At 35.9% G+C, this 45,533-nt stretch carries 44 protein-coding genes and 1 pseudogene (1 of these 45 only partly in view); 13 read left to right on the top strand and 32 right to left on the bottom strand.

Translation table 11 applies throughout. The annotated features are described in order from the left end of the window. From J2X31_RS10030 to J2X31_RS09980, 11 genes and pseudogenes are all read right to left on the bottom strand, one after another. Window positions 1-1,575, bottom strand: a pseudogene (locus J2X31_RS10030) (hypothetical protein); the annotation flags it as partial. 503 nt (window positions 1,576-2,078) lie between these two features. Beyond that, window positions 2,079-6,539: a GEVED domain-containing protein gene (locus J2X31_RS10025; protein WP_310026469.1), complete on the bottom strand. Its 4,461-nt coding sequence runs from the start codon at window positions 6,537-6,539 to the stop codon at window positions 2,079-2,081. 133 nt (window positions 6,540-6,672) lie between these two features. After that, a complete protein-coding gene (gene fabV / locus J2X31_RS10020) occupies window positions 6,673-7,863 on the bottom strand; it encodes an enoyl-ACP reductase FabV (protein WP_310026467.1) in 1,191 nt (396 codons plus the stop codon). A 73-nt stretch (window positions 7,864-7,936) separates the two neighbouring features. Then, the gene (gene recN / locus J2X31_RS10015; RefSeq protein ID WP_310026466.1) at window positions 7,937-9,589 is read right to left on the bottom strand and encodes a DNA repair protein RecN; all 1,653 of its coding nucleotides are present in this window, start codon (window positions 9,587-9,589) and stop codon (window positions 7,937-7,939) included. A 55-nt stretch (window positions 9,590-9,644) separates the two neighbouring features. Continuing rightward, a complete protein-coding gene (porD, locus tag J2X31_RS10010; RefSeq protein ID WP_310026465.1) occupies window positions 9,645-10,529 on the bottom strand; it encodes a type IX secretion system protein PorD in 885 nt (294 codons plus the stop codon). Then, on the bottom strand, window positions 10,522-11,733 hold the full coding sequence (coaBC, locus tag J2X31_RS10005; protein WP_310026463.1) for a bifunctional phosphopantothenoylcysteine decarboxylase/phosphopantothenate--cysteine ligase CoaBC: 1,212 nt from the start codon (window positions 11,731-11,733) through the stop codon (window positions 10,522-10,524). Before coaBC ends, porD begins: the two co-directional genes overlap by 8 nt. Before the next feature lie 7 nt (window positions 11,734-11,740). Further along, window positions 11,741-12,058 carry a DNA-directed RNA polymerase subunit omega gene (locus J2X31_RS10000; RefSeq protein WP_026706405.1) on the bottom strand — a complete coding sequence of 106 codons (318 nt, stop codon included), beginning with the start codon at window positions 12,056-12,058 and terminating at the stop codon, window positions 11,741-11,743. 7 nt (window positions 12,059-12,065) lie between these two features. Beyond that, on the bottom strand, window positions 12,066-12,860 hold the full coding sequence (locus J2X31_RS09995) for an outer membrane protein assembly factor BamD (RefSeq protein ID WP_310026458.1): 795 nt from the start codon (window positions 12,858-12,860) through the stop codon (window positions 12,066-12,068). Between the two features lie 161 nt (window positions 12,861-13,021). Next, window positions 13,022-13,531 (bottom strand): ferritin, encoded by a 510-nt coding sequence (locus J2X31_RS09990; RefSeq protein WP_310026456.1) that lies wholly within the window; start codon window positions 13,529-13,531, stop codon window positions 13,022-13,024. Window positions 13,532-13,545: 14 nt separating this feature from the next. Then, a complete protein-coding gene (gene dapA / locus J2X31_RS09985) occupies window positions 13,546-14,439 on the bottom strand; it encodes a 4-hydroxy-tetrahydrodipicolinate synthase (protein WP_310026453.1) in 894 nt (297 codons plus the stop codon). Between the two features lie 2 nt (window positions 14,440-14,441). Beyond that, window positions 14,442-14,960 carry a DUF6913 domain-containing protein gene (locus tag J2X31_RS09980; RefSeq protein WP_374725220.1) on the bottom strand — a complete coding sequence of 173 codons (519 nt, stop codon included), beginning with the start codon at window positions 14,958-14,960 and terminating at the stop codon, window positions 14,442-14,444. Window positions 14,961-15,009: 49 nt separating this feature from the next. Here J2X31_RS09980 and J2X31_RS09975 point away from each other — a divergent pair, with 49 nt between their 5' ends. Then, window positions 15,010-15,792 carry a 5'-nucleotidase C-terminal domain-containing protein gene (locus J2X31_RS09975; RefSeq protein ID WP_310026450.1) on the top strand — a complete coding sequence of 261 codons (783 nt, stop codon included), beginning with the start codon at window positions 15,010-15,012 and terminating at the stop codon, window positions 15,790-15,792. A 185-nt stretch (window positions 15,793-15,977) separates the two neighbouring features. After that, window positions 15,978-16,895 carry a bifunctional metallophosphatase/5'-nucleotidase gene (locus J2X31_RS09970; protein WP_310026448.1) on the top strand — a complete coding sequence of 306 codons (918 nt, stop codon included), beginning with the start codon at window positions 15,978-15,980 and terminating at the stop codon, window positions 16,893-16,895. Between the two features lie 77 nt (window positions 16,896-16,972). Here the strand turns inward: J2X31_RS09970 and ligA are convergent, their stop codons facing one another. From ligA to rpsF, 7 genes are all read right to left on the bottom strand, one after another. Continuing rightward, window positions 16,973-18,982 carry an NAD-dependent DNA ligase LigA gene (gene ligA, locus J2X31_RS09965; protein WP_310026446.1) on the bottom strand — a complete coding sequence of 670 codons (2,010 nt, stop codon included), beginning with the start codon at window positions 18,980-18,982 and terminating at the stop codon, window positions 16,973-16,975. Beyond that, the gene (locus J2X31_RS09960; protein ID WP_310026444.1) at window positions 18,979-19,365 is read right to left on the bottom strand and encodes a type II toxin-antitoxin system VapC family toxin; all 387 of its coding nucleotides are present in this window, start codon (window positions 19,363-19,365) and stop codon (window positions 18,979-18,981) included. The genes ligA and J2X31_RS09960 overlap by 4 nt, the downstream gene beginning before the upstream one ends. Continuing rightward, on the bottom strand, window positions 19,350-19,562 hold the full coding sequence (locus J2X31_RS09955; protein WP_310026442.1) for a hypothetical protein: 213 nt from the start codon (window positions 19,560-19,562) through the stop codon (window positions 19,350-19,352). The genes J2X31_RS09960 and J2X31_RS09955 overlap by 16 nt, the downstream gene beginning before the upstream one ends. Before the next feature lie 51 nt (window positions 19,563-19,613). After that, a complete protein-coding gene (locus J2X31_RS09950; RefSeq protein ID WP_310026441.1) occupies window positions 19,614-20,087 on the bottom strand; it encodes a DUF6495 family protein in 474 nt (157 codons plus the stop codon). A gap of 121 nt (window positions 20,088-20,208) precedes the next feature. Next, complete coding sequence (rplI, locus tag J2X31_RS09945) at window positions 20,209-20,649, bottom strand: 50S ribosomal protein L9 (protein WP_310026439.1); 441 nt, start codon at window positions 20,647-20,649, stop codon at window positions 20,209-20,211. A 67-nt stretch (window positions 20,650-20,716) separates the two neighbouring features. Continuing rightward, window positions 20,717-21,013, bottom strand: a complete 297-nt coding sequence (rpsR, locus tag J2X31_RS09940) for a 30S ribosomal protein S18 (protein WP_007138295.1) — start codon at window positions 21,011-21,013, stop codon at window positions 20,717-20,719. Window positions 21,014-21,018: 5 nt separating this feature from the next. Further along, window positions 21,019-21,360 (bottom strand): 30S ribosomal protein S6, encoded by a 342-nt coding sequence (gene rpsF / locus J2X31_RS09935; RefSeq protein WP_310026438.1) that lies wholly within the window; start codon window positions 21,358-21,360, stop codon window positions 21,019-21,021. Window positions 21,361-21,528: 168 nt separating this feature from the next. Between rpsF and J2X31_RS09930 the strand changes: the two genes are divergently transcribed. After that, the gene (locus J2X31_RS09930; protein WP_310026436.1) at window positions 21,529-22,227 is read left to right on the top strand and encodes a LytR/AlgR family response regulator transcription factor; all 699 of its coding nucleotides are present in this window, start codon (window positions 21,529-21,531) and stop codon (window positions 22,225-22,227) included. Here the strand turns inward: J2X31_RS09930 and priA are convergent. The 4 genes from priA to nadC form a co-directional block, all read right to left on the bottom strand. Then, entirely contained in the window at window positions 22,221-24,674 is a 2,454-nt protein-coding gene (gene priA, locus J2X31_RS09925) for a replication restart helicase PriA (protein WP_310026434.1), read from the bottom strand. The two genes, J2X31_RS09930 and priA, sit on opposite strands and share 7 nt — an antisense overlap. A gap of 91 nt (window positions 24,675-24,765) precedes the next feature. Further along, window positions 24,766-25,191, bottom strand: a complete 426-nt coding sequence (locus J2X31_RS09920; RefSeq protein ID WP_310026431.1) for a DUF2147 domain-containing protein — start codon at window positions 25,189-25,191, stop codon at window positions 24,766-24,768. Between the two features lie 103 nt (window positions 25,192-25,294). Then, complete coding sequence (locus tag J2X31_RS09915) at window positions 25,295-26,221, bottom strand: YihY/virulence factor BrkB family protein (protein WP_310026429.1); 927 nt, start codon at window positions 26,219-26,221, stop codon at window positions 25,295-25,297. A 10-nt stretch (window positions 26,222-26,231) separates the two neighbouring features. Beyond that, window positions 26,232-27,089 carry a carboxylating nicotinate-nucleotide diphosphorylase gene (nadC, locus tag J2X31_RS09910; RefSeq protein ID WP_310026426.1) on the bottom strand — a complete coding sequence of 286 codons (858 nt, stop codon included), beginning with the start codon at window positions 27,087-27,089 and terminating at the stop codon, window positions 26,232-26,234. A 151-nt stretch (window positions 27,090-27,240) separates the two neighbouring features. Here nadC and J2X31_RS09905 point away from each other — a divergent pair, with 151 nt between their 5' ends. From J2X31_RS09905 to bamJ, 5 genes are all read left to right on the top strand, one after another. Beyond that, window positions 27,241-28,497, top strand: coding sequence for a voltage-gated chloride channel family protein (locus J2X31_RS09905; RefSeq protein WP_310026422.1), 1,257 nt, complete (start codon window positions 27,241-27,243; stop codon window positions 28,495-28,497). A gap of 206 nt (window positions 28,498-28,703) precedes the next feature. Further along, entirely contained in the window at window positions 28,704-29,726 is a 1,023-nt protein-coding gene (locus tag J2X31_RS09900; RefSeq protein WP_310026421.1) for a DHH family phosphoesterase, read from the top strand. Beyond that, entirely contained in the window at window positions 29,707-30,327 is a 621-nt protein-coding gene (gene gldI / locus J2X31_RS09895; protein WP_310026420.1) for a gliding motility-associated peptidyl-prolyl isomerase GldI, read from the top strand. Before J2X31_RS09900 ends, gldI begins: the two co-directional genes overlap by 20 nt. Window positions 30,328-30,341: 14 nt before the next feature. Beyond that, entirely contained in the window at window positions 30,342-31,457 is a 1,116-nt protein-coding gene (locus J2X31_RS09890; RefSeq protein WP_310026419.1) for a peptidylprolyl isomerase, read from the top strand. Window positions 31,458-31,482: 25 nt separating this feature from the next. After that, on the top strand, window positions 31,483-32,586 hold the full coding sequence (bamJ, locus tag J2X31_RS09885) for a BamJ family beta-barrel-assembly machinery protein (RefSeq protein ID WP_310026416.1): 1,104 nt from the start codon (window positions 31,483-31,485) through the stop codon (window positions 32,584-32,586). A gap of 120 nt (window positions 32,587-32,706) precedes the next feature. Here the strand turns inward: bamJ and J2X31_RS09880 are convergent, their stop codons facing one another. The 8 genes from J2X31_RS09880 to J2X31_RS09845 all read right to left on the bottom strand — a co-directional run bounded on the left by J2X31_RS09880 (window position 32,707) and on the right by J2X31_RS09845 (window position 40,200). After that, window positions 32,707-32,925 (bottom strand): putative signal transducing protein, encoded by a 219-nt coding sequence (locus tag J2X31_RS09880; protein ID WP_310026414.1) that lies wholly within the window; start codon window positions 32,923-32,925, stop codon window positions 32,707-32,709. 97 nt (window positions 32,926-33,022) lie between these two features. Next, the gene (locus tag J2X31_RS09875; protein ID WP_310026412.1) at window positions 33,023-33,661 is read right to left on the bottom strand and encodes a DEAD/DEAH box helicase; all 639 of its coding nucleotides are present in this window, start codon (window positions 33,659-33,661) and stop codon (window positions 33,023-33,025) included. 87 nt (window positions 33,662-33,748) lie between these two features. Further along, the gene (locus J2X31_RS09870; RefSeq protein ID WP_310026410.1) at window positions 33,749-34,912 is read right to left on the bottom strand and encodes a sigma-54-dependent transcriptional regulator; all 1,164 of its coding nucleotides are present in this window, start codon (window positions 34,910-34,912) and stop codon (window positions 33,749-33,751) included. 192 nt (window positions 34,913-35,104) lie between these two features. Then, window positions 35,105-35,944 (bottom strand): mechanosensitive ion channel family protein, encoded by an 840-nt coding sequence (locus tag J2X31_RS09865; protein WP_310026409.1) that lies wholly within the window; start codon window positions 35,942-35,944, stop codon window positions 35,105-35,107. A 3-nt stretch (window positions 35,945-35,947) separates the two neighbouring features. Next, a complete protein-coding gene (locus J2X31_RS09860; protein ID WP_310026407.1) occupies window positions 35,948-37,240 on the bottom strand; it encodes an ABC transporter permease in 1,293 nt (430 codons plus the stop codon). A 73-nt stretch (window positions 37,241-37,313) separates the two neighbouring features. Then, on the bottom strand, window positions 37,314-38,234 hold the full coding sequence (locus tag J2X31_RS09855) for an ABC transporter ATP-binding protein (RefSeq protein WP_310026406.1): 921 nt from the start codon (window positions 38,232-38,234) through the stop codon (window positions 37,314-37,316). A gap of 188 nt (window positions 38,235-38,422) precedes the next feature. After that, a complete protein-coding gene (gene dnaJ / locus J2X31_RS09850; RefSeq protein WP_310026405.1) occupies window positions 38,423-39,553 on the bottom strand; it encodes a molecular chaperone DnaJ in 1,131 nt (376 codons plus the stop codon). Window positions 39,554-39,621: 68 nt separating this feature from the next. Then, a complete protein-coding gene (locus tag J2X31_RS09845) occupies window positions 39,622-40,200 on the bottom strand; it encodes a nucleotide exchange factor GrpE (RefSeq protein WP_310026404.1) in 579 nt (192 codons plus the stop codon). Between the two features lie 284 nt (window positions 40,201-40,484). Between J2X31_RS09845 and J2X31_RS09840 the strand changes: the two genes are divergently transcribed. Continuing rightward, window positions 40,485-41,144: a YceI family protein gene (locus J2X31_RS09840; RefSeq protein WP_310026403.1), complete on the top strand. Its 660-nt coding sequence runs from the start codon at window positions 40,485-40,487 to the stop codon at window positions 41,142-41,144. A gap of 51 nt (window positions 41,145-41,195) precedes the next feature. Here J2X31_RS09840 and J2X31_RS09835 read toward each other — a convergent pair whose 3' ends face one another. Both J2X31_RS09835 and J2X31_RS09830 read right to left on the bottom strand, forming a co-directional pair. Continuing rightward, window positions 41,196-42,107, bottom strand: a complete 912-nt coding sequence (locus J2X31_RS09835; RefSeq protein ID WP_310026401.1) for a TIGR01777 family oxidoreductase — start codon at window positions 42,105-42,107, stop codon at window positions 41,196-41,198. Window positions 42,108-42,272: 165 nt separating this feature from the next. Then, window positions 42,273-42,725, bottom strand: coding sequence for a DUF4442 domain-containing protein (locus J2X31_RS09830; protein WP_310026399.1), 453 nt, complete (start codon window positions 42,723-42,725; stop codon window positions 42,273-42,275). Window positions 42,726-42,867: 142 nt separating this feature from the next. On the opposite strand from J2X31_RS09830, the gene J2X31_RS09825 reads away from it, so the two are divergent. From J2X31_RS09825 to J2X31_RS09810, 4 genes are all read left to right on the top strand, one after another. Further along, window positions 42,868-43,320, top strand: a complete 453-nt coding sequence (locus J2X31_RS09825) for a DUF4870 domain-containing protein (RefSeq protein ID WP_310026398.1) — start codon at window positions 42,868-42,870, stop codon at window positions 43,318-43,320. Between the two features lie 111 nt (window positions 43,321-43,431). Further along, window positions 43,432-44,184 carry a GIN domain-containing protein gene (locus J2X31_RS09820; RefSeq protein ID WP_310026395.1) on the top strand — a complete coding sequence of 251 codons (753 nt, stop codon included), beginning with the start codon at window positions 43,432-43,434 and terminating at the stop codon, window positions 44,182-44,184. A gap of 50 nt (window positions 44,185-44,234) precedes the next feature. Further along, entirely contained in the window at window positions 44,235-44,564 is a 330-nt protein-coding gene (locus tag J2X31_RS09815) for a PadR family transcriptional regulator (protein WP_026705846.1), read from the top strand. Between the two features lie 6 nt (window positions 44,565-44,570). Then, window positions 44,571-45,533: the 5' portion of a PspC domain-containing protein gene (locus J2X31_RS09810; RefSeq protein WP_310026392.1), read on the top strand. 780 nt of this gene lie beyond the right edge of the window; the window shows 963 of its 1,743 coding nt (coding positions 1-963); the start codon lies at window positions 44,571-44,573; its stop codon lies beyond the right edge, outside the window.

Genomic DNA, 45,533 nt, shown 5'->3' with positions numbered 1-45,533 from the left:
AACATTCCAAGATCCGTTTCCGGCAGCCAAGACTGCAGTATGCTCTTCGTCACAGGTAGAAATAACCTCTGCTTGACTACAATTTGGAGGACATATACTTTGTGTTCTTGCCGGGCTAGTTAATGTACAATTACTGTCCTGATCATTAACTACTGTAAAAATCACTGAAGTAGCATTTGGATAAGGCCCAAAAGTAGCGATTCCTGTTGCAGTAACGGTTTGAGGCATACTTCCTTGGTTATCTGAAACCGAAATTGAAGTTGCTGAACCCATATTAGTAACATCAACATCTACCATGAATTGTTCTCCATTTTCACAATCGGAAACAACTGTATAAGTTGCAACAGGTGGTGTACAAGCGATGACAGACCAAGCTAATGTAAAAGTTCCTGTAGCTGACCATCCGTCTTGAATCCAATAAACTGTTTGTTCGCTACCTGTTTGATTAGCCCACTGAATTTGAGTTAAGTTAGGATCATCAAAACAGGCAATACTAGTTCTGTTTTCGCAATCACCATAAAAAACAATATTTGCTGAATCATAACCTGTAGCTGTTGCTCCTATTGTTAATTGTGAACCTGCAGGAACAACGATCGAATAGAATTTATCTCCATAAGTATTTGCTACTTGTGCACCTGAATTGTTGCAAACAGTTGTATTTGTATTTGTTGCACCCGTTGTTGTAGATGACAATGGAGAAGTGAGGTTTGTTAAATCAATTGCATTAGAACAAAAATCCCCTGGCAAAGCAACACCGGTTGTAAAGCTATATTCAATACAGTCTGTTGCATTTCCATTAGCGTTAGTCGGAGTAATAGTTACATAATAAGTTGTTGATTCTGCTAGAATACCTGGAATATCATAGGTTGTAGCTAATCCTACATTTAAGGCAGCAACTACATCATTTCCTCCTGAAGAAGTACCCACAGAAAGAATATAACTTGATGGCAAACCGGTAGCAGCAGTCCAAGTTAAAACTCCCAAAAGATTTGCATCACTGCTTCCATTTGCAGGTGATGTCAAAGCGGCATCACAATTTGGAACCAATGCTGTCACCTGTGTAATACTGATGTTATCTATCCAAAAATAACAATCTCCAGAAGTCCAAGTATCTCTAACTCTAAATCTGAAGTCAGATCCTTCGGGTACGGAAGAGGCAGGAATGACTGCTGTAAATTCTTGACATCCAATAATAGATGTTGCTGTTATTTGATCTCCAATTGGCAACCATGTAGTTCCGTTATTAGTTGAATATTCTGCATTTGCAGTTAATCCAACTCCCGCCCCTGAACTCCATTCAGTTGCTTTCCATTGAAACATTACGGTTAGATCGGTACCATTTGAAAGCCCAACATAATTTGGAGAAGTGAAACTCCCTGTTGTAGAAGAACTATAGAGATTGTCTCTCCATGCATGACTACCCTCACACGGAGTAGTTATCGTGCTTACAAATCCACCTGCTTGTGTCCAGCCTGCAGGAAGAGTTGCCGAATTCAGTCCCTGAATAATACCTATTTGTGCTGAAGCACTAAGCATCATAAAGAAACTAAAAAAAATAAAAGTAATTTTTTTCATAATAAATAGTTTTTGTTAATCAAGTGCTAATATATGATTTTTTTAATACTAAAATTAATCTATATCTTAAAAAAAGAGAGAGACAGTAAATATCAGTAAAAATTATAACAACCTAGCCTTATTTAAAGGATTAGCTCGCAGAATGTGTTATGCCCATTCTCCTAAATATTCTCTGAATTTTAACGTAAATCTCATTTTTTGCTGTTTTATAACCAATGCTTATTCCTTCATTTGGTATCTTAATTACTAGAACAATCAGACTGCCCAAAATAATTATTTAAATTCAGCTTTTGTTCATTCTTGGAAAATCTGCTTAAATTGATCTATTTGTTTGAAAATCCAATAATGCTTTTTTCTTTTTTTGAAATTTATGAGCTACAGCAAGAAAAATTTTATAGAATATTGATTTATTGTGACCTATAAAACAAAAAAAGTCGGAAGAAAAAATCTTCCGACTTAACCACACCCTAAGGTGTTTTTAAATAATTATTGAAACTTAAAAATTATTGTTTGATAACTTTTATAGTTTTAACCTGATTCTCACTTGCAACTCTCACCAAATAAGTTCCTGTTGCTAAATGCGACATATCAATTTGACCTTGAGTAGCATTAATAGATTTAGCAATTACCTGTTGTCCTAACATATTGAATACTTCAACATTAGAAATGTTTTGCGTATTTGTTAAGTTCAATATGTCTTTAACAGGATTTGGATAAAGCTTAAAGTTAGCAGTCCCAAAATCTTTTACAGCTAAATCAGTACTAATACCGAAGTTATCAATAAAGAAGTCATAATCTTGAGTATCATTTACTGTCCCATCGGTTGCAAACAATGCAAATTTAACAGTAGCACTTGTTGAAGCAATTGGTTCTGTAAAGGTTTGCAGCGTATTTGAAACACCGCTGGCAGCATTAAATGTTGTAACTACTGTCCAAGTTTCTCCATTATCTTCTGACATAAATAATTCAACTCTATCATCAGATCCCATTGTAGAAGTTGTTGTTTCATTCCATGTAGTTACACCATAATCAAAACTAACTTGGTAGTTACCTGCTGATAAATCGAAAAGTGGAGAAATCATCCAACCAATTCTATTAAGATCATATAAATTCACTTTGATTGCTCCAGTACTTCCCACATTTAGGAAACCATCAGCAACCCAAATTCCTGCTCCAGCACCTTGTGGTGCAGTTGTTCCTGCTCCAGCTCTACTCCAACATTCAGGAACAAAAGTAGCAAAATCTTGATCATAATCCGGGATTTTAGGACTACAAGGTGTTGTAAAACTAAATGGACCTGACCAAAAACTAACTCCATCTGCATCACCACAATCTTGACGCACATAATATTGATATGTGGTAATTTCTGATAGACCTCCAAGAAGATACTGATTAGCCACTCCACTAACAAGAGTACCTTCTCCTGCAGCAAAAGGCGCTTCACCCCATTCAATATCAAATAAGGTACCGTCACTTTCCCACAAAAGCTCTGCAGATTCGAAAGTAACATTCTCTACCATTAAAGCAGTAGGTGGCAAACAACTTGGCGCTGGAAGAACGTGAAGCGTATAATCTATGGTCGTTCCATAATTTACTTCTCCACAAGGAGCTGGGTTTGCAGTATCACCCCATTGTGATCTAATTCTCATACGATAATCACCTAGAGGCATATCTGCTGGAATCATGATAGTTCCTGTTTGAGTTGCCCCAGTAACATATTGTGAATATATTTTTTCTGTACTTCCCGTTGTGTTGTCAAAAATCATATCCTGATCCCAATCCACCCATATATTCACTCTCTGACCTCCACCTACATAAGTAGTTGAGAAATTGAAAGATAGACCTTGTGCCTGCTCAATAATATTTGCAGTTTGATTTGTATATGATCCTGATGGATTGGCTGTAGCAGTATAGCTCACATTAGAAACAGCTCCACTTGTTGAAAATGAGCTAGTGTAATCTCCGGTATACAACACAGAAACGCCACAATATCCTGTAAAGAAAGAATAAGGTCCCGCCCACAAACTTTGACCACTCACTCCACAATCCTGACGAACATAGTATTGATAGTTGGTTTCAGCATTTAAACTTCCAAGTGTATATTGATTGGCTACTCCACTAACGAGAGTACCTTCTCCTGGTGCAAAAGGTGCTTCCCCCCATTCAATATCAAATAAGGTACCGTCACTTTCCCATGAAAGTTCTGCAGATTCAAAAGTAACGTTCTCTGCCATTAAAGCAGTAGGAGGCAAACAAGCCGGGGGCGCCATAATTGTCAATGTATAGTCTTCTGTTTCACCATAGGATGCAGCTCCACAAGCACTGGCTGCATTGGAGTAATATCTTGAACGTACTCTAACACGGTAATCTCCTAACTCAAGGTCAGCAGGTAGAATAACAGTTCCTGTGAAAGTTGTAGCTGAAGTTCCGTAAACATGATTTCCGATCAACTCATCAGCTCCAAAAAGCAAATCATTATTATAATCTGCCCAGATTTCTATATTAGTATAGCCCGGAACTGTTACGCTGTATGTAAATTCTCCTCCTGGTGATTGAGATACCGACAGAGCCGTAAAATCACCATAGCTGGCTGTTGATGCAGTACTACCTGTTGTATTTGATATGTTTGTATAACCTCCAGAAGTAGAAACACTATTGATTATATACCCTGAAAAAGATGAAGCAGGTGGTACACAATATCCTGTAAAGAAAGAATAAGGTCCTGCCCAAAAACTTTGATCATTAGCTCCACAATCCTGACGAACATAATACTGGTAGCTTGTATTTTCATTTAAACCCCCAAGAACATATTGATTAGTCACCCCACTTACAACAGTTCCTTCTCCTTCTGCCAAAGGAGCTTCACCCCATTCAATATCAAATAAGGTACCGTCACTTTCCCATGAAAGTTCTGCAGATTCATAAGTTAAATTCCCTGCAGTTAAAGCCGTTGGAGGAAAACAAGTTGGTGCTTCTAAAACGTGAAGTGTATAGTCTATGGTAGTTCCATAAGATACGTGTCCACAAGGAGCTGGGTTTGCAGCACTACCCCATTGAGATCTAATTCTCATGCGATAATCACCTACTGGCACATCTAATGGTATCATGATTGTTCCTGATTGAGTTGCACCAGTTACATATTGTGAATATACTTTTTCTGTACTTCCTGTTGTATTGTCAAAAGTCATATCCTGATCCCAATCCACCCATATATTCACTCTTTGACCTCCACCTACATAAGTAGTTGAGAAATTGAATGACAAACCTTGTGCCTGCTCAATAATATTTGCAGTTTGGTTTGTATATGATCCTGATGGATTAGATGTAGCCGTATAGCTTACATTTGAAACCGCACCATTTGTTGAAAATGAGCTTGTATAGTCTCCAGTAAATTCAGTAGAAACAGTACAATATCCTGTAAAGAAAGAATACGGTCCTGCCCATAAGCTTTCTCCGCTAACTCCACAATCCTGACGTACAAAATATTGATAATTGGTCTCTGCATTTAACCCTCCAAGTGCATATTGATTTGCCACTCCAGTTAAAAGAGTGCCTTCTCCTGCTGTTAAAGGCGCTTCCCCCCATTCTATATCAAACAATGTTCCTTCACTTTCCCATGAAAGCTCAGCAGATTCGAAAGTAACATTCTCTGCCATTAAAGCACTAGGCGGTAAACAAGCCGGTGGTGCTACAACTGATAATGTATAATCTTCTGTTTCACCATAGGATGCGGCTCCACATGAACTTGCTACTGTCTGAAAATAGTACCTTGAACGTACTCGAACTCGGTAATCTCCTAACTCTAGGTCGGCTGGCAAAACAATAGTCCCTGTGAAAGTTGTGGTTGAAGTTCCGTAAACATGAGCTCCAATCAACTCGTCTGCACCAAAAACTAAATCTTTATTCAAATCAGCCCAGATTTCAACGTTAGTATATCCTGGCACCGTTACGCCATAAGTAAATTCCCCTCCAGGTGATTGAGTTACAGCCAGATTAGTAAAATCACCATAACTGGCTGTTGAAGCCGTAGCACCGGTTGGATTTGTTATGTTGGTGTAACCTCCTAAAGTAGTAACTCCATTAATTATGTAACCTGTAAAGCTTGAAGCAGGTGGCACACAGTATCCTGTAAAGAAAGAATACGGACCAACCCAAGAACTTACTCCTCCAGCACCACAATTATTACGTACATAATATTGATAGCTAGTATTTTCATTTAATCCGCCAAGAAGATATTGATTGGCTACTCCGGTAAGTAAAGTACCCTCTCCGATTGTAAATCCTGATTCACCCCACTCTACATCGAATGAAGTTCCATCACTTTCCCAACCTAATGTAGTACTACTGTAAGTAGTTCCACTTACTGCTAAGCTAGTAGGTGCAACACAGGGATTTGCCTCTAAAATTGTAACCATATAATCATGAGCTTCCCCAAAACCTGCTACATTACAAGGAAGTGGCTGATTGTTGTATCTGTTTGCAATCCTTAAACGAAAAGTCCCAAGTGGAGCTGTCGAAGGAATTGAAACCTGAATAGTTGTTGTTGTACCACTACCTGTACCAGTACTAGCGGCTAACCCTACCAATTCTGTATCGGCAGTATTACCAAAAACATTATCCTCATCGAAATCAATCCAAACCCTTACAAATTGAGTTTGGTAGGCATGTGTAGTTACGAATGTATAGATTTCACCAGCCTGCAAATCAGGAAATGTTTCCGATTCAGTAAAATCACCATAAGCACCTGCAGAACATCCGGTATTCGAATGGCTATAACCTAAAGAAGCAATTGTTAGGCTATTTATTACATCTCCATCTGCACATCCATCAGGAAATGCTGGCACACATTGAGCCGTGACAGTGTGGCTGGATAAGTAGAATCCAAAAACGACTAATAGACTTAGCCATTTTTTAGTAAATTCCAATCCATAGCGATTGGAACAATAAAAAATAAAGTTCTTCATAATAAAAATAGTTAATGTTAATCAAATGCTAATATATGATTTTTATTCAAATAAAAACTTAAAAAATAAAAAAAGCCTCAGATTGAGGCTTTTTTTTAATCTTAATCAACATGTCTTTAATAGTTTCTTTGAGCTATTGCAAACTCTGGATTCCAATCATTTCATTAGCATCCTCATCATAGTTGACGCCCTTTACATCAAACCCAAATAAATTATAAAAATCTTTTCTATAACCTTGCAAATCTCCCAATTCTGAAAGATTTTCAGTCGTAGCTTGTTCCCATAAAGCGGCCACTTTTTCCTGAATATCATCACGCATTTCCCAATCGTCGATTCTTATTCTTCCTTTTTCATCTGTTGGAACTTCTTTTCCTGTATATAATCGGTCTTGATACAATCTTTGGATTTGCTCGATCGTTCCTTCATGAACTCCTTCTTCTTTCATTATCTTATATAATAAAGAAATATAAAGCGGAATTACTGGAATTGCAGAACTCGCTTGAGTAACCAATGCTTTATTGACCGAAACATAAGCTTTCCCATTGATATCTTTCAAACTATCTGTAATAGAAAAAGCAGTTGCCTCCAAATGATCTTTTGCCCTACCTATTGTACCTTTTCTGTAAACTGGCTCGGTTAAAGATGGTCCGATATAAGAATAAGCTACAGTTGTAGCTCCATCAGCTAAAAGATTCTCTGCCTTCAAAGCATCCATCCACATTTGCCAATCTTCGCCACCCATAACGGCTACTGTATTTTCAATATCATCTTCCTTACTTGGTTCGATTGAAATTTCAGAAACTTTTCCCGTATGGAAATCTACTGTTTTATTGGTATAAACATTTCCAATCGGTTTTAAAACCGAACGATGTGTAACACCTGTATTTGGATTGGTACGAACGGGGGAAGCCAAACTGTAAATCACCAAATCAACCTGACCGAAATCAACTTTGATCAAGTCCAAAGTTTCTCTTTTCACTTCATTAGAAAATGCATCACCATTTATGCTTTTTGCATATAATCCAGCTTTATGAGCTTCTGTTTCAAATGCAGCAGAATTGTACCAACCTGGAGAAGCCGTTTTCCCTTCACTTGGTGGCTTTTCAAAAAACACACCTATTGTTCCGGCATCAGAACCAAAAGCACTCGTAATTCTTGAAGCCAAACCAAATCCGGTTGAAGCTCCAATTACCAAAACCTTTTTGGCACCTTCTATTTTGCCTTTGGACTTTACGTATTCAATTTGATTTTTAACATTTTGCTCAGCACCTTTTGGATGTGCAGTCAAGCAAATAAATCCTCTCATTCTTGGTTCTATAATCATAAGATATGTATTCTGTTTATATTCAGTTTTGCTTATTTTGTTGTAGTTCAATCAACAAATATAATTCAAAAAATTAGTTCAGCAAGGCTTTGGCGTGATTTATGGCCGAGTCGGAAATATCCTTTCCCGAAAGCATTTCGGCAATCTCAACCACTCTTTCCTCGTTTGTAAGTAGTTTTAATTCCGATTGGGTTTGGTTTCCAATTGTGGTTTTAAATACCTTGAAGTGTTCATTTCCTTTTGCGGCAATTTGTGGCAGATGGGTAATGGCAAAAACCTGCATGTCATTGCTCATTTGTTTCATGATCTCTGACATCTTGTTGGCAATTTCACCAGAAACACCTGTATCAATTTCATCAAAAATTATAGTGGGAAGTTTTGAATATTGTGCCAAGATAGCTTTTACAGCCAACATAATTCTAGACATTTCACCTCCAGAAGCTACTTTTTTAAGCAATCCGAAATCGGAACCTTTATTAGCCGAAAACAAAAACTGGACTTCATCTTTTCCGTTGGATGAAAAATTTTGAGTTTCTTTCAACTCTATTTTGAAACGAGCATTCGGCATTCCAAGCTGTTCCAAGAAATAAATCAATTTTTCTGACAGAACAGGAATTGCTTTCAGTCGATTTTCTCTTATTACTATTGCTTTCGAATTCAATTCAGTTTCCTTGATTTCGATGGCATCTTCAAGATTTTTGATATCACTTTCCAAATTATCAACCGAAACTACTTTGCTTTCTAATTCGTTCTGGATTTCAAGCAACTCATCAATCGTTGAGACCTGATGTTTTTTTTGAAGACTGTATAAAGTTTGCAGTTTCTGATTAATCAAGTCTAGCTTTTCAGGATCGTTAATCAATTTTTCTGATAACGAATTGATTTCCGAAACAATATCATCCAACTCAATCACCACACTGTTTGTTCTTTCGAACAAAGTATTGTAATCTTCAGAAATAGAAGCTATTTTCTGCAACGAAGCTTTGATTTCTTTTAAATTTTGTAAAACGCCAAACTGTTCTTCATTGGCTACAGCCAAAGATTTATCCAGATTTTCCTTGATGAATTCAACATTGTTTAATTGTTCAAATGCAGCTTCAAGTTCTTCTTGTTGTCCCGAAATTAGTTTTGCAGAAAACAATTCTTCTAGCAGGAAAGCATTATAATCTTGCTCTTTTTTTGCTTCTTTCAATTCAGAGAACAGAACCGAAAGTTTATTTTTATCTTGTTTGTAAGCTTTTAAAAGCGATGCAAATTCAACAACAGAATCAAGATTTCCAGCAATAGCATCAATGATTTGAAACTGTATATTTTCGTCTGATAATTCTTGGGTTTGATGTTGGGAATGGATGTCGATTAAAAAAACTCCAAGTTCCTGCAACTCATTTAAATTGACTGGACTGTCGTTTATAAACGCCCGCGATTTACCTGAAGGCAAAATTTCCCTACGAATTATAGTCTGGTCTTCATAATCCAAATCATTGCTTTCAAAAAAAGGTTTTAGATTGTATTTTGAAATATCAAATTGGGCTTCGATGACACATTTTTCTTCTTTGTCTTTCAAGGAAGTTAAATCGGCTCTTTTGCCCAAAACCAAACCCAATGCACCAAGAAGAATCGATTTCCCAGCACCAGTTTCACCTGTAATAATAGAAAATCCTTTAGAAAAATCGATGGACAATTTTTCTATCAGGGCAAAATTTTTAATAGATAGCGAGGCTAGCATTTGAGGAAATTAAATATTTAAATTGAGCTTTTTTATTGATATCAAAAATAGCTTTTTAAAATTTAATAGTCGACCATTTAGAGGAATTGATTGGTGAGAATTTATTTAAACTATCAACAAGATCTGCAATGGCAATTTGTGGACCACCCGAAAAAACGGATTGTATTTCATCTGATTTTGCATCAAAAAACACCCTTGTTAGAAAAGCATTTGGTCGAGAGGAATAAACTTTATTCAACGAAATGATGGCTTCTTTTACTTTTTCTTTTCCGCCTTTCAAGTCCTCACTCATTTTATCCAATCCTTTAGAATGATAGTTATACATTGCCAGTCGTATGGCTTCAAAAGTTCCCGACATCAATTCATTGGTCAACATAAAACGGGTTTGGTTTCCATCTGCCTGGCTCCATCCTTTATAGTTTCCTGATTGTGCCAAACTCCCGATTTCTTGTGCAGTCCTAAAATAATCCGAACCTCCAAGAGGCGAAAAAGTATCGGCATCAATCCCAATAATCACATTACAATAAAAGGCAAGAACCGAAACCAGATTGGAATCAAAACTATTTGGATTGAAAATCAAATTCTCATATTCAATGTATCTAAAACTGAAATCTTTGTCATTGAAATTAAAAACCGGAGAAGAATAGGTCGAATTATAAATAGGTCGAGAAGAACTCACTTGGATTGTTGCCACAAACTGATCGGAACCATAGGTTGTAACATTAATAACCATAGCACAATCAATTTTTTCATTTTGCTTGTACGGCTTGTTCGTCCACTTTGTATTGTTCACAAACTCGTTCAACGATCTTTCTAGTGTTTTAAAAATTGGCTGATTGGAATTCGTTAATGTTTGTGTATTGATTTGAACAGTACAATTGAGCTCTTGAGCTTGGACAAATCCAGAGATTAGTAGAAAAAAATAAATTACTTTACGCATGATAATGTGCTATTACTTTATTTAAAATGTCATCTGCAACCGCTTCTTTCGATTTCAACTCCATTGGTTCAATATTAAAATCCTTATCGATGAAAGTTACTTTGTTGGTTGGCCTGCCGAAACCGGCACCATCATCTTGAAGCGAATTCAGAACTATCAAATCTAGGTTTTTTTTCTGAATTTTAAGCTTTGCATTTTCAATTTCATTTTCAGTTTCTAATGCAAAACCTATCAAAAACTGATTTTTCTTGACTTCTCCCAACGATGCCAATATGTCCTTAGTTTTTTCCAGTTCTATATTAAAACTATGTTCTGTCTTTTTTATTTTCTGAACGGCAACATTTTTTGGTCTATAATCTGCAACTGCCGCTGCTGAAATAGCAACATCAACATCATTATAATAAGAATGACAAGCATCATGCATTTCTTGAGCGGAAACAACTCTGACAATTTTAATTAAATTATCATTAATATTGAGATGTGTTGGACCAGCAATCAGAATAACATTGGCACCAAGATTCGCTGCCGATTTTGCAATATCAAATCCCATTTTACCAGAAGAATGATTTCCTATAAAACGAACAGGATCAATCGCTTCATAAGTTGGACCTGCAGTGATCAATATTGTTTTTCCTTTTAGAGGCAATTTTGAGTTTAAATCATTTTCAAGAAAAGCAACAATATTTTCAGGCTCTGCCATTCTGCCTTCGCCAGATAGTCCGCTTGCCAATTCTCCTGTTTCAGCTGGAATCATAATATTTCCAAACTGTTTCAACGAATTAAAACTTGCTATTGTTGATGGGTGTTTATACATATCCAAATCCATTGCAGGTGCAAAGTAAACAGGACATTTCGCAGATAAATAAGTTGCAATAAGAAGATTATCACAATTTCCTGTAGCCATTTTAGACAAGGTGTTGGCTGTTGCTGGAGCAATGACAATAAAATCGGCCCAAAGACCTAATTCGACGTGATTGTTCCAAACTGCATTCGTATCGTCTTCATTATAAAATGTAGAATGTACAGGGTTTTTGGAGAGTGTAGAAAGCGTGAGTGGTGTTACAAAATCCTTAGAAGCAGGAGTCATTATCACTTGGACATGTGCTCCTGCTTTTATGAATAGTCTAACTAAAGTTGCAGTTTTATAAGCGGCAATTCCACCAGAAACTCCCAGTACTATTTTTTTTCCGCTTAAAACCGACATACTTTTTTTATTTTGTAGAATCTCTGTGGTAGATCTTATTGTCTAACCATTCCTGAACCGCTAAAGCGTGTGGTTTTGGCAATTTTTCGTAGAATTTAGAAACTTCGATTTGTTCTTTATTTTCGAAAATTTCTTCCAAACTATCATTATAGGTTGCAAACTCTTCCAATTTCTCTGTCAATTCTTTTTTGATTTCAGAGTTGATTTGGTTTGCTCTTTTAGCCATAATTGTGATTGCTTCATACACATTACCGGTTGGCTCTTCAATTACAGTTTTGTTGTAAGTGATTGTGTTAACCGGAGCATTCGTCTTTTTTAAATCCATGACTTTTTTATTTTGAAAATTGTTTTAAATCTGTTTCTATTTTTGCCAACATATCATCGGCTTTTGATTTGAATTCAGTATTGGCATTGAATTTCATCAAGTTTAAGTAAGCTGTTTTTGCAACGTTCAAACGCTCTACTTTTTTACTTTCGATACTGTTTATTGCCAATTTATAAGCTGAATCAAATTTATAATACAAAGCTTTCTCTTTGTATTGAGTTCCAGGAAAATCTATGATGAAATTATCCAAAACTACAAGAGCTGCTTTATGATCTGAAATGGTATTGTACTGTTTTGCAATCTCGAAAGATTTTTTTTCTAGTTTCTCTCTCAAATCCTTAACAATAACATTGGCTTCCGCCAAATATTGAGAATCTGGGTATTCATTAATGAAGGCTTGTAGTTTATCAATAGCTTTATAAGTATCAATTTGATCTAAACTATAACGAGGTGACAATTTTGAAAAACTATGTGCCGCTAAATAAGCCGCTTCTTCCTTCTTTTCACTTTTTGGATAACTGGAAACAAAGCTTTCAAACTGATAACCCGCAGAATAATATTGTTTGGTTTTATAGAATGATTGAGCATACATATAAAACATTTTCTCTGCTTGAGGCTTACCTCTATATGAAGGGGCGATTTGCTCAAACAAACGGATGGCTTTTGAATACTTACCTTTTTCGTATTGTCTTGTCGCAACATCGAATTTAACTCCGATGTCTTCTGATTTCAATGCTTTTTGAAACTCACTACAAGAAGTGAAGACAATAAGAATAAGTAGAATAGAAATAAATTTCTTCATTATAAAAGTTAGGTTTTATTATTCATTTAAGGCATTCTTACCTTTCTTTAAAACCAACTGCAAATTTAGTGATTAATTGCAGACTACAAAACATTTTTTTTATAGCGGTTTTTAGCTTGAAAAAGGATTAAAAATAGACTTAAAACGATGTCTTTTAAATATTATTTTGGCGTTGGAACCGGGCTTGTAAAGTTTTTCATTTCATTATCAAACAAATACAAACCGCCTTTATCATCTCCGATAAGGTTGATTTTATCTAAGATATATCTGGCATTCGCCTCTTCTTCTATCTGTTCGGCAACATACCATTGCAGGAAATTGTGAGTTGCATAATCTCTTTCGTCCAAGCTGATTCCAACCAAATCATTGATGCTTTCTGAAACTTTTATTTCGTGTTCCAACAATTGTTTGAATAAAACTTTATAGCTCGACAAATCCAAAGTTGGCTCAACAGTTCCTGAAATTTTCGCTTGACCACCTCTTTGGTTGATGTATTTCACCAATTTCAACATGTGCAATCTTTCTTCTTCTGATTGGGCAAACATAAAAGTGGATATTCCTTCAAAACCTTGAACTTCTGCCCAAGAAGCCATTGCTAAATAAATTTGAGATGAATCTCCTTCAACTTTAATTTGCTTGTTTAATGCGTCTTGTATGATTTGTGATAACATATTTTAATTTTTAATTAAACTGTAACAGCTGTTAAACTATTTTTTGTAAATGCTTTAATTCTATCGGATAAATCCTGATTTACAGACACCAACGGCAATCGAACTGTATTTTCTGACAACCCTAGAGCCTTGTGCACTTCTTTGATTCCCGCTGGGTTTCCTTGCTCGAAAATCATATCAATTGAATCAGCAATCTGATAATGCAACTCATAGGCTTCATCCACTTTTCTTTCAAGTCCTAAACGAACCATATCGGAAAACTGCCTCGGAAAACCTTCTCCAATCACAGAAATAACCCCTGCTCCACCTGCCAAAACCATTGGCAAAGTTACCATATCATCTCCAGAAATTACTAGAAAATCTTTTGGTTTCGTTTGGATTAGCTTCATGGCTTGAACAATATCTCCGGCCGCTTCTTTTATCGCAATGATATTTTTGAATTCATTTGCCAAGCGGATAACTGTCGATGGCAAAACGTTACTTGCTGTTCTTCCTGGAACATTATATAAAATTACAGGAACTGGCGACGCTTTTGCAATAGCAGAAAAATGCTGATAAATTCCTTCTTGAGTTGGCTTATTATAATAAGGAGAAACCGATAAGATTGCCGAAAAATCAGAAAAATCTCTTGTTTTTAATTCCTCAACAACTTGTGCCGTATTATTTCCTCCAACACCCAAAACCAATGGCAATCTTCCCTTATTGGCATCAACAATTGTCTTTATTACCAGTTCCTTTTCGTCATTGGTCAAGGTAGCTGGTTCTCCAGTTGTTCCTAAAACAACAAGGTATTCAACACCTCCATCAATTACAAAATTGACAATTCTTACCAAAGCTTCGGTATCTACCGAAAAATCTTTTTTGAACGGAGTAACAAGGGCAACGCCTGTTCCAACAAATGATTGCATAATTATATTTTGTTTAAAATTCTGAGATACTTAAATAATTCATCGCTAAAAACTTTAAAATTTTCGGCATTGGTATTGATCATAAAATGGTTTAATCTTTTGTCAATCGTAGAAAAACCTACTTTAAAAATTGCTTTTGATTGTTGAGTTGCCAATAACAACGGTGCTTTTGTCACATCATAATAACTAATCAACATATCGAATGGCTTTGACAGAAAATCGGTGGCTTCTTGCTGTTGAATTTCGCCATTCCAACTTACATCTTTCATGCTAAACGAAGGAAATTTCAAAACTTCATTCTTCTTGAATTTATCTTTATAAACCAGTAATTTAATGTTGTTCTGGCTGATATCGTTTTTAATTAGTTCCTTGATTAAGTTCTCTTTTTCATCGAAATAACTCTCGTCAACTATAATCCCAACAGTGTATATTTTTTCGTTTGAAAAATTACTGTTAACATTAAACACGTTATTTTTTAACTTTCTTTTTAAGAAAAAATTCTTTAAAAAATTTAAAAACATACTACTTTTACTTGAATTACAAAATTACTTAAACTAAGTCGCATTTCAGATGGTAAATCTAAAAAAGTCTAACTTCTTATCGCATCATTTTGTTTTATTCTTAACATTTATTTTCTTTATTTCTTGTGTTGAAAAGAAAGTATATGTAAATAAAATAGAAGGAAAACAAATTGCGATTACTAATACGATTCCTGAAGTTTCTGAGGTTGACAATTTCATCAGACCTTATCGCGAAAAGATTGACAAGGATATGAACGAAGTTTTGGCTTATGCTTCGGAAACCTTGGAAAAAAGCAAAGGCGAATGGCAAACCACAATTGGAAATCTTCAGGCAGATATTACTTTGGCTAGTGCCAATAGGATCTTCAAGGTCAGAGAAAATAAAACTGTTGATGTTTGCTTATTGAATCACGGTGGAATCCGCTCGATGATTAGCAAAGGAAATGTAACTACGCGAACTGCTTTTGAATTGATGCCTTTTGAAAACAGCCTGGTTATTGTGGCCTTGAAAGGCGAACAGATTATGGAAATGGTGGATTATATCATTAAGGAGAAAAAACCGCATCCTTTGGCAGGTTTGACTTTTGTGATTGATAAAAATAATGTGGCTAAAAATATCTGGATTAACGGAAGTCCTGTTGATGTAGAACAGATTTATTATATTGCCACAAATGATTATTTGTATAATGGTGGCGACAGCATGAATTTCTTTAAGAAAGGAACGGCAATTTATGATTTGGATTATAAATTACGAAATATTTGGATTGATTATTTCAAGGAAGTCGATACCATTCCTGTGATTAAAGATTTACGGATTAAAAAAGAGAATTAAATTCCTAATACAGCGACGAAAAAAGATAGCCCAAAGATTAAAAAAGGCATTTAGTTGAATGACTAGCCCTGACTGGAGGGAAAATCCTTTTTGTCTCGTTTCTTTAACGAGACAAAAAGATTTGGAAGGAAGGCAGGAACAAGGATTAAAAAGGAACCAAGCGATTTGCTCCTAAAAAAACGACAATGAAAAGAAGAGATTTTATACAAAAAACGGTTGCGAGTTCGGCTCTTTTGGCTTTGCCGAGTGTGCCTTTGATGGCTTTTGATTCACCAACGAGAGTGAAACATTTGACGATTTTGCACACGAATGACGTTCACAGTCATATTGATGCTTTTCCAGCTGATGATGCGAGAAATCCAAATATGGGTGGGGTTTCCAGGCGTTCGGCTTTGGTGGAAAGTATCCGAAAAGAGAATCCGAATGTGTTGTTGCTGGATGCTGGCGATATTTTTCAAGGAACTCCGTATTTCAATTATTATGGTGGAGAATTGGAATTTAAGCTGATGAGCATGATGAAATATGACTTGGCAACGATGGGAAATCACGATTTTGACAATGGAATTGACGGGTTTTATTCGCAATTACCAAATGCCAATTTTGAATTTGTTTCAGCCAATTATGATTTCAAAAACACAGTGCTAAACGGGATTGTAAAACCGTATAAGATTTTCGAAAAAGAAGGCATAAAAATTGGTGTTTTCGGACTTGGAGTTGAGCTTGATGGGTTGGTGGATAAGAAAAATTACAAGGAAACTGTTTATAGAAATCCAGTAGAAACAGCCCAAGAAATGACCCGAATTTTAAAGCACGAAAAGCGTTGCGATTTGGTTATTTGCCTGTCGCATTTGGGTTATCATTACAAAAATGACCCTGATAAAATTTCAGATTTGAATCTGGCAAAACTTACAAAAGATATTGATCTGATTATTGGCGGACATACCCACACTTTTCTGGACAAGCCGACAATTGTGAAGAATTTGGAAGAAAAAGAGGTTCTGGTAAACCAAGTGGGTTGTTACGGAATTAATCTGGGTAGAATTGATTTTTATTTTGATTCTGATAAAAATAAAACAAATCAGGGGAGGACGATTGTGGTTTAAATTAGATGATTTGATAATTAGAAAATCTGATAATTGCTTATTGCGTGAATTCTCTAATTATCAAATTACCTCATTTTCTAATTTCCGAGCATTCCAATAAAATCATCTTCTGAAATTATTGAAACATTCAATTTGGTGGCTTTTTCTAATTTTGCTGGTCCCATATTGTCTCCAGCAATCACGAAATCAGTTTTTGCAGAGATGGAACTTCCTACTTTCCCTCCATTATCTTCGATTGCTTTCTTCAAATCATCACGGGAGAATTTCGTGAAAACACCTGAAACTACAAAAGTTTTCCCAGCTAATTTATCGGTAGCATCTGGATTGAAAACGGTTTTTGTTTCGAGTTGAACGCCATAGTCTTTTAATCGTTGGATGATGATTTGATTTTCGGTATTTTCAAAGAATTCAATGACACTTTGTGCAATTCGTTCTCCGATTTCATCTACCAAAATCAGATCCATCAAACTTGCATTCTTAAGGTTATCGATGTTTTGATAATGTTTAGCCAGTTTTTTGGCAACGGTTTCGCCAACATAACGAATTCCAAGAGCAAACAAGACACGTTCAAACGGAACTTCTTTAGACTTCTCAATTCCGTTGACCAAATTCTCAGCCGATTTTTGTGCCATTCTTTCCAACGGAATCACATCAGCAATCGTCAAATCATATAAATCGGCATAATTATGAACTAGATCGTTATTGAAAAGCAAGGCAACCGTTTCACCACCCAAACCTTCAATATCCATTGCTTTTCGAGAAATATAATGCTGGATTCTACCAATAATTTGAGGAGGACAGCCATAGAAATTTGGGCAATAATGTTGTGCTTCGCCTTCCTTTCGAATCAATTCAGTTTGGCATTCTGGACAACTTGTGATATAAACTGTAGGTTGTAAATCCAAGGAACGTTTTGTAAAATCAACTCCAATAATCTTCGGGATAATCTCTCCTCCTTTTTCTACAAAAACTTCATCGCCAACACGAATATCCAACTTTTCAATCTGATCGGCATTGTGCAAAGAAGCACGTTTCACGATAGTTCCTGCCAATTGAACGGGTTCTAAATTAGCCACTGGCGTAATTGCTCCAGTTCGTCCAACTTGATAGGAAATCGAATTTAATTTGGTTGAAACTTGTTCGGCTTTGAATTTATAAGCAATTGCCCAACGAGGTGCTTTTGCAGTATAGCCTAATTCGTCCTGATAATGCAAATTATTTACTTTTACCACGACACCATCAGTTTCATAAGGCAATTCGTGACGATGAATGTTCCAATATTCTATAAACTCAAAAACTTCATCGATACTTTTGACCAATTTTGCTTCCTTTGGAACCTTGAAACCAAAGCTTCTGGCCTTTTCTAAACTTTCGAAATGGGTAGAAAATTTCACGTCATTACCGATAAAAGTATAGAGCAAACAATCCAACGGACGTTTGGCAACTTCAGCACTGTCTTGCAATTTCAAACTTCCGGAAGCCGTATTTCTTGGATTAGAATAAGGTGTTTCGCCACTTTCAATCAATTCTTGATTCATTTTTGCAAAACCTTCAAGAGGCAAAATAATTTCTCCACGAATTTCGAAACTATCTGGGAAATCTCCTTTCAATTGCAATGGAACCGAACGAATCGTCTTGATATTATTGGTTACTTCATCGCCTTGAAAACCATCTCCACGGGTTACGGCACGCTTTAATTTTCCTTGTTCATAGGTCATAGAAATCGAAGCTCCGTCGTATTTTAATTCGCACGTATATTCCAACGGAACATCGCCCAACATCTTCTGGATTCGTTTCTCCCAATCTAAAACATCTTCCTTTGAATAGGAATTATCCAAAGAATACATTCGGTTTTTATGGGTAATGGTTTGGAAGTTTTTCGTAATCATACCGCCTACTCTTTGGGTTGGCGAATTCTCATCAAAAAATTCAGGATGTTTGTTTTCTAAATCCTGAAGCTCTTTTAGTTTTATATCAAAATCATAATCGGAAATCGTAGGATTATCCAAAACATAGTAATTATGATTATGAAGATTGAGTTCTTCGCGTAAAGATTGGATGGTTTCTTGAATTGAGGAAGTATTCATAATAGTTTATAAGGATTTATAATTTTCAATCCTTTTATATTATCAAAATCTTTAGTGTTATTTGTTACAATTATGTAATTGAAAGCTAGTGCAGTTCCAGCAATAATAGCATCAGGTGTTTTAAGTTTATTAACTCTTCTGATTTTGACACAATGACTAATTATTTCTTTGGAAACTCCTTTTACTTCACAACCTTCAACAAATGAAGCAATTACCTTTTCTGTTTTTTTATCTGCCTTCCAGCTTAAAAGCTCAATTTGGGTAACAAATGAAATAATCGGATAAGTATCAAGAATTTCGCTAACAAAAGCTGTTCCCTTATCATCAAAAGAGTTTGTCAGGAAGTCGGAAACAACATTTGTATCAATTAAATATCGCTCCATTCTTCTCTAGATTGATCAATATGCTTTTTCAAATCTTCTCCTTCTTTTCTGGTAAGAAGGCCTTTGAATCGTTCGGACATTTTTTTACCGACCACAATATTCTCCTTAATGACCTCGATGATATTCAAATCCTCCAAATCACGAATAAGATTCCTGGCTTTATCCGTTTTAAGCGTAATTAATATTGTATTTTCCATAAGTCAATTATTTCTATGAGAAAAGTAAAGATATTAAATTACTTCGAAGAATTACGACTCAATAATCGAAATAATTTGCTTGTATAATTGTCCGTCACTCAAGAAAGCTCCTTGCTGAATCAATTGAAAAATAGAAACATTTCGTTCTTCTGTAAATTCCTTATTACCCACTTTCATCTCTACATTTTCAGTAAACATATTGTCGCTCAACCATTGCAAACCGTCTTTTGTCAGAAAATCAATTTCTGGATTCAACGATTTCAACACGATGGAATGCACGTGAGTTTCCTTACAATGAAAAAGAAAGATATAATTTTTAGAAAAATGTTCCAAATATTCAGCTCTTGTCAAAACACCTTCCCAAATTAAATCTGAAAAAACGTCCAATTCCTGTTCGGCAACTTGAGGTTGCTCTTCTTTAATCTTGTCCCATTCTGCCTTATCGATAGATTGGGTTGCTAGAAAATTTACAAATTCTGGATGCAATTCTTCGAATTGTTCTTTTGTTAATCTTGTGTATTTCATATTAAAATTTGCCACGAAGACACTAAGACTCCAAGTATCTTCAAATTAATTAAGTCTCAAAAAAAAATCCCGATCTCGTTTTTCAACGAGACGGGACTTTGATATTTCAAGTTGAAAAATATTATTTTTCAGCTACGATTTCGTAAGGTAATTCAATGATTACATCTCTGTGAAGTCTAACGCTAGCAGCATATTTACCTGTACGTTTAACGATTCCAGAAGTAATGAATTTTCTGTCAATTTCTTGACCTCCTTTTGCTAAAGCTTCAGCGATGTCGATATTGGTTACAGAACCAAATAATTTTTCACCACCTGCTTTTGCAGAAATTTTAATTTCGATAGCTTTCAAAGTTTCAGCCAAAGCTTTTGCATCAGCAATTACTTTTGCTTCTTTGTGAGCTCTTTGTTTTAGGTTTTCAGCCAATACTTTCTTTGCAGAAGGTGTAGCCAAAGATGCGAATCCTTGAGGAATCAAGAAATTACGACCATAACCTGGTTTTACAGATACGATATCATCTTTAAATCCTACGTTCTGAACGTCTTGTTTTAATATAAGTTCCATGTTGTTGTCCTTATTATAGAAGTTAGTCTCGTTGAATTGCAACGAGACAACAACTTTAATTAATTAATTATTTTAATAAATCGGCCACGTATGGCATTAAAGCTAAATGTCTTGCTCTTTTAACAGCTACTGACACTTTTCTTTGGTATTTTAATGAAGTTCCAGTTAAACGACGTGGAAGAATTTTTCCTTGCTCGTTAACGAATTTCAATAAGAAATCTGCATCTTTATAATCGATATATTTGATTCCAGATTTTTTGAAACGACAATACTTTTTAGTTTTGTTTGTTTCGATGTTCAAAGGCGTTAAATATCTGATATCTCCGTCTTTTTTTCCTGAAGCTGATTGTTGTAATGTTGCCATAATAATTATGCTTTAGCTGCTTTTAGTTTTGCTCTTCTTCTTTCTGCCCAAGAGATAGCGTGTTTGTCAAGACTTACAGTCAAGAAACGCATTACTCTTTCGTCACGTCTAAATTCAGTTTCAAAAGCAATTAGAACTTCTCCAGACACTTTGAATTCGAATAAATGGTAAAAACCACTTTTTTTGTTTTGGATTTCGTAGGCCAATTTTTTTAGTCCCCAATCCTCTTTTGATACCATCTCTGCTCCTCTACTCGTAAGAAAATCTTCGAATTTGCTTACTGTTTCCTTTACCTGTACTTCAGATAAAACGGGATTCAAGATGAAAACAGTCTCATAATGATTCATAATAATATATTTTATTTGTTATAAAATTGGGTGCAAAAGTAAGCATTTATTTTAATCCTGCAAGTTGGATTTGTATTTATTCGATGAATTGCAATTTTTTTAAAAAATTATAGCACTAGTCTTAAAAAAAAAATATACTTTTAAAATTCCAAAATTCATCTGTTATTTATGAAGCTTAGTTGTGTTATTGTGGACGATAGTTCAATCCAACGAATGATTGTTAGTAAGTTGGCAAACAACCATCCTAATTTAAATCTTGTTGGCGAATTCTCAAATGCAATCGAGGCAAAAAATTTCATGTCTTATACTTCTATAGACCTATTGTTTCTTGATGTTGAAATGCCAATCTTGAACGGTTTTGATTTTTTGGATAATTTAAAAGTCAAACCCCAAGTGATTTTTATAACCTCAAAACCTGAATATGCCGTTAAAGCATTTGATTATGATGCTACCGATTATTTGCAAAAACCAATTACCATAGCTCGTTTTGAAGCTTCTGTAAAACGAGCTTTGAACATGCAATTACTTATAAATGAAAGTCTTGAAGAAGATGGCGATCACATTTTCATCAAAAGCAAGCTTAAAAATTTAAAGGTTTTTACCTCCAAAATTAAATGGGTAGAAGCCTATGGCGACTACGTTAAAGTAATTACCGACGATGAAAATCATTTGGTTTTGTCCACCATGAAAGCTTTTGAAAGCGATTTACCGAAAGATAAATTCATCCGTGTTCACAAATCTTTTATTGTAAACATCGACAAGATTGACAAATTCAACAGCAAGTTTGCCGAAATCGGAGCTTCAAAAATCCCATTGAGCCGTAATAAAAAGGAAGAACTAAAAAAAGCGATCGAAGACACTCAATAAAAATCGACATTCACGACAACTTTTATAGCACGATATTGGACAACCGTTTCAAAACTGTTCAGGATTTTCTGAACATTTTTTTTGGCCAAGCCGATGGAAGACTGTTGCGGAATCTTTATCATAATCGTCCTTATATATTCATTCCTGATCCTACCAATTGGCGGTTCTTCTGGACCCAAAACCGGAACGCCTAAATTTTGATGCATCACTTGAAACAACCACATCGAACCTTCTTTTAGTTTTTCAAAATCTCGATGTTTTAACGTTAACTTTATCAAACGGAAATAAGGCGGATATTTATAAATCTGTCGTTCGTATAATTGTTCCTTATACATTCCGACATAATCGTTATTTGTAACTTGTTGAATCGTGTTATGATCCGGATTATAAGTCTGAATGATAACTTTTCCACGTTTTTCCGAACGTCCAGCCCTACCCGAAACCTGCGTCATCATCTGAAAACTTCTTTCAAAAGCACGAAAATCGGGATGATAAAGCATATTATCGGCATTCATAATTCCGACTAAAGAAACATTATCAAAATCCAAACCTTTCGCCAGCATTTGGGTTCCGACCAAAATATCAATTTCACGGTTCTTAAAACTGTCGATTATTCTTTCGAAACCAAATTTCCCTCTTGTAGTGTCCTGGTCCATTCTTCCAATTTTTGAATTCGGAAAAAGCTGAATCAATTCCTGTTGGATTTGCTCGGTTCCGAAACCTTTTGTAGTCAAATCGACACTCGAACAATTATGACAATTCGTTGGATTTGCCATCGAATAACCACAATAATGACAACGTAATTGGTTTTTATGTTTATGATAAGTCAAACTCACATCGCATTGTTGGCATTGCGGAACGTGACCACAAGTCATACACTCCACAATTGGAGAAAAACCACGACGGTTTTGAAATAAGATAATCTGTTCGCCAAGCGATAAGGCTTCGGTAATATTTTCAATCAAGACATCACTGAAATGGCCAGTCATTTTCTTGCGGAAATATTTATCTTTTAAATCCACCAACTCAATTTCGGGCATCATGACATTTCCAAACCGTTCCGAAATTTCTACAAGACCATATTTTTCAGATTCAGCATTATAATAGGTCTCGATACTTGGCGTTGCCGAACCCAAAACCACTTTCGCTTTGTACGAATTTGCTAAAACTATTGAAGCATCTCTGGCGTGATAGCGTGGTGCCGGGTCTTGTTGCTTGAAGGTTTGCTCGTGTTCTTCATCCACAATTATCAAACCTAGATTATTGAAAGGCAAAAACAAAGCCGACCTCGCTCCTATCACGATTTGAGCTTTTTCAGAATTTTGCAACAGCTGATTCCAAACTTCAACACGTTCATTATTGCTGTACTTTGAATGAAAAACCGCCACTTTATTTCCGAAATAAGCCGTTAATCGACTGACTAATTGAGTTGTCAGAGCAATTTCCGGCAGAAGGTATAAAATTTGTTTTCCTTCTTTTAGATAACTTTCAATTAACTTGATGTAGATTTCTGTTTTTCCGCTGGAAGTTACACCATGTAATAAAGTCACTTCTTTGGTTTCAAAACTCGAAATGATTTGATCGAAAGCAGTTTGTTGAGCCTTGCTTAAAATCAAGTTTTTTTCTTTTTGATTTTCATCAAAATTAACCCTGTCGGTTTGAATGTGGTATTCTTCAAAAATTTCCTTGTCAACCAACGTCTTAATCACAGTTGAAGTGGCACCCGAAGCTTCAAGCAACATTTTTACCGAAATGGGTTTGTGTTTTTCAGTTGCCGTCAATTGAAAATAGCTCAAAACGATTTCCTTTTGTTTATTGGCATTTTTCAGTGTATCCAATAGTTGTCCCAAACCTTCATCTGAATTGAATTTCTGATGCAATCGAACATATCGGATGAGTTTAGGCTTATAAACTTCGGACATTTCTTCCTCCAAGAAAAGAATGTTTTTTTGGATTAGTTTTTGGATAACCGGCAACACATTTTTCTTGCCTAGAATTGCCACAATGTCCTGAATCTTTAATGACGATTGATGTTGTAATGCTTCAAAAATTAGAAATTCATCGTCGGAAAGTTGGGCTTCATCAACAAATGATTCTGTTTTTTGAGAAATGATGGTTTCGCTTTCCAGTAAAAGAGCCGATGGCATTGCACCACGATAAACATCTCCGATGGCACACATATAATAGGAAGCAATCCAGAGCCAATGCTTGATTTGGATTTCATTGACAATGGGAAATTCATCCAGAATTTGATGGATTTCCTTTGCTTCGTATAAAGTGGGTGCGTTTTGATGGATATCAATTACAAGTGCTGTATATATTTTGTTTTTACCAAAAGGAACTGCTACCCGAAAACCCTTTTTAATGTAAGAATATTCAGCTTCTGTAACCGAATACGTAAAGGTTTTGGAGAGTGAAAGCGGTAAAATTACTTCGATGAAATGCATTTAGATGGACGATGGGAGTTATAAGTTGTCGGTTGTCAGTTATCAATTATCAGTTGGCTACTAAAAGGAAATTTTTAATTTTTACAAAAATCTATTTCACCCGATGCCAATATTGTGTTCTTCCGAATAGCGAAATACCGATGTAGCCTCTGATTTTAAGCTTGTCTTCATTTTCCAGATTAAGGTAGCATTTGTAGAGTTTTCCGTGTTTTGGATCCAGGATGTGACCTCCGTTGTATTCATCTCCGTCTTTTGACAAATCTTTTATTATGGTTAATCCCAAAATAGGTTTGTCTTTATCTTCTCCTGGACATTTTTCGCATTTTTTATTTTTGTCTTTTGGGATTAGGATATCGATGATTTTACCGTAAATCTTTCCGCCTTCTTCATAGATTTCTACTATCCCAAGGGCCTTTCCTGTTTCGTCGTCGATGGATTTCCATTTTCCGAGAACGGTTTTCTGGGCATAAGTTGATGTGATGAACAATGTGAAAATTAATAAAAAAACGTTCTTCATAACCGTGATGTTTTAGCCCCGATTGCAACGGAAATCCTTTTCTTTTTTTTCTTTAAAAAAAGAAAAGATTGGAGTGGAAAGCGGGAAATAGCTCCAAAAAAAATCAATTAAACAAATTTCTTCTTTTTAATCTGTTGATGGTGGCGTTGAGTTCGAAACCTAGTAAAAGAATCATGCAATTTAACCAAATATAGAACATCATGATCAAAAGTGTACCGATTGAGCCATAAAGTTCGTTGTATTTTGAGAATCGGACGACCCAAATTCCGAAAGCGTAGGATGATAAAATGATGAGAACCGTTGTGAATACTGATCCTATGGAAATGAATGAGTTCTTTTTTGTTTCTCTTGTTCCGAATTTGAAAAGTATGGAGGTTGTGATCAAAATCATGAGCATAAAAAACACATATCGACCGATGACGATGATTTGAATATTGTCGCTAAAGACGTCCTGTATTTTTATTTTTTGGATGAAAACTTCAAAGATAACAATGGTTGCCACGGTAACAATGAGTAAAAAACTTAACAACAGCGACATTCCGAGAGCTACAAAATATTGTCTGAAAAAACCTCGCTTTAAAATTACGTGGTGCGAGTTTTCGAAACCACCAAGTATGGCATTTAAACCATTTGCCATCAAGAAACTCGACAATAGGAAACCTGAAGAAAGCAATCCTTGGTAACTATTGTTTAAAATATCGCTGATGATGGCCGAAATGGCTTCGAAGGTATTTGGCGGAACACTTTCTTCTACAAATTGCAGAAAATCCTGCTGAAATCCTTCGATTGGAATTAAAGGAATCAAGTTTAGTATAAAAAGTGCAAACGGAAAAAGTGCCATGAAAAAGCTGAAGGCAATGGCTCCGGCACGATAGGAAATGGCTCCTTGTGCAATCCCGATTCCATAAATTTCGAGCAAATCATAAAAAGACAACCCTTCGAGCCAAGGTAATTTTATCTTTTTTGTAAGGTACATAATGTTCCTTACAACAGGTATTTTCTTTATTTGACTTTCTATTTCGTGGCTCATTATTCAGTTTTTAAATGGCTTTTAAACTCAAATCCATGTTGTAAATCGAATGTGTCAAGGCTCCTGAAGAAATATAATCCACTCCACATTCGGCATAATTCCTAATGGTGTTTTCATTTATATTTCCTGAAGATTCTGTAAGACATTTGTGTCCAATTAAGACAACCGCCTTTTTGGTATCTTCGAAATTGAAATTGTCGATTAGAATTCGGAAAACGCCTTCAGATTGAAGTATTTCCTTGATTTCATCGAGGTTTCGGGCTTCAACAATTATCTTTAAGTCGAGATTGTTTTCCTGAAGATAGTTTTTTGTTTTTTCGATGGCTTTTGTGATTCCGCCTGCAAAATCGTTGTGATTGTCTTTTAGCATCACCATATCATACAAAGCAAAACGATGATTTTCGCCTCCGCCAATTTTCACGGCCCATTTTTCGGGAGCCCTGAAGCCTGGTGTGGTTTTTCGAGTATCAAGGATTTTGGTTTTTGTTCCTTCTAGAAGTTGAACGTATTTATTGGTTTTTGTCGCAATGGCACTCATTCGTTGCATCGAATTCAAAACGACACGTTCGGATTTTAGAATGGATTGTGAACTTCCTTCGACATGAAAAACAATATCGCCATATTTAACACGCGTTCCGTCGTTGATAAAGGTTTCGATTTTTAAATTTGGATCAACATAATTGAAAATCATCTTCGCAAATTCCACACCTGCAATGATGCCGTCTTCCTTGACCAATAATTTAGCTTTTCCAGTTGCAGATGCTGGAATACAAGCCAATGAACTGTAATCGCCAGGACCAACATCTTCCCTGATTGCGTTTTCGATGATTAATTTTAATTCGTTTTGAAATTGAGTTTCCGAAATCATAGCGTTATTTAAATGTTGTGCTAAAATACAAAAAACGGTTTAGGTTTGAGATTTTGATTGATTTTAATACTCTTAAAAAAGTTAATTGAAAATCCCGATTCCTTCATTTTTAGAAAATAGATTACTTTAGCACAATCGAATTGACTTGAAAATGCGTTTTAAATCCGAGAATTCCATCCTTTATCGAGTTTTTAAATGGCTAATCATCTGCTTGACAGTAGGGATTTTGGCTGGTTCAAGTTCGGCTTTGTTTTTGGTTTCGCTTGAATTTGTTACCAACTATCGTGAACTTCATCCTTGGATTTTATTTCTTTTGCCAATTGGCGGACTTATAATCGGACTGATGTATCATTATTTTGGCAAAGGTGTTGCAAAAGGAAACAATGTAATTTTAGAAGAATATGAAAACCCGACCGAAATTATTCCTCTGAAAATGGCACCATTGGTTTTAATTGGAACTTTGATTACGCATCTTTTTGGAGGTTCGGCTGGTCGAGAAGGAACCGCTGTCCAGATGAGTTCTGCAATTGCTGACCAATTTTCAGGCATATTCAAACTGTCAAAATCCGAAAGAAAAACAATCCTCATTATGGGAATCAGTGCCGGATTCGCTTCTGTTTTCGGAACACCTTTAACGGGAGCTATCTTTGCAATCGAAGTTTTGTACTTCAGTAAAATCAATTACAAAAGCATTGTTCCTTCATTTCTTGTAGCCTACATTGCTTATTTTACGGTTGAATTTTGGCAGGTTTCGCATACACATTATACTATTCCAAATGTTCCATCTTTAGATTTTATGGCTCTTTTCTGGGTCATCTTTGCTGGAATTTCGTTTGGTTTGGCCTCGATGTTTTTTTCAAAATCCACTCGTTTTTTTTCTGAAATATTTTCAAAGTATATCAAATATCCCCCTTTACGACCATTTATAGGAGGAGTTATATTTGTAACCATCATTTACTTTACAGGAGCTACAAAATTTTTAGGTTTAGGAATTCCAACTATCGTCAGTTCCTTTGAAATCCAACAAGATTTTTCTGTTTTTATCTTAAAAATACTCTTTACGGCATTTACACTAGGAGTTGGTTTTAAAGGAGGCGAAGTAACGCCGCTGTTCTTTATTGGAGCCACATTGGGAAGTGCTTTGTCCTTTTTTGTGCCATTGCCAATCGCTTTATTGGCGGGAATGGGTTTTGTAGCCGTTTTTTCAGGAGCGACCCATACTCCAATTGCCTGTACAGTAATGGGAATGGAATTATTTGGATATGAATGTACCGTTTATGTCGGAATTGCTTGCATTGTAGCCTATTTTTCGTCAGGTTACATTGGAATTTATGAATCTCAAATCGTAAAAGGTCCAAAACACCACCTCTATCAACGATTCAATTCTAAAAAACTTGAAAATCTTTAGTTTGCTTCGATAATTATATCGAAAATGATTCGACACGAATTTCACGAATTTTCACAAATTTTTCTATCATAAGTAGATTCGTGGAGTTTTTCATAAAGCACATTTCGTGTAAATTGGTGAAATTCATGTAAACCATAACCACTTTTCACTTTAGTTTCTATAATTCATAAATCACAATTAAACAAAAAACCGTATTTTCGCATCCTATGAAAAACGAAGATATAGAAGCAATTAAAGAATTGCTGTTGACTCCTAAAAAAATTGCTATCATACCGCACCGAAGTCCAGATGGAGACGCAATGGGTTCTACACTTGGATTGTATCACTTTTTGTTGCAACTCAACCACGAGCCAATAGTGATTGCTCCAAATGAATTTCCAGAATTTCTGGCTTGGCTTCCCGGTTCCGAAAATGTGCTGATTTTTGAAAAAGATAGAGATTATACCACCAAAATACTTCAGGAAGCTGATTTGATTTTCACACTCGATTTTAATGCCCTGCACCGTGTTGGCGAGATGGAAAACGTTTTGAACAAGCTTGAAGCTACGTTCATTATGATTGACCATCACCAGAAACCAGATGGTTATGCAAAATATACGTATTCCGACACTTCATTTGGTTCAACTTGTGAGATGTTGTACCATTTTATCGTATTTCTAGGTCATAAAAATTTAATTGATAAAACTGTTGCGACTTGTATTTATACGGGAATTGTAACCGATTCGGGTTCTTTCCGTTTTCCTTCAACATCCAGTACAACTCACCGCGTCGTGGCCGATTTGATTGATATCGGAATCGAAAATGGAGAAGTCCATAATTCGCTTTTTGATAATAATTCCTATAATCGATTATTATTGTTGGGACAGGCACTTCAAAATTTGAAACTTTTTCCAGAATATAAAACGTCCTACATCACGCTTTCGCAGAAGGAACTGGACACCTATAATTATGTTAAAGGTGATACGGAAGGGATTGTAAATTATGGTTTAACGATAAAAGGAATTATTTTTACAGCTATTTTTATCGAACATCGGGATGAAAACATCATTAAGATTTCCTTCCGTTCTCAAGGAAATTTTGATGTCAATCAATTTGCAAGGGAACATTTTAATGGTGGCGGACACATTAACGCTGCAGGAGGAAAATCGTATTTAACTTTAAAAGAAACGGTAAATAAGTTCGAAAATATTATCAAAACTATTGCGATCAATGAAGATGAATCTAAGTAAAAAAATAATGCTTTTGGCAATTGGCACACTTTTAGTAAGCTGTACGAAGCAACAAGCCAGAAAGCCGATTTCGCAAACTTCTGGGACTTTTATGAAAGAATCTGTGAAGAGAAATATTAAGCTGATTGCAGGCGAAGAAGCTCTTATTGACTCTGTCATTAAAAGCAATCCGAAAGTGAACTACATTGCCACTAAAAAAGGGTATTGGTATTTTTATGAAGTTAGAAACGAAAAAGATACACTTACTCCCAAAAAAGGCGATGTGGCTTTTTTTGATTACAACATCAAAGATTTGAATGGAAATGTAATTTATTCGGATGTTGAATTGAGACCACAAAGTTATTTGGTGGACAAGCAAAATATCCTGATGGGATTGCGTGATGGAATTAAACTAATGCGGAAGAATGAAAAAGTAACTTTCCTGTTTCCTTCTCATCTTGGTTATGGTTACAGAGGAGACAATGACAGAATTGGGCCAAATTTACCAATTGTTTGCACCGTTACTTTGAGAGATTTTAAACCAGATGATCGTCAGAAAGCTAAAGCAAAACCGAAAGTTGAAGAAAATAAAGTTATTGAACCTGAAACAAAACCTGAATAGTAAATTTTAAAAGAATGAAAAAAAGAATATTACTTTTATTGATTGTAGCCACGACACTTTTTTCGTGTAAAGACAAATACAGCGAGCTTCCAGACGGATTGTATGCTGAAATTGTGACTTCAAAAGGCGATATCATACTAGAGCTTGAATACGAGAAAACACCTGTAACGGTAGCAAACTTCGTAACATTAGCCGAAGGGAAAAACACTTTCGTAAACGAAAAATTCAAAGGAAAGCCTTTTTACAATGGTTTGAAATTTCACCGAGTGTTGCAAAACTTTATGATTCAAGGAGGTGATCCTCTTGGAAATGGTTCTGGAGATACAGGCTATAAATTCAAGGATGAAATAACCGATTTGAAACACGATGCTTCAGGAGTTTTATCGATGGCCAATTCTGGTCCGGCAACAAATAGCAGTCAGTTTTTTATCACACATGTCGAAACCCCTTGGTTGGACGGAAAACATACTGTTTTTGGACACGTTGTTGGAAACGGAATGGAAACGGTAAACAAAATCGTTCAAGACGACACGATTGTTTCCATCACAATCATCAGAAAAGGTGAAGCTGCAAAGAAATTTGATGCTATAAAAATCTTCAGTGATTATTTTGCCAACGAAGCCGAAAACTTGAAAAAGCAAGCTCTAATTGATGCAGAAGAAAAAAGACTTTATACTGAAAAATTCAAAGCTATTATTGATGAAAAGGTAGCTTATTTTGCAAAAAACAAAGCAGCCTCAACAAAAACGAGCACAGGTTTGCAATACAGTATAACTAAAAAAGGAAACGGCAAGAAACCAGCCAACGGAACAGCTGTTTCTATTCACTATGCAGGCTTTTTTGAAGACGGTACTTTATTTGATAGTAGCATCGAAGAAGTTGCAAAACAATTTGGAAAATACGATGAAATGAGAGCTGCTCAAGGTGGATATTCTCCTATTCCTTTTCAAGCAGGAAACAAGCACGGTATGATTCCAGGATTCATCGAAGGCATAGAGCAGTTATCTTATGGAGACAAAGCGATTATCTTCATTCCTTCAAATCTAGCCTATGGAGAAGCTGGTGCTGGAGGCGGAATAATCCCTCCGAATTCCAACCTCATTTTTGAAATTGAACTATTAGAAAAATAATAAGCATTAATTTAAATCCTAAAATATGAAAGTAAAATTTATTGGATTGTTATTTTTGGCAATGACAACCGGAATTTTTGCACAGACTGCTCCAAAAAAAGCAGCTCCAAAAAAAACCACTACAACTACTAAAAAAGTGACCACCACCAAGAAAGCAACCCCTGCTCCAGCACCAGGTGATGGTTTGTTTGCCGAAATCGAAACTACCAAAGGTAAAATCACTTTAGAATTAGAATACCAAAAAACACCTATCACAGTTGCCAACTTTGTGTCTTTGGCAGAAGGCACAAACACTTTTGTAACAGATGCTAAATTAAAAGGAAAGCCCTTTTATGATGGATTGAAATTCCACAGAGTTATCAAAGACTTTATGATTCAAGGTGGAGACCCGATGGGAAATGGTTCTGGAAATCCAGGCTACAGATTTAAAGATGAAATAGTTGCTGATTTGAAACATAATGCAGCAGGAATTCTTTCAATGGCCAATTCTGGTCCTGCTACAAACGGGAGCCAATTTTTCATTACTCACAAAGCAACACCACACTTGGATGGAAAACATACTGTTTTTGGACACCTGACTAGCGGAATGGATGTTGTGAATGCAATTGAACAAAATGATGTTATTACAAAAGTAAGCATTGTTAGAAAAGGAGCCTTGGCTAAAAATTTTGATGCTTCAAAAGTATTTTCAGATTATTACAGCAACAAAGATGCAGTAGAAAAAGCCGAAGCTCAAAAAGAAGCCGAGTTGAGAGCCGTTGCAAATGCAACTGCTTTAAAAGAATTTGCTAATGGAAAAACGACTGCTAGTGGTTTAAAATACATCGTCTTACAAGAAGGAACTGGTGCAAAACCAGTACCTACAAGCAATGTAAAAGTGCATTACACAGGAAAACTTGTTGATGGAAAAGTATTTGACAGCAGCGTTGAAAGAGGCGAACCAATTGATTTTAACTTGAATCAAGTTATTAGAGGTTGGACAGAAGGTTTGCAATTAATGACGGAAGGTTCAAAATATAAATTTTATATTCCTTACAATTTGGCTTATGGCGACAGAGCTATGGGGAATGTAATTCCAGCGAAAAGCGATTTGATATTTGAAGTCGAGTTGCTAAAAATAAACAACTAAAACACAGCAAAACCCTCAATTTCTTGAGGGTTTTTTGTTGGTTTTCTATTTCTCTTCTGTCTAGCGTGCTAGATCAACCGTTTCTATGGAATAATGTTTTCGATATACTTGCACAAATTTCTAAATACTCAATCTGAATTCTTCTATAATTGGATTGGCTTTTCCAAAATCAACTTCTTGGATGAAAACCTCAACTGCCAAATCCGTATTCCCAAAACCTCCCAATCTTGCCGATTGTATGTTGTCTTTTATAACGGTATTAATACCGCCCACTTCTAGTCTGTTTTGTAAATTTTTTGCTAAAATTTCGCTACCTGAAAATATTTTTATTAATCCCATTTGATTATTATTTATTTATTATTACTTATTATTCGAAAGCAACGACTTCTTGTATTTTTAGACCTAACAGGTTTTGAAAACCTGTTAGGTCTCTCAACTATTCTGTTTCCTCTTCCTCGTCTTCTTCCTCATCCATTTCAAACCACAAAGGTTCAATCATGATTCGGTCGGCAAAACTTTCGATTCTTTCTGTTACATTTTCTGTAAAGAAGATGCATTGTGTTTTCTTGGCTTCGGCAATTCTAGCGATTTTTGTATCGAAACGCAAACGAAGTAATTCATCCGTGTCTTCCACAATAAACATTTTCAACTGATTGACATCATAACCTGCTGAAGCAAACAAATCGCTCAAACGGTTTGGAGTTCCAATCAAGACATCTATTCCTAATGAAATATGATTCTTGTCAAAATCGATGTCACCTTTGTCATGAACGCCATAAACACGTAAATCTGTATAGTTTCCGTATTTTGCGAAAAGCTCTCGCATTTCGTGCATTTTTTCTTTGGTTTGCACAAAAATCAAGGCTCTTGGCGATTCCTGGAATTCCTTTTCCAATCTTTGAATCACGTTGATGACCAAAGTGGTCGTTTTTCCTGAACCTGCTGGAGCTACAATCACACAATCGGCACCACTTTTTATGGTCGAAAACGTTTCCTGTTGAATTTCATTGGCTTCTACAAGACCATTTTCAATTAATGCTTGTTGAAGATTTGGGTTTATTTTTTTTAATTGCATTTTTTTAATTATCTAAAAAATTAAAAAATCTAAAAGAGCTAAAAAATGATTTGGATTTTTTCGATTCTTGGATTTTTTCAATTTTACTTATTTACTCGCAAAAAGCTTCACATCATTTTCAGAAATCTCGTTTCCTCCAAGAATGATTAGCCTTTCGATTACGTTTCTTAGTTCTCGGATATTGCCTGTCCAATCGTATTCCTGCAACAATTTGATGGCTTCCGCGGAAAAAACCTTGGTTGCATTTCCTTGCTCTTCGGCAATTTTTACGGCAAAATGTTCGATGAGCAAAGGTATGTCATCCCGACGGTCATTCAATGCAGGAACTTTAATTAAAATCACGGCCAATCGGTGGTATAAATCCTCACGGAAACGTCCTTCTTCGATTTCTTTTTTCAAATCCTTATTGGTTGCTGCTACAACGCGAACATCTACTTTGATGTCCTTGTCGGCTCCAACTCTTGTGATCATGCTTTCCTGCAAAGCACGAAGCACTTTTGCTTGTGCAGAAAGGCTCATGTCGCCAATTTCATCCAAGAAAATTGTTCCTTTATCTGCAGCTTCGAATTTTCCGGCTCTGTCTTTTACGGCAGAGGTGAAAGCTCCTTTTACGTGTCCGAACAATTCGCTTTCTATCAATTCTGATGGAATTGCGGCACAGTTTACCTCTATTAAAGGTGCATTTGAACGTTCGCTTTTTTCGTGCAATTGATGGGCAACGAGTTCTTTTCCTGTTCCGTTTGGTCCGGTGATTAAAACCCTCGCATCTGTTTTGGATACCTTTTCAATCATTTCCTTTATGAGATTGATAGGTTCCGAAGTTCCAATCATTTCATATTGCTTGCTGACTTTCTTTTTGAGGATTTTGTTTTCGACAACAAGTTGCTTTTTGTCCAAGGCATTTCGAACGGTATTCAAAAGTCGGTTTAAATCGGGTGGTTTTGAGATGTAATCGAAAGCTCCAAGTCGCATGGTGTTGATTGCGGTTTCCATGTCTCCGTGTCCGGAAATCATGACCATTGGGATTTCGGGTTTTATTTTTTTTACGGCTTCGAGGACTTCTACTCCGTCCATTTTGGGCATCTTGATGTCGCACAAAACAAGATCGTAGTCGTTGTTTTTTATTTTTTCGAAACCTGAAACGCCGTCTTCGGCTTCTTCAACTTGATAGGTGTCGTTTTCTTCGGAAAGTATTTTGGTTAATACTCTTCGGATGGCTGCTTCGTCTTCTATGATTAGTATTTTGCTCATTTTTTTGTTGTCAGTTGTCTGTTATCAGTTATCTGTTCTTGGTTTTTGGGTTGTTGGCGGTTTAGGTTTTATGATTGGCTTTTTAGCCCTGACTGGAGGGAAAATCCTTTTTATTTTTTTTCTTTAAAAAAATAAAAAGATTTGGAAGGAAGGCAGGAATATGGTTTTATTCTTGGCCCGAGCCTTTCGCTCCTAACTATTTTGATTGTATATATGTACATCTCTTTGTGGAAATGGTATTGAAATATTGTGGTTTCTGAATTGCTGATCGATCTCAAAACGGAGTTCGCTCTTGATTCCGGGAACGGTAAATCCGTCGTCGATGAAGAAATAGAGTGCGAAATCGAGTGATGAATCGCCAAAATTTTCGAACATGACGGTTGGTTCAAATTCTTTGAGGATTCGGGGATGGTTTTTGGCACAATCGATTAATATTTTTTTAACTAATTGTGTATCTGACCCGTAGGCTACTCCAACTTCTACATTTTCGCGGATGATGTTGCTTTTTTGTGTCCAATTGAAGAGAATATCGCTGAGGAATTTGTGGTTTGGAATGACCATAACGCGTTGGTTTCGAGTGACGGCGATGGTGGAACGAAGGCTGATTTTTTCGACACGGCAAACTTTTCCTTCGATTTCGATGATGTCGCCAACGTGTAGGGTTTGGTCCAGGATGATTAAAATTCCGGCGATTAAATCTTGAAAAAGTTGTTGCAGTGCAAATCCCAGACCTATGAAAATAGCGGCTGAAGCGGTTAAAAGTACTGTTACGTCTACTCCTGATGCTTTGAGGGTGAACATTAGCACGAAGATATAGATGGCATATTGAAGGAACTGGAAAATGCTGATGAATTTGTTCCGGTCTTCGATGGGAAGTTTTCGGGTGACAAATTTTCTGAAGAATCGTAGTATAAATGAAGTGGCAAAAAAAGCAAACACCAAGGCCACCAAAGCTCCTAATGTGAAATTTACATCTTGAGTTTTGATTAGGCTTAGTCCAAAAATTTCTTTGAGCTGTTCAAATAGTTCCATTTTTTAATATTTTAACCATCTATATAATTCTCTCCAAGTTGGTTTTTTGCCGTACATCAGGATTCCGACGCGGTAGATTTTTGAGGCAAACCAGACTACGAAAAAGAACGTTCCGAACAATAAAAGCACTGAAATAAGTAGTTGCCACCATGGCACTCCGAATGGAATTCGCATCAGCATTACGATTGGCGAGGTTAACGGTATCATGGAGAATACGGTGGCTACGGTTCCGTGAGGTTCGCTCAAAACGCTGAAAAACCCAACATAAACCCCTAGCATTAAAGGCAATATGATTGGCAGAAGGAATTGTTGCGAATCGGTTTCGTTATCGACAGCGGCACCAATTGCGGCATAGATGGAACTGTAGAGGAAGTATCCCCCGATGAAATAGATGATGAAGGCGATTAAAAGTGATCCGATTGGAAGATTACGACCTTCGTTGACATATAGTTGCATTGTTGATATTGAACTTTCGTCCATACTACTGGCTACTACGGAAGTTGAACTTAAATTTACTCCTAAAACTAATGAGGCAACTAGCAATAGTGTTCCTCCTAAAATTGCCCAAATGACGAACTGTAAAACTCCTGCCAAGGATGTTCCTATGATTTTTCCCATCATTAATTGGAATGGTTTTACCGATGAAATGATGATTTCGATGATGCGGTTTGTTTTTTCTTCGATGACGCTTCGCATGACCATATTTCCGTAGATGATGATGAACATCATAATTAGATAACCGAAAGCAGCTCCGATGAAGACTTTTATTTCGTTGAGTCCTTTTACGGTTTCCTCTCCGGTGGCTTTTGTTAGGTTGATGCTCACTTTCGCTTCGGCATTTTTGATGGACAAAGTATCCAGTCCTGCTTTTTGAAAGTTGGAGGTGGTGAGTTTTTTTGCAATGATGTCTTCCAAATCTTCGATAAACGACATACTTGGACTTTCGTTTGAGATGTATTGTATCTTGCTTGAAAGTTCTTTATTGTCCTCGATTTTCGGGATATAAAGCAAGCCTTCGTAACGTTCTGAAACGATGCTGTCTTTGAGCGTTTTTAAATCGACATTGGTCAGATTGAGGTAATGATATTCTTCGGAATTTTTAAAATCCTTGACAAAAAGATTCGATTCGTCATGGATTACAATTTCCTTTACGTCTGATTTCATTGTACTCAAATAGCCAACGAAAGCGGCAAGTCCGACGAAAAGCAACGGACTTAAGAAGGTCATTACGATGAACGATTTGTTTCGCACTTTGGAGATGAACTCTCTTTTTATGATTAAGGTTAGGATGCTCATTTGATTTTAGATTTTAGATTGCAGATTTTAGATTTTAGATTCCAGTCTGAAATCTAAAGTCTAAAATCTAAAATTATCGGCTTACTGTTTGAATAAAAATATCGTTTACGCTTGGGATTTTTTCTACGAAATGCGTTACTTGTCCTCTTTGTGTCAGAATGTGAAGCAATTCGTTTGAGGTGGCGTTTCCTAATTGTATTTCGAGTTTCAAATCTTCGTTTAGGGATTTGAAATTTGCCTGACCTACAGTAAATTTTTGGGTTAGATCATACATCAAACCTTCGACATTGCTGGTTAGGATTCCGACTTCGAAAGTATTGGAACGATATTCTCTCTTGACGTCGTTTAGTTTTCCTTCGATCAATTTATTCGATTTATGGATCAAACCTATATAATCACACATTTCTTCGACGCTTTCCATTCGGTGTGTCGAAAAAATTACGGAAGTTCCTTGGCGGTTGAGTTCGATGATTTCGTCTTTGATCAAATTGGCATTCACAGGGTCGAATCCTGAAAACGGCTCATCCAAGATTAATAATTTTGGTTTATGAAGAACAGTTACCACAAATTGGATTTTTTGTGCCATTCCTTTTGAAAGCTCTTCAATCTTCTTGTTCCACCAGCTTTGGATTTCGAATTTTTCAAACCAATAATCCAGTTGCTTTTTAGCTTCGGATTTTGAAAGTCCCTTCATCTGGGCAAGATACAAGCATTGTTCCCCTACTTTCATCGATTTATACAAGCCTCTTTCTTCTGGCAAATATCCGATAGATTGCACATGCTTTGGACTCAATTTTTCTCCGTCGAGCAGAATTTCTCCTCCGTCTGGCAGTGTAATTTGATTGATGATTCTGATTAAGGAAGTTTTTCCGGCTCCATTTGGTCCCAAAAGTCCGTAGATGCTTCCCTTTGGTACCGTTATTGAAACTTCATTAAGTGCGGTATAGTCGCCATATCTTTTAACAACTTTCTTGACTTCAAGTATATTGCTCATTTTATAAGTTAGATTGATTTTATTGGACTTCAGAGTCTCTAAAGTGTAAATGTAGCCAATTAGTAGCGAAAAGAAAAAAGTGTTACAAAAAAAAACCCACCCTTATTTGCACAAGGATGGGAAAAATTGCTATGAAAAAGAATTCACTAGTAAACTAGTAAAGTCCAAATGTAAAAATATTTTTTTAATTATGAAAACATATCTTTAACTTTTTCAAAAAAAGATTTATCACTCTTTTCCGGATGCGGAATAAAGTTCTCATCTGTAAGGGATTTCTCGAAAAATTGCTTTTGTTCTTTAGATAAAGTTTTCGGTGTCCAAACGTTTACATGAACTAGCAAATCGCCATTTCCGTAACCATTTACACTAGGAATTCCTTTTCCTTTTAATCGAAGAATCTTTCCTGATTGAATTCCTTCTTCCAATTTGATTCTTACTTTTCCGTTTATGGCATCGATGTCTTTTGAAACACCTAGAACTGCTTCGGCAAAACTAATATATAAATCAAGGTGAAGATTTTCGCCTTCTCTTTTTAATGTTTCGTGTTCGATTTCTTCGATTGCAACAATTAAATCTCCTGGAATACTGTTGTTTCCCGGAGCATCGTTTCCTTTGTTGGCCACTTTCAACTGCATTCCATCTACAACTCCTGCTGGAATCTTGATTGAAACGGTTTCGTCTTCCAGAATCATTCCTTGAGCATCGGCATTGTTTGGTTTTTTATCCAAAATCTGACCCGAACCGCCACACGTTGGACAGGTTGAAGCCGATTGCATTCTACCTAATATAGTATTGGTCACTCGCATTACTTGACCCTGACCATTACAAGTAGAACAAGTTTTATAGGAAACTCCAGAAGCCTGGATTTTACGTTTTACTTTTACTTTCTTCTCCACTCCATTGGCAACTTCTTCCAAAGTCAGTTTTACTTTGATACGAAGATTGCTTCCTTTAACACGACGTTGACCGCCTCCGCCTCCACCGAAGCCAGAGAATCCTCCACCTCCGCCAAAAGCACTTCCGAAAATATCGCCAAACTGACTGAAGATGTCGTCCATGTTCATACCGCCATGACCTCCGCCAAAACCACCTGCACCATCAAAAGCTTGATGACCATATTGGTCGTACTTCGCTTTCTTTTGTGGATCGCTTAAAACTTCATAGGCTTCGGCAGCTAGTTTGAATTTTTCTTCTGCTTCCTTATCGCCTGGATTTTTGTCAGGATGAAATTCAATAGCTTTTTTGCGATATGCCTTTTTTATCTCGGCAGCATCGGCACTTTTTGTGATACCTAATATTTCGTAAAAATCTTTTTTCATTTTTTGGTATTAAGATTTAAGAATTAAGAATTAAGACTTTGCCTAATCATAATATCCTAAAATAAATATTACTGTCCGATAACCACTTTTGGGAAACGGATGATCTTGTCTCCTAGTTTGTATCCTTTTTCGATTACGTCAACGATTTTACCTTTTAATTTAGGTGAAGGTGCTGGAATTTGAGTGATTGCTTCTGCAAAATCTGCATTGAAGGCATCGCCTGAACGAACTTCAACTTCTTCCAATCCTTTTGAAACTAAAGTACTTCTTAATTTTTCATGAATTAATTCTACTCCTTTAACAAGTGCTTCATCGTCAGACTTTTTAATTTCTGCCATTCCTCTGTCAAAATCGTCCAAAACTGGCAACATGGCTTGCAGTACTTCTTGGTTTGCGGTTTTGAACAAATCCATACGTTCTTTTGAGGTACGTCTTTTATAATTTTCGAACTCGGCAAAAAGACGTAGAAATTTATCTTTTTCGTTTGCCAAATCTTTTGTCAATTGTTCTTCAATACTTAATTCTTCAACGATGAGCTGTTCTCCGTTTGCATTTGCTTCTAATGTTGCATCGTCTAGTTCCTGATCTTTTTCAGTATTTTCAGTAGTCATTTTCTGTGTATTTTTGAATATGTTTTTAAATTTCATTGCATTTTCTTGTGTTGCAAAAGTATTGCCATTTGTTTGAAAATGTCAAATTGTCATTCTTTTTTTCATGGTTTTATTTTATCCCGGACAGTTTATCATTTAGCCCCGACTGGAGCAAATAGCTTTTTGTTCTGGGGTTCAGAACAAAAACTATTGTGGAAGGCGGGAATATGGATTCCAAAAATGCCTTTTGATTCGCTTCTAATGATAATGATATTTTAATATATTTTTAAGATAGTTGTGTTGTTGTTTAAAGTAAGTTTGTGAAACTAAAAAACAATATTATGAAGAAAAACATTTTAAGTTTATTTGTTTTAGCAACGCTTTCTTTGACAGTTGCATGTAAAAAAGAAGCTACAACTACTGATGCTGAAACGGTTGCAACTGCAACTGAATCTTCTGCTGTTTATAAAGTAGATAAAGCTACATCGGTTATTGACTGGACGGGTAAAAAACCTGCTGGACAACATACTGGAACTATTGCTATTTCGGAAGGTGAAGTTACGGTTAATGGTGATGCTGTTGAAAGTGGAAAATTCACGATTGATATGACAAGTATCACGGTTACAGATTTGACAGCCGCTGACGGAAAAGGAGATTTAGAAAATCACTTGAAAGGCACTGGAGATAAAGCTGGTGAAGACCACTTTTTTAACACTACGAAATTCCCAACTGGAACTTTTGAAATCACGAAAGCTACTGCTGCTGAAGGAAAAACAAATATCGAAGGAAATTTGACCATCAAAGGAATTTCTAAAAACGTGAAATTCCCTGCTACTGTTGTTGCTGATGCAAATGGAGTGACCATTACAAGTGATGTTTTCACAATCAACAGAACGGAATGGGGTGTGAATTATGCTTCGAAATCATTGCAAGATGACTTGAAAGACAAATTCATCAACGACGATATTGAGCTTAAAGTTACTGTCAAAGCTACAAAATAGTTATTAATTCATCTTACTATATTTGAGAAAACTCCGTTCGCGGAGTTTTTTTTATGCCAAAGTTAAAAGATGATTCAGGGCCTTTTCGATGATTTTATATTTGAAAACGAAGCCATTGTCGGAAGCTTTTTGTGAACTTACATTTTGACTTGTGAAGAGCATGATGTGCATTTCGCCCAAAATTAAACTCATTAGGAATTTTGGGATTGTCGGGATGATTATGGGTCTTTTTACTGCTGTTGCAATTTCTTGGGTAAGTTCTTTGTTGGTGACAGGATTTGGAGCAACCGCATTGAAAACACCTTGCCAAGAATTTTTTACGGCGAAATAATACAACTCTGCCAAATCATGAATGTGAATCCAGGATTGCACTTGTCGGCCCGAACCGAATGGAGCTCCCATCCCAAATTTTATGGGTTTTAGCATTTCCATCAAGGCTCCACCTTTGTTGGATAGCACCAAACCAGTTCTGAGTTTGCATACTTTTATGTTGAGGAGTTTGAATTTATCGACACTTTCCTCCCATTTTACTACTACGTTTCCGAGGAAGGAATTATCTACTTCTTTGTCGCTTTCGGAATATAATTTCTTTAAATCATCAGGATAAATCCCAACTGCCGAAGCCGAAACGATTTGTTTTACTTGATGCGGGAAGTCTTTTAGGGCTTTGAAAAGCAGATTGGAAGAAAGGATTCTGCTTTCGATGATTTCCTGTTTGTATTTTGGAGTCCATCGTTTTCCGATATTGGCTCCAGCCAAATGAATAATGGCATCAACTCCGATAAAACAATTTTCATCGATGATGCCTTGTTGTGGATTCCAATAAAATCCTTTGTAGTTGGATTGGCTTTCTAATTTGTTCTTGGAGGTGGAAAGATAATGGACTGTTTCGCCGTTTTGCAACAACAACGAAACTAATTCATTCCCTACCAAACCTGTCGCACCTGTAATTAATATCTTCATTGCTGTTTGTTGTTGTTCTCTCAAAATTACGACTGAAGCACTGAAAATAAATGTTAATTAGGGTATGTTTAACGATGGTTGAAGAGGAGGTTGTTCGTTGTAAGTTATAGGTTGTAGGTTGTAGGTTGTAGGTTATTCACTAAACGTATAATTTCTAACTTTAAACTACTTGACTCGAACACTCCACTCAAAATCCATTTCAGAAACTTGAACGCCTTGTTCGTTTGTTCCAATTGATTTCATCCAGAAGGTTTGTCCTTCGCCTGTGGCAATTGTTCTTTGGATGGCTTCTTCTATCAGATGACCGTCTTTGCAGATAAATGTGATTCTTCCGGTTGCTTTTTTGGTGAAATTGCCTTTGTTGTTGGCGACCAGCATTGAGATTTTCTTACCGCTTTTTTTGATGTGTAACATGACCAAAGCTCCCGTTGTAAGTTCGGCACCCATTGCTTGAACCGCAAAATACATGGAATTGAAAGGATTTTGATTGATCCATCGGTGTTTTACGGTAACTGTGCACTGATTTGCATCAATTTGTTTGGCTCTCACTCCGCATAAAAAAGCCGATGGCAATTTGAAGAATAAAAATTTATTGAGATTTCCCGCTGTGAAGTTCATAATCATTGGATTTTTAGTAAAAATAGGATTTATTTTTGAAATATCAATTTGTTAATTTTATGTTAAATATAAGTACTATGCGAAACAAGGTAGCTTCTTTTAGCCATATATTTGCATAAGAAATTACTATATACTTTTAATCATGGAAACAAATAACAGCAAAACTACCGCAACTTTGATACACTTGAGTGCTCTATCACAGTACTTTATTCCTTTTGGGAATTTTATTTTTCCAATCATTATTTGGAGTTCATCAAAAGATAAATCAACTTATATTGATGCTCAAGGGAAACAATCCATCAATTTTCATTTGAGCTTGCTTTTGTATTCTTTCATAATGGCTTTGATTGCAGTGCCTTTATTTTTCGTTAGCGTTTTCAGCAAAGCCAATTATGTAACCCTTAATCATGGTGATTTTTTAATCGAAGATTTCAACATGACAGAAGTTTCGGGATTGTTGGTTACAGCAATAGTTATCGTTTGCGTTTTTTTCCTTTTAAAAGTGCTTGAGTTTTTCCTAATCATTTATGCATCGGTAAAAACATCAAACGGATATGATTTCAAGTACCCTTTGACCATCAATTTTTTAAAATAAATCTTATGAAATAAAAACTTAAATCAGCAAAAGGATTAATCACCCTTGAGTTTCAATCATCATCAAAAAAATCATCATTAATCAATCATCAATCAAAAAAAACGAGCAATCATGTTAAAATTAATCATCACAGTAACCATGTTTATGACAGCATTGTTATGCCAGGCCCAGGTTTCGGAAACCAGAAAAGTAGAACGCTTTTCAAAAATTGAAGTAGCATCAGGAATTGAATTACACTACAAGGAATCAGAAGAAGCTTCGGTAAAAATCGAAACAAATGAAGGAAACCTGAAGGATGTTTTTACTGAAGTAGAAGGAGAAACTTTGAGAATATCTTCTACTGAAAATGCTGAAAATGTAAAAGTATATTTAGCAACAAAGGATGTTGAATCATTCAAAGCCAGTTCAAAATCGAGAATACTATTTGAAAACACCATCCATACAGAAAATATTTCAATTGTTTTAGAATCGGGAGCTTACTTTAAAGGTTACCTCAAATCGAAAGGTCTTACAAATATTGAAACTGAGAAAAACTCTGAATTCAATGGCAGGATTGAAACTGCTTCTTTCGTTGGAAATTTCAAAAGCCATTCAAAAGTAAACATCTCTGGAAATGCAGAAAAAGCAACCATCAAATCGGCTATGAAATCTTATTGCAACGCCAGGAATTTTTTGACAAAAAACACCGAAGTGGATTCAGACAATTCAATTGTCATCATTACAAGTAAGAATAAAATCAATGTGAATGCCACTGATAATGCAAAGGTTACCTATTTTGGATCACCAAAAAAAGCAAGTATTGAGAACAAATATTTAATTGATACTAAAAAACATAAAAGACCAACGCTAATAGCAATGGACTAAAAAAATCAAATCCACAAAATGAAAATTGTAAATAAAATTAAAAACATATCATGAACATAGAAAACACAAAAGCCCAGATGCGAAAAGGTGTTTTAGAGTTCTGTATCTTATCTGTTTTAAAAGAAAAAGATGCCTATACTTCTGAAATTTTAGACACCTTGAAAAATGCAAAATTGCTTGTGGTGGAGGGAACAGTTTATCCTTTGCTTACAAGATTGAAAAACGACGGATTGCTCAACTATCGTTGGGAAGAATCAACTTCGGGACCGCCTAGAAAATATTATGGATTAACCGAAATTGGACAAACATTTTTAAACGAATTAAACGGCACTTGGACAGAATTATCTGATGCTGTAAACATCATAACAAACCAAAACTAAATAGTCATGAACAAAACCGTAAATATAAATCTAGGTGGAATGTTTTTTCATATCGACGAAGATGCATACCAAAAATTGACACGCTATTTTGAAGCAATAAAACGTTCGCTTTCCAACTCAAACGGTCAGGACGAAATCATCAAGGATATTGAAATGCGTATCGCAGAGCTTTTCGCAGAAAAGCATACGAGTGACAAACAAGTCATCAATTTAAGAGAATTGGACGAGGTTATTGCCGTAATGGGACAACCGGAAGATTACAGAATTGATAACGAAGAAGCTGAATTTCAGCAAAAAAGCACCAATTTTGATTATACTTCACGACCTATAAAAAAATTATACCGTGACAAGGATGGTGGTATGATTGGTGGTGTTATGGCTGGTTTGGGTCATTATTTTGGAATCGACAAAGTTTGGTTGAGGGTTATTCTTTTAATTTTAGTTTTTGTTTATGGAACAGGACTTTTGGCCTATGTCATCCTTTGGATTGTGATGCCGGAAGCCGTTACCACATCTGAAAAATTGGAAATGACAGGAGAACCGGTAAACATTTCGAACATAGAAAAAAAGGTTCGTGAAGAATTTGATAACGTTTCTGAAAAATTCAAGAACGTTAATTATGACAAAATGGGAAACCAAGTGAAAACGGGAGCCGATAGAATTGTAGAAAACGTAGGAAATGTTTTTATGAGCATCTTTAAGATTTTTGCAAAGATTTTAGGTGTGATGCTGATACTTTCGGGAGTGACAATTTTATTTTTTCTATTGGTTGGGATTTTCACCCTGGGAACAACAGCTTTCATTGAATTCCCTTGGAGTGGTTTTGTCGAGGCAGGAAATTATACCGACTATCCTGTTTGGACATTTGGTTTGCTAATGCTATTTTCCGTAGGTATTCCGTTCTTTTATTTGATGGTTTTAGGGTTCAAATTATTGATTCCAGACATGAAATCGTTAGGAAATGTATTT

Origin of the sequence: Flavobacterium arsenatis (assembly GCF_031456785.1) — a bacterium.
Classification (GTDB): Bacteria; Bacteroidota; Bacteroidia; order Flavobacteriales; family Flavobacteriaceae; genus Flavobacterium; species Flavobacterium arsenatis.
Note: the sequence above shows the minus strand (reverse complement) of the source record. Positions and strands in the feature narration are given on the sequence as shown.

What these genes read in the sequence shown, in the direction of transcription:
- J2X31_RS10025 (WP_310026469.1), bottom strand. Translation starts at nt 6,539, where the DNA reads ATGAAGAACTTTATTTTTTATTGTTCCAATCGCTATGGATTGGAATTT.
- fabV (WP_310026467.1), bottom strand. Translation starts at nt 7,863, where the DNA reads ATGATTATAGAACCAAGAATGAGAGGATTTATTTGCTTGACTGCACAT.
- recN (WP_310026466.1), bottom strand. Translation starts at nt 9,589, where the DNA reads ATGCTAGCCTCGCTATCTATTAAAAATTTTGCCCTGATAGAAAAATTG.
- porD (WP_310026465.1), bottom strand. Translation starts at nt 10,529, where the DNA reads ATGCGTAAAGTAATTTATTTTTTTCTACTAATCTCTGGATTTGTCCAA.
- coaBC (WP_310026463.1), bottom strand. Translation starts at nt 11,733, where the DNA reads ATGTCGGTTTTAAGCGGAAAAAAAATAGTACTGGGAGTTTCTGGTGGA.
- J2X31_RS10000 (WP_026706405.1), bottom strand. Translation starts at nt 12,058, where the DNA reads ATGGATTTAAAAAAGACGAATGCTCCGGTTAACACAATCACTTACAAC.
- J2X31_RS09995 (WP_310026458.1), bottom strand. Translation starts at nt 12,860, where the DNA reads ATGAAGAAATTTATTTCTATTCTACTTATTCTTATTGTCTTCACTTCT.
- J2X31_RS09990 (WP_310026456.1), bottom strand. Translation starts at nt 13,531, where the DNA reads ATGTTATCACAAATCATACAAGACGCATTAAACAAGCAAATTAAAGTT.
- dapA (WP_310026453.1), bottom strand. Translation starts at nt 14,439, where the DNA reads ATGCAATCATTTGTTGGAACAGGCGTTGCCCTTGTTACTCCGTTCAAA.
- J2X31_RS09980 (WP_374725220.1), bottom strand. Translation starts at nt 14,960, where the DNA reads ATGTTTTTAAATTTTTTAAAGAATTTTTTCTTAAAAAGAAAGTTAAAA.
- J2X31_RS09975 (WP_310026450.1), top strand. Translation starts at nt 15,010, where the DNA reads ATGGTAAATCTAAAAAAGTCTAACTTCTTATCGCATCATTTTGTTTTA.
- J2X31_RS09970 (WP_310026448.1), top strand. Translation starts at nt 15,978, where the DNA reads ATGAAAAGAAGAGATTTTATACAAAAAACGGTTGCGAGTTCGGCTCTT.
- ligA (WP_310026446.1), bottom strand. Translation starts at nt 18,982, where the DNA reads ATGAATACTTCCTCAATTCAAGAAACCATCCAATCTTTACGCGAAGAA.
- J2X31_RS09960 (WP_310026444.1), bottom strand. Translation starts at nt 19,365, where the DNA reads ATGGAGCGATATTTAATTGATACAAATGTTGTTTCCGACTTCCTGACA.
- J2X31_RS09955 (WP_310026442.1), bottom strand. Translation starts at nt 19,562, where the DNA reads ATGGAAAATACAATATTAATTACGCTTAAAACGGATAAAGCCAGGAAT.
- J2X31_RS09950 (WP_310026441.1), bottom strand. Translation starts at nt 20,087, where the DNA reads ATGAAATACACAAGATTAACAAAAGAACAATTCGAAGAATTGCATCCA.
- rplI (WP_310026439.1), bottom strand. Translation starts at nt 20,649, where the DNA reads ATGGAACTTATATTAAAACAAGACGTTCAGAACGTAGGATTTAAAGAT.
- rpsR (WP_007138295.1), bottom strand. Translation starts at nt 21,013, where the DNA reads ATGGCAACATTACAACAATCAGCTTCAGGAAAAAAAGACGGAGATATC.
- rpsF (WP_310026438.1), bottom strand. Translation starts at nt 21,360, where the DNA reads ATGAATCATTATGAGACTGTTTTCATCTTGAATCCCGTTTTATCTGAA.
- J2X31_RS09930 (WP_310026436.1), top strand. Translation starts at nt 21,529, where the DNA reads ATGAAGCTTAGTTGTGTTATTGTGGACGATAGTTCAATCCAACGAATG.
- priA (WP_310026434.1), bottom strand. Translation starts at nt 24,674, where the DNA reads ATGCATTTCATCGAAGTAATTTTACCGCTTTCACTCTCCAAAACCTTT.
- J2X31_RS09920 (WP_310026431.1), bottom strand. Translation starts at nt 25,191, where the DNA reads ATGAAGAACGTTTTTTTATTAATTTTCACATTGTTCATCACATCAACT.
- J2X31_RS09915 (WP_310026429.1), bottom strand. Translation starts at nt 26,221, where the DNA reads ATGAGCCACGAAATAGAAAGTCAAATAAAGAAAATACCTGTTGTAAGG.
- nadC (WP_310026426.1), bottom strand. Translation starts at nt 27,089, where the DNA reads ATGATTTCGGAAACTCAATTTCAAAACGAATTAAAATTAATCATCGAA.
- J2X31_RS09905 (WP_310026422.1), top strand. Translation starts at nt 27,241, where the DNA reads ATGCGTTTTAAATCCGAGAATTCCATCCTTTATCGAGTTTTTAAATGG.
- J2X31_RS09900 (WP_310026421.1), top strand. Translation starts at nt 28,704, where the DNA reads ATGAAAAACGAAGATATAGAAGCAATTAAAGAATTGCTGTTGACTCCT.
- gldI (WP_310026420.1), top strand. Translation starts at nt 29,707, where the DNA reads ATGAAGATGAATCTAAGTAAAAAAATAATGCTTTTGGCAATTGGCACA.
- J2X31_RS09890 (WP_310026419.1), top strand. Translation starts at nt 30,342, where the DNA reads ATGAAAAAAAGAATATTACTTTTATTGATTGTAGCCACGACACTTTTT.
- bamJ (WP_310026416.1), top strand. Translation starts at nt 31,483, where the DNA reads ATGAAAGTAAAATTTATTGGATTGTTATTTTTGGCAATGACAACCGGA.
- J2X31_RS09880 (WP_310026414.1), bottom strand. Translation starts at nt 32,925, where the DNA reads ATGGGATTAATAAAAATATTTTCAGGTAGCGAAATTTTAGCAAAAAAT.
- J2X31_RS09875 (WP_310026412.1), bottom strand. Translation starts at nt 33,661, where the DNA reads ATGCAATTAAAAAAAATAAACCCAAATCTTCAACAAGCATTAATTGAA.
- J2X31_RS09870 (WP_310026410.1), bottom strand. Translation starts at nt 34,912, where the DNA reads ATGAGCAAAATACTAATCATAGAAGACGAAGCAGCCATCCGAAGAGTA.
- J2X31_RS09865 (WP_310026409.1), bottom strand. Translation starts at nt 35,944, where the DNA reads ATGGAACTATTTGAACAGCTCAAAGAAATTTTTGGACTAAGCCTAATC.
- J2X31_RS09860 (WP_310026407.1), bottom strand. Translation starts at nt 37,240, where the DNA reads ATGAGCATCCTAACCTTAATCATAAAAAGAGAGTTCATCTCCAAAGTG.
- J2X31_RS09855 (WP_310026406.1), bottom strand. Translation starts at nt 38,234, where the DNA reads ATGAGCAATATACTTGAAGTCAAGAAAGTTGTTAAAAGATATGGCGAC.
- dnaJ (WP_310026405.1), bottom strand. Translation starts at nt 39,553, where the DNA reads ATGAAAAAAGATTTTTACGAAATATTAGGTATCACAAAAAGTGCCGAT.
- J2X31_RS09845 (WP_310026404.1), bottom strand. Translation starts at nt 40,200, where the DNA reads ATGAAATTTAAAAACATATTCAAAAATACACAGAAAATGACTACTGAA.
- J2X31_RS09840 (WP_310026403.1), top strand. Translation starts at nt 40,485, where the DNA reads ATGAAGAAAAACATTTTAAGTTTATTTGTTTTAGCAACGCTTTCTTTG.
- J2X31_RS09835 (WP_310026401.1), bottom strand. Translation starts at nt 42,107, where the DNA reads ATGAAGATATTAATTACAGGTGCGACAGGTTTGGTAGGGAATGAATTA.
- J2X31_RS09830 (WP_310026399.1), bottom strand. Translation starts at nt 42,725, where the DNA reads ATGAACTTCACAGCGGGAAATCTCAATAAATTTTTATTCTTCAAATTG.
- J2X31_RS09825 (WP_310026398.1), top strand. Translation starts at nt 42,868, where the DNA reads ATGGAAACAAATAACAGCAAAACTACCGCAACTTTGATACACTTGAGT.
- J2X31_RS09820 (WP_310026395.1), top strand. Translation starts at nt 43,432, where the DNA reads ATGTTAAAATTAATCATCACAGTAACCATGTTTATGACAGCATTGTTA.
- J2X31_RS09815 (WP_026705846.1), top strand. Translation starts at nt 44,235, where the DNA reads ATGAACATAGAAAACACAAAAGCCCAGATGCGAAAAGGTGTTTTAGAG.